Below are 56,061 nucleotides of genomic sequence, written 5' to 3'. Positions count from 1 at the left end.
TGTCGACCGATGCGGGAAATCGTCGTAGCGTCGATGAGGTGACTGTGCCAACAGAGCTGCCCGCCACCGCGGGCGCGTTGCGGGCGGCCGGGTACGCGCCGCGGAGTGTGAAAGCCGAGATCCGGGAGAATCTGCTGGCCCGGCTGGGCTCGGGAGGCGACCCGTGGCCCGGAATCGTCGGCTTCGAGCGGACCGTGCTGCCGCAGTTGGAGCGCGCGCTGCTGGCGGGTCACGATGTGGTGCTGCTGGGCGAGCGGGGACAGGGCAAGACCCGGCTGCTGCGGACCGTTGTCGAACTGCTCGACGAATGGACCCCGGTGATCGAAGGCGCCGAACTGGGTGAGCATCCGCTGGAACCGATCAGCCCGCAGGGCCGGCGGCTGGCCGCCGAACTCGGTGACGACCTACCCGTCACCTGGCGGCACCGCAGCGAGCGCTACGCCGAAAAGCTCGCGACCCCCGACACCTCGGTGGGCGACCTGATCGGCGATGTCGATCCGGTGAAGGTCGCCGAGGGCCGGAGCCTCGGCGATCCGGAGACCATCCACTTCGGCCTGGTGCCGCGCGCGCACCGGGGCATCGTGGCCGTCAACGAACTGCCCGACCTCGCCGAGCGTATCCAGGTCGCGCTGCTGAACGTCATGGAGGAGCGCGATATCCAGGTGCGCGGCTATACGCTGCGGCTACCGCTGGATGTGCTGCTGGTGGCGACGGCCAACCCCGAGGATTACACCAACCGCGGCCGGATCATCACCCCGCTGAAGGACCGTTTCGGCGCCGAGATCCGGACGCACTATCCGCTGACCGTCGAGGCGGAGATAGCGCTGGTGCAGCAGGAAGCCGAACTGGTCGCCGAGGTGGGTGACCCGCTGATCGAGGTGCTGGCCCGGTTCGTCCGGCGGCTGCGCGAATCCCCGGCCATCGATCAGCGCTCCGGCGTCTCGGCCCGGTTCGCGGTGGCGGCCGCGGAGACCGTGGCCGCGGCGGCGCTGCGCCGGTCCGCGCTGACCGGGGAGAATCCCGCGGTGGCCCGGCCGGTCGATCTGGAATCGGTACCGGCCGTACTGCGCGGGAAACTCGAGTTCGAATCCGGTGAGGAGGGCCGCGAACAGGAACACCTCACCCATATGCTGCGGCGGGCCTTCGCCGATACCGCGCGGGAGCGGCTCGGCGGATTGGATCTACGGCCGCTGGCCGACGCGGTGGACGAGGGTCATCTGGTGACCACGGGCGAGCGGGTGCCCGGCACCCAGGTGCTGTCCGCGCTACCGGAACTCCCGGTGCTGCACGAGGTGGCGCTGCGGCTCGATGTCGCGGCGGGCGATCCACCGCAGCGGATTGCCGCGGCCGTCGAATTCGCCTTGGAGTCGCTGTATCTGGCACGCCAGGTGGCCAAGGACTCCGACGACGAGGGCAGCGCGGTGTACGGCCGATGACCCCGGCACCCGGATTCGAAGAGGTGCGATGACAGCGGCGGACCGATACTCCTACGGGCCCTACCACGAAGGGCCCGATCCGCTCGCGCCTCCGCTCGATCTGCGCGCGGCACTGTCGGAGATCGGGCGCGAGGTGATGGAGGGTTCCTCGCCGCGTTCGGCACTCGAGGAACTGCTGCGGCGGGGGACCTCCGGCATGCCCGGACTCGAAGAGCTGACGCGCCGGCTGTGGGAGCGGCGGTCGGAGATCTCACGGTCCCACCGCCTGGACGGCACCCTGCAGCAGGTGCGGGAACTGCTGGACCGGGCCCTGGAGGCCGAACGGCGTGCGCTGTTCCCCGATCCCTCCGACGACGCGCGGTTCGCCGAAATGCAATTGGACGCACTCCCGTCGAGCACCGCGAAAGCGGTGAACGAACTGAGCGAGTACTCCTGGCGTTCGGAAACCGGCCGGGAGAACTATCAGAAGATCCGTGATCTGCTCGGCGAGGAACTGCTGGAATCCCGCTTCCAAGGGATGAAACAGGCGCTGCAGGACGCGACGCCACAGGATGTGGAGCGGGTCCGGCAGATGATGTCGGACCTCAACGAGCTGCTGGCGGCCCACGCCCGCGGCGAGGACACCGCCGGGCGGTTCGCCGAGTTCATGGACCGGCACGGTGAGTTCTTCCCGGAGAATCCGCGTGATACCGAAGAACTGATCGACGCGCTGGCCGCGCGGGCCGCGGCGGCGCAGCGGATGATGAATTCGATGTCGGCTCAGCAGCGGGCGGAACTGAACGAGCTGATCGGGCAGGCATTCGGGGATCCGCGAATAGCGCAGCAGATCGCCGCTCTGGACGCGAATCTGCGCGCGCTACGGCCCGGCCAGGACTGGGAGTCGGCGCGGCGGTTCCGCGGCCAGGACCCGTTGGGCATGGGTGAGGCCGTGGCGGCCATGCAGGATCTGGGGGAACTCGACGAACTCGCCGCGCAACTCGCCCAGTCCTATCCCGGGGCGCGGCTGGAGGATATCGACCTGGAGATGCTGGAGCGTCAGCTCGGCGCCGACGCGCGGGTGGACGCCGCCCGGCTGGCCGAACTGGAACGGGAACTGCGCCGCCAGGGCCTGTTCGAGCGGGCGCCGGACGGCACACTGCGGCTGACCCCGAAGGCGCTGCGGCGGCTCGGGGATGTCGCGCTCCGGGATATCGTCGGTAAGTTGCGTAGCCGCAAGGGGCAGCGGGAAACCGCGCTCGCCGGGGCGGCCGGGGAGCCGACCGGGGCGAGCCGGCCGTGGCAGTTCGGCGATACCGAGCCGTGGGATGTGTCGCGGACGGTGCGCAACGCGGTGCTGCGCTCGGCTTCCACCGGCAGCCGGACGGTGTCGCTGGATGTGGCGGATGTGGAGATCGCCGAGACCGAACAGCGCTCCCGGGCGGCTGTCGCGCTGTGTGTCGACACCTCGTGGTCGATGGTGCAGGACGGGCGCTGGGTGCCGATGAAGCGTACGGCGCTGGCCCTGCAGCACCTGATCAGCACCCGGTTCCGGTCCGACGCCCTGGAACTGATCACCTTCGGCCGCCACGCCGGCACCGTGGACATCGCGGAACTGACCGGGCTGGAACCGGTCTGGGAGCAGGGCACGAATCTGCACCACGCACTGCTGCTGGCCGGCCGGCACCTGCGCCGGCATCCCGACGCGGTGCCGGTGGTGCTGGTGGTGACCGACGGGGAGCCGACCGCGCATCTGGAGCCGGACGGCACCTCCTACTTCAATTGGCCGCCGGACCGCCGCACCCTGGCCGTCACCATGACCCAGGTGGATTCGCTGGCCCGGCTGGGTGCCTCGATCTCGGTGTTCATGCTGGGCGAGGAACCGCGGCTGGCCGCGTTCGTGGACCTGGTGGCCCGCCGCAGCGGCGGCCGGGTGGTGGCACCGGATCTGGACGGGCTCGGCGCCGCGGTGGTCAGCGATTATCTGCGGGGCCGGCGCTGAGCGCCGGGTGCCGGAGCGGAAGTGAGGGGTAGGTATGCGGCTGGACCGCGACCGGGCGCGGGCCCGTTTCGCCGAGGCCCGAGTCGCCCGGCTCGCGACCGTGACCGCCGCGGGGGCACCGCATCTCGTCCCGATCGTGTTCGCGGTGGCCGGTGACACCGTCTACACCGCGGTCGACGCGAAACCGAAATCGACCACCGCTCTGCGCCGGCTGGCCAATATCGAAGCCCATCCGGATATCGCGGTCCTGGCCGATTTCTACGACGAGGACTGGACCCGCCTGTGGTGGGTGCGCGCCGACGGGCGGGCGCGCATCGCGACCGGTGAGGAGGCGCGGCAGGGCCTGGCGCACCTCACCGCGCGCTACCCCGTCTATGTGACGGAGCCGCCGCCCGGGCCGGTCCTCGCACTCGATATCGCGTGCTGGTCGGGCTGGGCGGCGGGCTGATCACGTGCGGTGGGTCAGGAACCGGCGCCGCCCATGGCGAACCGCAGCAGCGCCTGCTTGTCGCCCTGCTTGATCTTGCCTTTGCGGTTGAGCACTTCGAGCTGCCAGACGTCGCCGTTGCGGAAGGCGCGGGCCACGGCATTGGCATTGTCGTTGCCCAGCAGCGACGGCCAGATATCGGCGACCTGCTGGCTGCTGCCGCCGGTGGCGTCGTAGACCTTGAACGAGATATTGTTCGCCTTCTCGAAGGAGCTGCCCTTCTTGAAGGCCGCCGCGACGAAGACGATGGCGTCGATACCACCGGGGACCTCGGCGAAGGTGACGTGCACGGTTTCGTCGTCACCGGCGGCCGCGCCGGTCTGTTCGTCGCCGGAGTGCAGGACCGAGCCGTTGCCCAGCGGGTCCAGCGAATCCAGTCCGGCGAAGCGGACGGGTTCGCTGCCCTGCATGAGGATGGCGATCAGGTCCAGGTCGACACCCTTCTTGCGGCGCGCCCAGCCGAGCGCGCCACCGCTGGCGCCCGCGGAGGGATCCCAGCTGACACCGACACTCAGCTTGGCGATCCCCGCGAGATCCGCTGCGCCGTCTTCCTTTTTGAGCGTGATCATGGCTCAACGGTACCGGCTGCCGGGTAACACCGGGTGACCACCGGGTTCTCGCTCAGTGGACCGTGGAACCGGTGGTCCGATGGGGACGCGGCCAGGGGTGGCGGGCCAGCCGTTCGACCCCTTCGTTGAATCGCTCCAGGAGGCGGACCAATTGCTCGACCTCGTCGTCGGGCCAATCGGTGAGCACGGAGCCGACACCGCGGCGTTGCAGGGCCAGATCGGCTTCGAAGAGCCGCAGCCCTTTTTCGCTGGGCCGTACCTTGCGGGCGACGCCGCCGTCGGGGTCGGGGACTCGCTCCACCAGGTCCTGGTCGAGCATGGCGGCCACCTGGCGGTTCACCGTGGACACGTCGAGACCGAACGCCTCGGCCAGTTCGCGCAGGGACAACGGATCGCCCAGGCGCAGTCTGGTGAGGATCAGGTACGCGGATCTGTCCAGCTGGAACGGCGAATTCCGGCGGGCGGCCGGATACTGCCGGGACAGCAGGTTCAGTTCCAGGACGAGCCGCGCCAGCACGGCGGGGTCCCGGCGTTCCGCCGCGGAGGCGGCGAGCGGTGCAACCGAATCGGACATTCGGACACTATGTCGTCTGTTTCGCCCGAATACAAAATTGTGCACGATACACAGGCTATGTAACGTACATATGCGTGACCGCCGTAGCCGACGACCCCTCCAGATCCGGCGAACGCGATCGGCCCCACACCTCACCGACAATCCTGGTAGCCACTCTGAGCACCATCGGCATCGTCGTCTCGCTCATGCAGACGCTGGTCGTTCCCCTCATCCCGAGCCTGCCCACCCTCCTGGACACCACCGCCACCAACGCCTCCTGGGTGATCACGGTGACCCTGCTGGCCTCCGCGGTCTGCACTCCGATCAGCGGCCGGCTCGGCGATATGTTCGGCAAACGCCGCATCCTGCTCATCGATCTGACGGCCATGGTCATCGGCTCGGTCCTCTGTGCGATGTCCTCGTCGCTGCCGCTCTCGGTCGCCGGGCGCGCGCTACAGGGAGTGGCGATCGGCGCCATCCCGTTGGGTATCAGCATCCTGCGCGACGAACTGCCCCCGGAGTGGGTCGGTTCGGCGATGGCCGTGATGAGTTCCACGCTCGGCGTGGGTAGCGCGATCGGGTTGCCGGTCGCCGCGCTGATTGCCGAGAACGCGGACTGGCACGTCCTGTTCTGGGCGGCCGCGGCGATGGGCGCGGCCGGTGCCCTGCTGATCTTCCGGTTCGTCCCGGAATCACCGGTGCGCACCCCGGCGCCGTTCGATTTCGGTGGCGCCGCGGGCCTGGCGACCGCACTGCTCGCCCTGCTCCTCGCGATCACCCAGGGCGCGCAATGGGGTTGGACCAGCGCCTCCATCCTCACCCTGTTCGCCGTCGCCATCCTGGTGTTCCTCGGCTGGGGCCGGTACGAACTCGTGCGCCGGAATCCGCTGGTAGATCTGCGGGTCTCGGCGCGGCCGCGGGTGCTGTTCACCAATATCGCCTCGATCGCGGTGGGTTTCGCGCTCTACGGTATGTCGCTGAGCTTCCCCCAATTGCTGATGGCTCCCGCGGAAACCGGCTACGGCCTGGGGATGTCGATGGTGGCCGCCGGGCTCGCCCTGGCGCCCAGCGGTTGTGTGATGATGCTGCTCTCCCCGGTGTCCGCCCGGATCTCGGCGCGCTTCGGTCCCGCATTGACCCTCGGGGTGGGCGCGGCGGTGATCGGGCTCGGCTACCTGTGCGCGGCGGCCATGATGGACACCGTCTGGCAGATCATGTTCGCTTCGATACTGGTGGCCGGGGGAGTCGGCCTCGCCTACGCCGCGATGCCCGCGCTGATCATGGGCGCGGTGCCGATCACCGAAACGGCCGCGGCCAACGGGCTCAACGCGCTCATGCGTTCGGTCGGCACCTCCACGTCGGCGGCGGTGATGAGCGCGGTACTGGCCAATATGACCATCACCCTGGGTACCCGGCAGCTGCCGTCCCGGGACGCCTTCCAGACCGCCTTCCTCATCTCGGTCACCGCCGCCGGTGTCGCCATCGCACTCACCGCCCTCATCCCCCTGCGCGCACCGGCGACCGACGCGCACTGATCCTCCTGCCGGAAATCCGCTCGGCAGCGTCGGTACGAACGGGCATGCTGGACGGCACCGGTGGACAACCCGGGAGAAGAACGTGCGAAAACGGGGTGTGGGAATGGTCGGATATCCGGAACCGGCGCGTGCGCGTGGAAAGCCGATGCGCGGCACGGCGGTCCTCTTGCTGGCCGCGGCGCTGCTGCTCGGCGGCTGTTCTTTTTTCTCCGGCGCCTCCGAAGGACTCGTCGGTGAACGCCTGACCTCCTTCCCGGCCATCGACCGGGCCGCCCTGACCCCGGCACAGGCCCGGGTCGTCGACGCCGCCGCGGCCGAATTCGCCGACCCCCGGGACGGAGCCGGCTACTCGGAGGGCAACACCGAACCGTGGTGCGCCAATTTCGTGAGCTGGGTGATGCGCGCCGCCGGGCTGCCCCTGGCCAACCCGAACTCGGGATCGTGGCGGATCCCCGGCGTCTACACCTTGCAGGAGTACTACGAGAGTTCCGGCCGCTTCGCCGCCGTGGATACCGGGTACCGGCCGGTCACCGGCGATGTGATCCTCTACGGCCCGGACAGCAGATTCGGCCAGCACACCAATATCGTGCTGGCCGCCGCCGACGGCACGCTCACCACGATCGGCGGCAACGAGGACGATGCCGTCGGCATCGAACGCTGGGACCCGGCCCGGGTATCCGATATCCACATCGTCGGTTACGGGCGACTGGCGCCCGGATGGTGACGGGCCTGCCGGATCGATACCTTCGTCGCGTAGCGTGACCCACATCCGGTGGAGGTAGAGGTGTCGGAACGACTCATGGAACCGATCGAGGTAGGCGACCCGGGGTGGATCGACTACGCCGAGTTCGGCAGGCGGTTCGTCACCCACGCGGTGACCGAGCGGCGGATCGAGAAGGCGGTCGCCGGTATCACCGGACGCGGGCTCACCATCGGCCCGGTCAATCTGGCGCCCGCCGGGCTCGCCGGGTTCCTCGCCGAGGGCCGCATCGACACTCCCGTGGTGGTGCGCCGCGGCACCGATGTCGCGTTCGACGTCCGGATACCGGTATCCCTGCGGGTCAAGATCCTGCTCGGCGGCAAACCGCTGCGGTCGGAGACGGTGGTGTCGATCGGCCTCACCTTCCACGCCCGCACGGCCGACCCGCTGCTGATCGTGATCGATATCCCGCGGGTCGAACCCGGGGACGTGAGTGTGCTGCTGCGTCTGTCCGCCGCCGACTCGGTGGCCGAATGGCTGCTCGACCCGATCGCCGGGCTGCTGCAACGCGAGGTCGCCAATCGGGTGAACGGAATGCTGCGGGACCCGGGCGTGATGCGCAGCCGGATCTACGATATCGAGGCCATCGTCGCCCGCGAACGCTCTCCGCACCGGACCCGCACCCGGTTCGAGTGGATCGACTACGCCGAATTCGGGCGGCGTTTCTTCCCGCGAATCGTCACCCGGGACCGGCTCGAACAATTCGTGAACCATCTCGCCGACCGGCAGATCGAGATCGGCCCCCTGCGCACCGGCCCCCGGTCGGCGGCCGAGGTCACCGTGCGCGGCGAGGTCGGCCGCCCCGCACTGACCGACCGGCTGCCCGAGACCGACACGGCCGACGACCGTCCGGCGCTGGTCCGCTTCGACCTCGTCGTCCCGGTCACCCTCGACATCACGGTCAGTGTGCTCAAGGACAACCGCTACCGCGCGGAGGTGCAGATCCCGCTGCTGCTCACCGCGCACGCCGCCGACCCGCTGCTCATCGTGGTGGAGGTGGACCCACCGGAACGGGAGAACGTACGGCTCGAATACGCGGCCCAGGGTATGCGCGCCGCCGCACTCGGTGTCCTGGCGGGCATCAAGAAACAGATCGTCGCGCAGGTGGTCCGGGTGGTCCGCACCGAACTCGCCGACCCGGCCATGCGAACCCTGGATGTCGGGGAACGCATCGACCGGCTGTTGTAATTTGCGCGCCTTCGGCGCGCGGGGTCGAGGCCCCCTTGGTCTCGCCGTTTCGGCCTCGAGACTTGCGCTTCGCGCGGCGCTTTCGAGGCCGAAACGACGAGACGGGCCTCAACCCTTGGAGGTGTCTCGTAAAACTCGACACATGGGGGTTGCGTCGTCGATCGACCTCCGCTCGGTCTCACGGCGCGGTCCGCCTGGATGCGAAGCCCATCCGAACGCGTGCCCCCGCCCCGGTCTGTCGATCTCCGGCAATATCCGGCCCGCGGCGACGCGTGCAGTCGTCGGTTGTGGCGGTCGTGGTGCGGATGTGGTGGAATTACCCACGTTCGAGGCTCCCGGCGCGCGCAGTGCTGATGGGGAAGGTGCGCCGGGCACGCCGTTGCTGTTCACCCGGGTGTGCGAAGGAGTCTCGATGGTTTCTGCACTGACTCGCCGGGCGCTGCTCGGATACACGGCCGCCGCCGTCGCCGCGGGCGCGGTGGGGCCGGCCCTCGGAACTCCGTGCGCCGGTGCGGCTTCGCTCGGCACCCTGCTCGATTACGCGGGAGGTGTGCCGGCCGCGGCGGCCATCAGGGCCGCCGGGCATACCGGGGTCATCCGTTACGTATCCGACCGCCGGCCGGGCGCCGAATGGATGGCCGGAAAACCGCTGCTGGCCGGGGAAGTCGAGGATCTGCGGGCGGCCGGGCTGACCATCGTGTCCTGCTACCAGTTCGGCAAGGGGCCCACCGCCGACTGGCGGGGCGGATACGACGCGGGCCGTCGGCACGCCGAGCGCGGGCTGGCGCTGCACCGAGCCGCCGGTGGACCGGAGAACCGGCCGATCTACGCCTCCATCGACGACAACCCGAACCCGGTGGAATTCGCCACCATGATCCTGCCCTACCTGCTCGGCTGGCAGGCCGTGCTCGGCCGGGAGAACACCGGTGTCTACGCCAACGCCCCCACCATCGACCTGGCCCGGACGGCCGGCGTGGGCGCGTGGTTCTGGCAGCACGATTGGGGAACAGCGCCGGGGTACGTGCATCCGGCCGCGCATCTGCACCAATTCGAGATCGACGACCGTACGGTCGACGGGGTGGGCGTGGATGTGAACGATATCCTCGCCGCGGAGTACGGAGCCTGGTGACCACCGCCCTCCGGCGGACCGGTCAGCGCGCCGGGACTCTCGTCCGGTTGGCGGCCACGTACATGTAGATCAGCGGCGCCACCGCCCCGCAGACGAACAGCACCAGCGTCGGCAGATCGCTGCGCAGCGGGACATCGCCGCCGGGGCCGCGGCTCGCCGCGACCAGGAAGGCCGCCAGCCAGGCACCGACCGGCAGGAACAGCACGGTCAGCCGGGTGGTCACGGTGGCGGCCGCCCAGACCAGGGCCACATTCACCGGCGCGGCGATCAGCGCGGCCACCGGTACGGCGACGCTACCGAAATAGAAGGGCAGATAGAGCACCTCCAGCGCCAATGTGATCACCGCGTCCACGATCAGGACCACGATCAGCGCCGGGCCGAGTGCCGCGGTCGCCAGTGCGGCCCAGCGGGCGCGGGAATCGGCGCCGGCCCGCTGGTTCACGGCGGCGGTCATCCGCGCGACCGCGCCGTCGAACACCGTCGCGTGGTCGCTGTGGGGCCGGTCCCGCTCTCCCATTCCGAGTGCTGCATGGTGACGAGTCTATTGGTGCGCCGGCACCGCTCGGCTTACGCCGAACCGGCGAAGAGGTCGTCTTCCCGGCCGTCCGGACCACTCGCCCAGGCACGACCGCGGACCAGTATGTAGTGCTCCTCCGGCAGGACCGGCTGGGCGATCATATTCGTCAAGGCGAACTCCCGGCCCGACGGCGAGACCGACAGCTGGGTGGCGTGGGCGCGCAGCGCGGCGCGTTTCCTGGGCAGCGATTCGGTGACGTCGATCGCCGTGGTCACCGAATTACCCGGCACGCACGCCAACTCGTCCTCGGCGGGCAGCCGCCAGCCGGGAGGTAGCGCGCCGGGCAGGCCGTCCACCGTGCGGCGGGCCAGCGCCCGCAGATGGTCGCGCAGGATATCGGCGTCGGTAACGGTCCAGTAGAACTTGGGCGTGTCCCAGCCCTGCCCGGCCGCGGCCTCGACGGCTTCGGTGGTCACCTGATGGGCACGGATATGGTCCGGATGCCCGTAGCCGCCGCGCGGATCGTAGGTCACCACCACGCGGGGGCGCAGGTCGAGGATCACCTCGGTGAGGGCCCGGACCGCCGCCGCGCCCGATCCGACGAAAGCCCGCGGATGCCGCGCCGACGGAGTTCCCGCCATACCGGAGTCGCGCCAACGGCCGGCGCCGCCCAGGAAACACGGCGGTCCGGCGCCGAGTTCGGCCAGGGCCCGGGTGAGTTCACCGATCCGGTAACCGCCGAGTTGATCGGCGCGGTCGGCGGTCAGGCCGGCCCAGCGGTCGCCGATCACCTCGCCCTCTTCGCCGAGGGTGCAGGTCACCACCGTCACCGGGACACCGAGCCGCCGATAGTGGGCGATCGTGCCTCCCGTGGTGATGGTTTCGTCGTCCGGGTGGGCGTGGACGAGCAGCAATCCGCCCGTACGTTCGTCGCCGGAGCCGGTCACGGGACGCGCCGCCACATTGCCGCGTCGCCGAAGATCCCGGCCTGGATGGCGCCGCTGAGCGACGCCCCGTCGACTGAGGGCCCGGCCGCGGCCACCACGTTGTCCTGCACGATCGGCAGCACTGTGGACGCGCCCCACAGCCGGGGTTCGGCCTCACCCAGCGTGCGCGGTACCTCGACGCCGTGCAGCGCCCCGTCGATCGACGGCTGGAACTGCGGATCGCAGATACCGGACAGATTGCTCGGCGCCCGGCGGGCCGCTTCCACGGCGGCCGGAACCTCGGTCGGCTCGCCGTCGGTGGTGGGAGTGGTGGGCGGACAACCGTAGCGGGAGGCCAGCGCGGTAGCGGGGTCACCGCCGGTCGCCTCCCAGCCCACCACCGCGTCGACGGAATTCTCCACCAGGCCCTTGCCGTACAGTTCGTCGGCCGCCAGATTGAGCACCGACGCGTCGATCCCGGCGCTGCGCAACTGGTCGGCCGCCGTATTGGCCACCGCCAGCGCGGTATCGTCGCCGGTCACCGCGCCGATCCGGAGGACAAGCGGTTCGCCGTTGCGGGCCAGCGAGCGGGGCCGCGGGGCCGGTGAGGTCGCCGAGACCGGCGGTGGTTCCGGGGCGCGGCCGAACCCGGCCTCGGCCAGCAGGCCGAACGCCTGATCGGGGTTGAGGCGCGGCGGTTCGGTCGGCGTGTAGCCGGGATCGGAGGGAGAGAGCACCTGGGCGCGGACCGGTTCCACCCAGTTACCGGTCTGCGCGCCGACCGTGGCAAGCAGCGCGGGATCGAGCAGTGCGAGCACCGCGGTCCGGACCCGGTGATCGCCGAGCACCCCCTCACGTCCGTTGAGGGTGAGACGAAGCTGCCGGGACTGCGGCATGATCGCGGTGCGCACCGAGGGGATCGCGGCCAGCTGGGCCTGGGTGGCGACCCCGCCGTGCACCAGCGCCATCTGGGTGTCGCCGGTGCGCAGTGAATCCGCCAGCTGAGCGGGTGTGCCGCCGCGGCGCAGCAGGATCTGGTCGGGCCGGGCCGGGGTGCCCCAGTAGCGGTCGTTGCGTTCCAGCAGGATCTCGTCCCGGCCGGGATCGGCGGATTCGATGGTGAAGTTCCCGCCCGAGACCGGTATCTGCTCGACCAGTGTCCGCTGGAAGCCGCCCGGCGAATCCTTCATCAGATGCGAGGGCAACAGATTCGCGAACAATTGCGGCCAGGCCGGATACGGCTTGTCGAACACCACGGACACCGCCTTACCGCCGCCCGAGGAACGGACCTCGGTGATGAGGCGGTATCCGGCCGGGTCGATCACACCCGGCTGCGTGATCATCTGCTGCCACAGGTAGTGGAAGTCCTCGGCCGCGATGGGCGCCCCGTCCGACCAGTTGGCCTGATCCTTCAGCTTGTAGGTGACGGTGAACGGGGCCTCGGCGGTCACCGTCGCCGAATCGACCAGCGCCGTATCCGGGACCCACAGCGTGCCGCCGGGCAGGGCCGGATCGGGTGTGGGCCGGAACGGGCTCGGCAGCACCATGGCCGCCACCGCGGCGGTCGCCGGGGACTGGTTCGACCGCAGATGCGGGTTGAAACCGATCCCGATGTCGTCGATGGCGACCACCACCGTGTTCTTGGTCGGCTGCGCCGGTTCGGTCTTCGGGCTGTCCGTACTGGCGATGGGCGGCGGCGGGTCGGCCGTGCATCCGGCCAGCACCGGAACGAGCACCGCCACGAGTACCAGCAGCCCGCGCCACACCGCGCGCCTCCCCGAAATCACGTTCGGCACTCTACCCAAACCCGCGCTGCCCCGTCCGGGGGGCGAAACCGCTTACAGCGCGGCCCGGTCGCGCGCCTTGCGACGCGACAGCTCCCGAGCCCGCTCGTTGGCGGCCAGGGTGACCTTGCGCACGCGCACGACCTCCGGGGTCACCTCGACGCATTCGTCGGCGGCGCAGAACTCCATGGCCATCTCCAGATCGAGCTGCAGCGGCTTGGCCAGCGTCTCCATCACATCGGCGGTGGAGGAGCGCATATTGGTGAGCTTCTTCTCCTTGGTCACATTGATATCGAGATCCTCGGCACGCGGATTGATCCCGACGACCATGCCCTCGTAGGTCTCCGCGCCCGGCTCGACGAAGAACTGCCCGCGGTCGGCGAGCTGGATCATGGCGAAGGGGGTCACGGATCCGGAGCGGTCCGACACCAGCGAACCGGTATGCCGGGCCCGGATCTCACCGGCCCACGGCGCGTACCCGTGCGAGACGGCGTTGGCGATACCGGTGCCGCGGGTCTCGGTCAGGAAATCGGTACGGAAACCGATCAGACCGCGCGAGGGCACGATGAACTCCATCCGCACCCACCCCGCGGCGTGGTTGTTCATCTGCACCATCTTGCCCTTGCGGGCGGCCAGCAGCTGGGTGATGGCGCCCAGGTACTCGTCCGGGCAGTCGATGGTGAGCTCTTCATAGGGCTCGTGCACCTTGCCGTCGACCTGCCGGGTCACCACCTGCGGCTTGCCCACGGTCAATTCGAAACCCTCGCGTCGCATCTGCTCGACCAGGATCGCCAGGGCGAGCTCACCGCGGCCCTGCACCTCCCAGGCATCGGGGCGGCCGATATCGAGAACCCGCAGTGAGACATTGCCCACCAGTTCCTGATCGAGCCGCGATTTCACCATGCGGGCGGTGAGCTTGTGGCCTTGGACCCGGCCGACCAGCGGTGAGGTGTTGGTACCGATCACCACCGAGATGGCCGGTTCGTCCACCGTGATACGGGGCAGCGCGACGGGCTCGTCCGGGTCGGCGAGGGTGTCGCCGATCATGATGTCGGGGATACCGGCGACGGCCACGATATCGCCGGCCACCGCGACCTCACCCGGTTGCCGTTCGACGCCGATCGTCTGCAGCAGTTCGGTGATCTTGACGTTCTTCACGCCGTCGGCGTGCATCCACGCCACGTTCTGGCCCTTGCGCAGCTCACCGTTGTGGATACGCACCAGCGCGAGCCGGCCCAGGAAGGCCGAGGCGTCGAGGTTGGTGACGTGGGCCTGCAGCGGCGCGGACGGGTCGCCCTTGGGGGCGGGGATGTTCTCCAGCAGGACATCGAACAGCGCGTCCAGGTTCTCCGCGTTCGGGACCTCGCCGTTCTGCGGCTGCTCCTTGGACGCCTTGCCCGCGCGGCCGGAGGCGTAGAGCACCGGCAGGTCGAGGGCGAGTTCGGCCGCTTCGGCGGCGTCGTCGTCCAGGTCGGAGGCCAGGTCCAGCAGCAGATCGTGGCTCTCCTCGACCACCTCGGCGATCCGCGCGTCGGGCCGGTCGGTCTTGTTGACCACGAGGATCACCGGCAGGCAGGCGGCCAGCGCCTTGCGCAGCACGAACCGGGTCTGCGGGAGCGGGCCCTCGGAGGCGTCCACCAGCAGCACCACACCGTCGACCATGGACAGGCCACGCTCCACCTCGCCACCGAAGTCGGCGTGACCCGGGGTGTCGATGACATTGATGACGGTGACGCTGCCGTCCGGATGGTGCCGGTGCACGGCGGTGTTCTTGGCGAGAATGGTGATGCCCTTCTCGCGTTCCAGATCGCCGGAGTCCATCACCCGGTCGACCGGTTCGGCCCGTTCGGCGAAGGCGCCGGACTGCCGCAGCATGGCGTCGACGAGCGTCGTCTTACCGTGGTCGACGTGCGCCACGATGGCGACGTTGCGAAAATCGCGTGCAGACGACACGCCGGTTCCTCCTGCTGTTAACTGTTGCTTGCGGCCGGACCCCGCCACAGGGAGATTCGAACTCACCGGGCATCTGGGCCGGTTACACCCTACCGGGAACCCGGTGGCCTACTGGCGCCGCCCAGAGGTAAGGGTATGCTAACCCGCATGGGCAAGGTCAAGGCGAGCGAGGTTTCGAGCCTCAAGCCGAAGAAGAAGTGCTGTCGTAAGAAGACGCGCTGCGTGAAATGCCCTGTGGTCATTATGCGGATGAAACGCCTGGAGGCCGCGGGCGCCTCCGGTAAGGAACTGAAGAAGGGCCTCAAGAAGGCTCGTGCCGCCTGAGGCGCTCCCCACCTCCGCATTCGCCCCGGCGTCCGCCGCGAGGGCGGCACGCCCCCTCGGAACATGGACTGCGGTCCCGGCGGGGTGCGGACGAGTTCGGCCGGTATCCGGCGATTCGGCTGTTGTACGCGGGGCGGGTGGGGTATCACGCCGATATGACCACAGCACTGCTCTCCGAATCCGAGATCGCCGAGGCCCTGGAAAGCCTGCCGAAGTGGAGCCGGGCCGGCGACGCGCTGACCCGTACGATCGAGGCCGCCACATTTCCCGCCGGAATCGAACTCGTACGGCAGGTGGCCGATATCGCCGAATCGGCGAATCACCATCCCGATATCGATATCCGGTGGCGCAAGGTCACCTTCACCCTGTCCACACACTCCGCGGGCGGGCTCACGGCACAGGACGTGGCGCTGGCCCGGGAGATAGATCGGCTGGCGCCGTAGCGGTCCGGGAGGTGGTGCGACCCGCCCAGGCGATCCAGCCGTAGCAGACCAGCGCACCGAGTACGTACACCGTGCCGAGCCAGGACCACACCCCCCAGCGGGAGATGGTCCAGATCGAGTCCTGCAGGAACGACAGCACCCACGGCGCCCCGATGAGCGTCGTCACCAGCCAGTATCCGGCCAGTATCCGCGCGCCGGGCACCGCCCGGTAGGGGCCGTACAGCAGCCACAGGACGGCCGGCAGCAGCCAGCCCCAGTGGTGCGACCAGGAGATCGGCGAGACCAGCAACCCGAACAACTGCACGATCAGCACGGTGCCCAGCAGATCGTCGAGGTGCAGGGCACGCCACGCGAACCACCCGAGCGCCGCCGCCACCGCGACCCCCGCGATCCACCACGGCCCGGTACCCACATCGGTGCCCAGCAGCCGGCTCAGCGCGCCGCGCAGCGACTGGTTCCACACCGAGCCCACCGGCCCGATCCGGTCGGCGTCACCGAGCAGGGTGCCGAAATAGCGCCGCGTCTCCTCGGGATTGATCAGAAAACTCGCCGCCACGGTCAGGCCGAACACGACAGCCGACCAGACGGCGGCGGCCCAGCGGCGCCGCGCCACGAAATAGAGGCCGCTGATCGCCGGGGTCAGTTTGATTCCCGCGACCGCGCCCACCAGTGTTCCCGACAGCCACCACCGCGAGCTGCGGATCGCGACCATCACGCCGAGCATCAGGAAGACATTGACCTGCCCGTAGTCGATGGTGGTGCGTACCGGCTCGAACCACAGGCCCACCGCCGTCCACGCCACCATGGCGGTGCGCCATCGCGCTTCGCGCAGGGCTTCCCGGCCCAGCATCAGTTCGAACGCGATCCGCACCACCCAGTACAGCGCGGCGACGATGGCGAACAGCCACAGCATCGCGACCACGGTGAACGGCAGGAAGTGCAGCGGGAAGAACACCACCGCGGCGAACGGCGGATACGTGAAGGGCAGCGGAAAATCCGGCGTCTTCTCGGCGTAGGTGAAATCGTAGAGATGGTCGGTGAGCAGGGCCGCCGAGCCGTCGACATAGACGTGCAGGTCGACCAGGTTCATCCCGTTCGGGGTCAGCAGCATCCACAGCAGCCGCGCCAGTACGGTGATTCCGAGCGCCGCCAGGGCCAGGCGAAACGGTACGAACCCCCGAATGTCGGTCCGGGCGCCGCTGGGCTGAGTCAATACACGAGCTTTCGAGTCGGTCCGGGCCGGCGGCCGGACCCGGTGCTGTTGGGCGCGTCGCCGGTTTTTCCGGCCCGGAATACATTAACCCCACCGGTTTCCGCGCGAACGTGAGCCTGGCGGGTGCTCCGGGCTCCCGGCGGCAAACACCGCGCACGGTTTCCGGTAACCATCGAGCAACTGATGAGTCACGAGTGCGCATTCGCCTCGTTTTTCACAATGGTCACTCCTGTTACAGGCTACTGTTCAGTAGCACAGCGAATTGGGGCTCGCAATCCCGACCCCGGTGCTGTACAACGCGCGCCAGTGTCCTTAGAGTGACCCCGAAACGACGGCTTTTCAGCGTCGCCCAGATGTACCCGAGGTAAGGACGGCTAGACCAGTGCTTCGCACCCGAGGATCGCGGATTGCAATGTCCGCGCTCGCCATTGCGGCGGGCGCCTCCCTCGTGGCGCCCGCGACAGCCGTCGCGGCCCCGGCCACCGAGGCGTCGGTGAGCAGCGTCCCGATGGTCCCCGAAGGGGTTCCCGTCGACGTTCTCGCCGCCCTGGCCCCGGCCATCGTCAACGCACCGGCTCCGGCGGCCAAGGAGATCGCCGCGCCGGGCAGCCCGCAGGCGGCCATTCTTTCCCAGGCCCGCGCGCTGCTGGCCACGGTGAATCTGCCCCCGCAGATCAAGTCGACGCTGGAACGGGTCATCACGTTCCTCGACGGCAGCGGCGGCGGTGGCCCCGAGATCCCGGAATCCGGGCCGGCGATCGCCCAGTTCCTCTACCCGACCATCGGTAAGGGCTGCATCGCCCCCTCCGGTGATTCGGTCGGCACCGCCCTCGCGGTGCCCGGCCCGGCGCAGCTCCCGCCGCCCGGACCGGCCGCCGGCCAGACCGGTTTCGTCTTCACCGCGCTGGGCACCGAACGCCCGACGGCGGAACAGGCGCAGCCGTTGACGGTGCAGTGGCGCAACCTCGACACCGGAGAGGCCGGCTCGCAGCCGCTGACCGACGAGGCCAAGATCAACCCCGACGGCCCGGCAACGCTCTCGGCCATCGCGAACACCGGCACCGGCCGCATCGTCGCGGTGATCGGCGGCGGACTCACCACCCAGGCCACCGAAACCGAAACCCGCAGTTGCACTTTCATGCCGACCATCGGATTCTTCACCGTCGGCTGACCATCGGCCACGCCGGCGGACGGGGCCGGGGCCTCGTGACCCCCGAGTTTTCCTCCGCCGGCCGGCTCGGATCGGGATCTCGCCGACCGTTCGGACCGGACGCGAGGTGTACGCGGACGCGGATATGCACCTCGGCCGCCCGGGCACACCCACAGCAATGTCGGCGCGCGGTGGTGGCCCGCTCTCATGGCAACTCGTGCGGGGCTGTGTGCCTTGTCGACCTGGGTAGGCTCACCGCACGGTAAGTGCTCAATGGTTTCCGATCTGTGGACGGCCGACCGCACACGCGCATGCCGCCCGGCTGTGGTAGACCAGGGTGATGGCGACTGTCGAAAGCTCGCGTAAGGCCGGCATCCGGAGCCGGCGCTCGTCACGGTCGATTCTGTCGATCCGGTCCGAGGGTTCGATCCTGTCCATCGGCTCCGCGTATTCGATTCTGTCCATCGGAAGCGTGGGATCGGTCCTGTCGATCGGTTCCCTCGGCTCCTTCGGTTCGGCGATTTCCAGCGGGTCCTTCCTGAGTCTCGGTTCCGCTCTGTCCGGACTGTCGCGTTGGTCCCTGCTGTCGTGGAAGGGTGATCACGCGACTCCGGAAACTCGTCCCGGCCTGCGCGTGGTCGCCGACGAACCCGATCTGCGGGAGTCGGCCACCCGTCACTGCCAGACCTGATGGGCACCGTATGGCGCGTCCGGATCTGTCTTCGGGCGTGCCGTACCGATCTCAGGGCTTCTGCGTATGTCCTGCCTCGGTGGCCGGCGCCCGGCTCGTGACGCCGGCGGCGGCGACCCGATCCAATACGGTCCAGGCATCGTCCAGCGGGATGTCCTGGATGAGGTACAGCTTCTTACCCGCTGCCGTGGCGGCGCCCACCGTGGCCAGGCCGGCCCGGCGCTGCCAGAAGGTCTGCCGCACAGTCCAGCCGATGATGCCGGGTGCTTCGAGACAGGTGCGTTCGCGGTCCAGGGAGCCGGCGCGGACGATCAGCCAGGCGGGGGAGCCGCCGCCGGCGGGGACGACCGCGTGACCGAGGCCGCGATAGCGGTCCTCGGCGAGCAGCGCGCAGACCGATGCGAGGACGACCGGCAGCAGCCACCACCACACCGCGACATCCTGGTCCAGCGCAGTCGCCAGGAAAAGGGCCATCGCGGTGAGCGGAACCGGCCAGCAGGCCCGGATGTAGCGGCGGCGCCGGGCGGCCGGGCCGTGCCGGGCCAGCGGAATATCGGTGAGGGCGGCCGGTGGCGTCGCCGGCGCGGCGATATTCGGGTCCCTATGCGGACTCAGCAGCCGGGCCAGGGTCCGTTCGACCGCCGCGCGCGGGGCCTGTGGCAGGATCTTCTGGCGCGGGTTCTCGCCGGTCATCACCGCTTCCAGTTGTGCGGCTCCGGCGCGGCGCAACAGTAGCGGTTCGCGGATGGTGGCGCCGCGCAATCGTGCCGTGTCGAGGGTGATCCGGCGCAGCGTGAACAACCCGCGGCGGATCTGCAGGGTGCTGCCGTGGTCGGTGACGCGGAGTCCGTAATAGGTGGCCAGGTAGTGCGCACACGCCGCCACACTGACCACGACCACCAGAGCGGCAAGCGCCGCGAGGCCGGCCGCCAGCAGCGACAGCACCTCGAGATCGCGCACCGTGTCGACGGTGTCGTGGCCGATGCTGATCTCGGCGGCACCGAAGCCGAACTGCGCGGCCAGGCCGAGCGCCGAGGCGGCGAGCGCGAAACCGGTCAGCGACAGGGGCGCGTACCGGACCCAGCCCGGCTGCCAGTGGCCGATCTCTTCGCCCTGCTCCGCCGTGGGAACCTCCGGCCCGGCATCCGGGATGTGGGCCGGACCGGGATCGCCGGCGGCGGTATGCGGCGTACGGGTGTGGGCCAGCAGTTCGGCGCGCAATGGCCGGACCTGTGCGGCGGCGAGTGCGTCCAGCCGGAACCGGTCCCCGGCATCGGCTTCCTGCCCGGTACCGATCACCACCACGGCCAGGCCCAGGATCCGGTGCAGCGGGTCGGCCTCGATATCCACCGACCGGATGCGTGCCCGCGGCACCGCGAGTCGTCTCCGCCGGACCAGGCCGGTACGTAACTCGACATGCGTCGGTCCGACCCGGTAGGTGGTGGTGAACCAGAGGGTGAGCGCGTACGGGACGACGAAAACCAGGCCCAGCAGGCTGTAGAGCGGGTTACCGGAGCTGACGCCCAGGATGACCGCGCCGATCACGGCGGGCAGGAACTTCACGATCTCCTGGATCGGATGGACCAGCAGCATCCGCCTGTCCAGGCGTAGCCAGGGCCCGTCCTCGCCGGGGATAGGGGTGGTCTCCGCCGCGGCGGCCGGGCTCGGCCCGGACGCCGGACGCGATCCGGTCATGTGGCGTCACCGCGGTGCCGCGCCGCGATCTCGGTCAAGCGCGTCACCGTCTGCTCGGCCACGGCGCGATCCAGCAGGCTGATGTGCACCGCGCCCGCGGACGAGGCCGTGGTCACCGTGACCGTCGACAGGTCGAGGATGCGCTCCAGCGGGCCGCGTTCGGTATCCACCGTCTGCACCCGGGAGATCGGCGCGACGCGGCTCTCCTGGGTCAGCCAGCCCGAACGGGAGTAGACGGCAGCCGCGGTCACCTCCCAGCGGTGGACCCGGTATCGCCAGCGGGGCACCACGATCGTGGTGAGCGCGGCCGCCAGGACCACGGCCACCCCCACGGCCGCCTGCCAGGCCCGGCGGTCGGGGTCGAAGACGACCCACCCGAGCAGGACGGCGAATACACCGAGCCACGACAGCGCGATCTGCGCGGTCCACAGCGTCTTCGCGCGCGGACTGGGCCGCCACGACGGATCGGCCAGGACGTCGGGTGATCGTGGCGGGCTGTCCGGCGACATATATTCATCGTCGCACGGTTCGACGTGGGGCCGACTGTCCATCGATGGCGACCCTCGCGCCCATACAGTGATGTGAGCCCGTCCAGGTTGTCCAGGAGCATATCTTCCTGCCCGGCCCGGTCCGCCGGAATGGGTCTGCGTTCGTGGTCGGGGCCCCCGCCCCTGGTTCTGGACCGACACAGCGAGGGAGCGCAGCGACCGATCGTGTGCAGTCGACCGTTCATGGATCGGTGACCATTGAGCACTTACAGTGCTGTGAGCCTCCGCAGGCCGGTCCAGGCGCACGACAGCAGGCACCTTCTGTCTATTCCGGATGGTCTGCGTTCGTGGTCGGGGCCCGCCCCCGATTCTGGACCGACGGAGCGAAGGAGCGCAGCGACCGATCGCAGGAGGGAGGAATCGGGGTCACAGGGCCCCGACCCGCGCGCCGGAGGCGCGCAAATAAACACAGCCCGGCCTGCACGGAATAGCCCGGGAGGCACCGCGGTTGTGAACGCTCAACGACCTGGGAGGAGACAGTTCCGGATGTGTGCCGCATGATCGAGGGCGTGACCGACCTACCCGAACCGACCGTCCCGACTCCCGTGCCGACCCCGTCCGCCATGCGCCGGGCGCTGCGCCGGGCACGTGACGGGGTCACGCTGAATGTCGACGAGGCCACGGTGCTGTTGCACGCGCGCGGCGACGACCTCGCCGACCTGTGCCGCAGTGCCGCCCGGGTACGTGATGCCGGGCTGGCCTCGGCCGGGCGGCCCGCCACGATCACCTATTCGCGCAATGTGTTCATTCCGCTGACCCATCTGTGCCGCGATACCTGCCACTACTGCACTTTTGTGACAGTGCCGGGGAAGTTGCGGGCCCAGGGGCGCGGCATGTTCCTGGAGCCCGACGAGGTGCTCGATATCGCGCGCCGCGGTGCCGAGCTGGGCTGTAAGGAAGCGCTGTTCACCCTCGGCGACCGGCCCGAGGCCCGCTGGCCCGAGGCCGCGCAGTGGCTGGACGAACGCGGCTACGATTCCACCCTCGACTATCTGCGCGCGGTATCCATCCTGGTGCTCGAGGAGACCGGGCTGCTGCCGCATCTGAATCCGGGCGTCATGTCGTGGGAGGAGATCTCACGGCTGAAGCCGGTGGCGCAGTCGATGGGCATGATGCTCGAGACCACCGCGACCCGGCTGTTCACCGAAAAGGGCAACTGCCATTACGGCAGTCCCGACAAGGACCCGGCGGTGCGGCTGCGTGCCATCACCGACGCGGGCCGGCTGTCGGTGCCCTACACCACCGGGGTGCTGGTGGGTATCGGCGAGAACATGGCCGAACGGGCCGACACCATCGCCGCGATCCGCAAGCAGCACAAGGCGTTCGGTCATATCCAGGAAGTGATCGTGCAGAACTTCCGGGCCAAGGACGACACCGCCATGCGGCACGCGCCCGACGCGGACTTCACCGAATTCCTGGCCACCATCGCGGTGACCCGCCTGCTGCTCGGCCCCGACGTCTCGGTGCAGGCACCGCCGAATCTGGTATCCGGCGAGGAATGCCGGGCCCTGCTGGAAGCCGGTATCGACGACTGGGGCGGCGTCTCGCCGGTCACTCCCGACCATGTGAATCCCGAGCGGCCCTGGCCCAACCTGGATACGCTGGCCGAGATCACCGCCGCTGCCGGTTTCGAACTGGTGGAACGCACATCGGCGCATCCGAAGTACGTGCGGGCGGGTAATCCGTGGATCGACCCGCGGATCGGCGCGCATGTCGCGGCTCTCACCGACGCCGAGACCGGACTGGCGAAGGCCGGGGCACTCCCGGTGGGTCTGCCCTGGCAGGAGCCGGACGAGTCCTGGGAGTCGGCGGGTCGTACCGATCTGAACACCGAGATCGATACGACCGGCCGCAATACCGATACCCGCAGCGATATCGACAACGCGTTCGGCGACTGGGACACCATCCGCGAACAGGTCCGCGATCTGGCCGCCGCGCCCCAGCGACTGGATGCCGACGTACTGGCCGCGCTGCGCGCCGCCGAACGTGATCCGGCAGGCCTCACCGATGGCCAGTACCTGGCGCTGGCCACCGCCGACGGGCCCGATCTGGAAGCCGTCGCGGGTCTGGCCGACCAGTTGCGCCGCGATGTCTGCGGCGACGACGTCACCTATGTGGTGAACCGCAATATCAACTTCACCAATATCTGCTACACCGGGTGCCGTTTCTGCGCGTTCGCGCAGCGCAAGGGGGACGCCGACGCTTTCACCCTCAGCACCGGCGAGGTCGCCGACCGGGCCTGGGAGGCCTACGTCGACGGTGCGACCGAGGTGTGCATGCAGGGCGGTATCGACCCCGATCTGCCGGTGACCGGCTACGCCGATCTGGTGCGCGCCGTGAAGGCGCGGGTGCCCTCCATGCACGTCCACGCCTTCAGCCCGATGGAGATCGTCAACGGTGCCTCCCGCGGTGGGGAAAGCGTCCGCGACTGGCTGACCGCATTGCGCGAAGCCGGGCTGGGCACCATCCCCGGTACCGCGGCCGAGATCCTCGACGACGAGGTCCGCTGGGTGCTCACCAAGGGCAAACTGCCCGCCTCCGCCTGGATCGATGTGGTGACCACCGCCCATCAGGTCGGGATCCGGTCGAGCTCGACCATGATGTACGGGCACGTCGACAACCCCAGCCACTGGGTGGGGCACCTGCGGGTACTGCGCGGTATCCAGGACGAGACGGGCGGTTTCACCGAATTCGTCCTGCTCCCGTTCGTGCACCAGAGCGCCCCGCTCTACCTGGCCGGCGCCTCCCGTCCGGGTCCGACGAACCGGGACAACCGGGCCGCGCACGCCCTGGCCCGGATCATGCTGCACGGCCGGATCGACAACATCCAGACCAGCTGGGTGAAACTCGGCACCACGGGTACCCGGGTGATGTTGCGCAGCGGCGCCAACGACCTCGGCGGCACGCTCATGGAGGAGACCATCTCCCGGATGGCCGGTTCGCAGCACGGGTCGGCGAAGACGGTGGCCGAACTCACAGAGATCGCCGAGGGTATCGGCCGGCCGGTCCGGGAACGTACCACCACCTACGGTGTTCCACCCGCGAGGAGTACCGCGGTCCCCGGCCTGGAACTCGTCTAGCCGCGTGGCCTTCGGCTGAAGGCGCGCAGCGACCGAGCAACAGTGGGTTACCGGAACACGAAGCTACGGCCGGGCGACGCCGGAGGTGGCATCGAGTATTAGGGCAGGCTCACCCGGCGTAGCCTGTGGGGCGCCAGGGATACTTGTGTGCGGGCGCAGTTACCCGGAGAAGGAAGACTTAGGAGCGGGAGTGACGTACATCATCGCCGAACCGTGCGTTGACGTGAAGGACAAGGCATGCATCGAGGAATGCCCTGTGGACTGCATCTACGAGGGCGGTCGCATGCTCTACATCCATCCCGACGAATGCGTTGACTGTGGTGCGTGTGAGCCGGTCTGCCCGGTGGAGGCGATCTTCTACGAGGACGACACGCCCGATCAGTGGAGCGGGTACGTCAACGCCAATGTCGACTTCTTCGACGAGCTGGGCTCGCCGGGCGGTGCCACCAAGCTGGGCAAGGTCGATTCCGATCCGGCGTTCATCAAAGAGCTGCCGCCGATGGCGGACGAGTAGAGCATTCACACGATGAGCACCGAGGTTTCCGAACGCCGCCGGGTGAGTGCGGCGCTGCCCGACTTCCCGTGGGACACCATCGCGGAGGTGAAGGCGCGGGCGGCCGCACATCCGGGCGGACTCGTCGATCTGTCGGTGGGTACGCCCGTCGACCCGGTCGATCCGCTGATCCGCGCGGCGTTGAGTTCGGTCGCCGAGGTGCCCGGCTACCCGACCACGCACGGCACGCCGGAGTTGCGTGCCGCTGCGGTGGCCGCGCTGACCAGGCGTTTCGGTATCACCGGGGTGCCCGAGGCGGCGGTGTTGCCGGTGATCGGCACCAAGGAGCTGATCGCGGGGCTGCCGCGGCTGCTCGGGCTGGGGCCCGCGGACCTGGTGGTGATCCCCGAGGTCGCGTATCCGACCTACGAGGTGGGCGGACTGCTCGCCGGGACCCGGATCCTGCGCGCCGACGGACTCACCCGGCTGGGTCCGGAGACGCCGGCGCTCATCTACCTCAACTCACCGTCCAACCCGACCGGCAAGGTACTGGGTGTGGAGCATCTGCGGAAGGTGGTGGCCTTCGCGCGGGAACGCGGTGTGATCGTCGCGTCCGACGAGTGCTACCTGGGACTGGCCTGGGAAGAACCGGCCGTTTCGATTCTCGACCCGCGGGTCTGCGACGGTGACCACACCGGGCTGCTGGCGGTGCATTCGCTGTCGAAGACGTCGAATCTGGCGAGTTACCGGGCCGGATTCGTGACCGGTGATCCGGAGTTGGTGGCCGAGTTGCTGGAGGTGCGCAAACATTCCGGCATGATGGTGCCCTTCCCGATCCAGGCGGCGATGGCGGCGGCGCTGGGCGACGATACGCACGAATCGGTACAGCGGCAGCGTTATCGGGCCCGCCGGGAGATCCTGCGATCGGCGTTGCTGGATGCCGGTTTCCGGATCGACCACTCCGAGGCCGGGCTGTATCTGTGGTCGACTCGCGGAGAACCGTGCCGGACCACCCTCGATTGGCTGGCCGAGCGCGGCATCCTGGCGGCTCCGGGCGAGTTCTACGGTCCCGCGGGCGCCGAGCACGTGCGTATCGCATTGACCGCGACCGACGAGCGGATCGAGACGGCGGCGCAGCGGCTGCGCGGCTGACCCGGCACCGCCGCCGGGCGGCAGTGCGGTAACGACTCCGCACAGATTCGCGCGTCGAGTGCGGGCACGGCCGGGCGGGCGGCGCTAGCCTGGGGTATGGACGCTGTCACAGTTGTCCCCACCCCCGGTAACGAGCCGGTGCACACCTACGCGCCCGGGAGCCCCGAGCGGGAACGTCTGCTCGGCCGGCTCGCCGATATCTCCGGCAGCACCACCGAGATTCCCCTGGTCATCGGTGGTAAGCATCGTCCGGGTATCGGTGTGCGGCGGGAGATCGTCGCGCCGCATCGACACCGGCAGGTACTCGGGACCTATACCGACACCACGCATACCGAAGCCGCCGCGGCGATCGATGCCGCCATCGCGGCCGCTCCGCAGTGGCGTGCGCTGCCGTTCGACGAACGCGCCGCGGTGCTGTTGCGGGCCGCGGACCTGCTGGCCGGACCGTGGCGGGAGACTCTCGCCGCGGCGACCATGCTGGGCCAATCGAAATCGGTGGCACAGGCCGAGATCGACGCACCGTGCGAACTGGTCGACTTCTGGCGGTTCAATGTCTCCTTCGCCCGGGACATCCTGGCCCAGCAGCCCCGGTCGAGCACGGGGGTGTGGAACCGGCTCGACTACCGCCCGCTCGAGGGTTTCGTCTACGCGATCACCCCGTTCAATTTCACCGCGATCGCGGGCAATCTGCCGACCGCGCCCGCGCTCATGGGCAATACGGTGGTGTGGAAACCCTCGCCCACTCAGACGCTGGCCGCCTATTACACGATGAAACTGCTGGAGGCGGCCGGTCTGCCGCCCGGTGTGATCAATATGGTCACCGGCGACGGCCGGGAGCTGTCCGAGGTCGCCTTGGCCGACCCTCGTCTGGCCGGTATCCATTTCACCGGTTCGGGCGCCACCTTCCAATATCTGTGGAGCCAGGTGGGCGCCAATATCGGTCACTACCATGGGTATCCACGGATCGTCGGAGAGACCGGGGGCAAGGATTTCATCGTCGCGCATCCGTCGGCGGACCCCGCCGCCCTGCGCACGGCCATGATCCGCGGCGCCTACGAGTATCAGGGCCAGAAATGCTCGGCGGCCTCCCGGGCCTATCTGCCGCGTTCGCTGTGGCGGGAGATGGGTGACGATTTCCTCGGTATCGCCGAGGGGCTGAGCTACGGCGATATCGCGGATCTGTCGAATTTCGGTGGGGCGGTGATCGACCGGCGCGCCTACGACAAAAGTGTGCGGGCGATCGAGCGCGCGCGGTCGGCCGGGGTGGAGGTGCCCGTGGGTGGCACCTACGACGACAGCGAGGGCTGGTTCGTCCGGCCGACGGTGCTGCTCGCCGACGATCCACGAGACGAATCGTTCGCCACCGAATACTTCGGCCCGATCCTGTCGGTGTACGTGTACGACGACTCCCAGCCCGAGGCCTACCGCACGGTCCTGGCCGAGGTGGAATCCACCGCCCCCTATGCTCTGACCGGCGCGGTATTCGCACAGGACCGGCACGCGGTGGAGGAGGCCGCCCGGCTGTTGCGGTTCGCGGCCGGCAACTTCTATGTCAACGACAAGCCGACGGGGGCGGTGGTGGGGCAGCAGCCCTTCGGCGGGGCACGTGCCTCGGGCACCGACGACAAGGCCGGGTCCCCGTTGAACCTTTTGCGCTGGGTGGCCCCGCGCACCTTGAAGGAGACCTTCGTCCCGCACACCGACCACCGGTACCCGCATATGGAGCAGGGATGAGCGCCCCGCCCCGCGCCGGTGCGCGGCCCGCGGACCTGCCCGGTCCCGGCGGGGAGTTCCGGTGAACCCGCTGCGTCCGGCGATTCTCGCCGCCGCCGGGTCGGACCGGATGAAACGAACCCTCACCACCAGCCCGGCCACCGCGTCGATGGTCCAGCGCTTCGTCCCCGGGGAAGCCCGGTCGGATCTGATCGCCGCGGCCCGCGCACTACTGATGAGCGGGCGGGCGGTGAGCGTCGACTTCCTGGGCGAGAACACCACCGACCGCGTTCAGGCCGACGCGGCGGTGGCCGAGTACCTGGCATTGATCAACGATCTGGCGGCGCTGCCCACCACCGAGGTACCCGCCGGCGCCGCGCCGCTGGAGGTGTCGGTCAAATTGTCCGCGCTCGGACAGGCGCTGGGCCCCGACGGCCCGGCGATCGCCACCGAGAACCTGCGCACTGTGTGCACCAAGGCGGCCGAGGCCGGGGTGTGGGTGACCGTGGACGCCGAAGACCACACCACCACCGCCGCCACACTGGCCACCACCGCCCGGGTCCGTCCGGATTTTCCCTGGCTGGGCACGGTGATCCAGGCCTACCTGTACCGCAGCGAGGACGATTGCCGCGACCTCGCCGACGCCGGTGCCCGGGTGCGCCTGTGCAAGGGCGCCTACCGGGAACCGGAAACTGTCGCCTACCAGCGACGAGTCGATGTGGACCGCGCCTACCTGCGCTGCCTGCGAGTCCTCATGCGGGGCGCGGGCCGCCCGCTGGTCGCCTCCCATGATCCGGTGGTTCTCGCGGCGGCGGCCGACCTCGCGACTATCACCGGTCGTCGTCCCGGCCGGGTGGAATACCAGATGCTGTACGGCATCCGCACCGACGAACAGCTCCATCTCGCCGACCGCGGGGATTTCGTCCGGGTCTATGTGCCCTACGGTCACCAGTGGTACGGATACCTCATGCGCCGGCTCGCGGAACGGCCGGCGAACCTGACCTTCTTCCTCCGCGCTCTGGCCGGGCGATAAACCCCGCTCAGACCAGGGGTTTGCCCTTACGGATCCGGCGGCGCATATCCCACAGGTAGTAGTTCATCGGGAACTGGCGCAGGATCCGGGGCTGGATCTTCAGGCCCAGGCCGATGAGTTTCACGGTGCGGTCGAACCAGCGCTGGTTGCTCGCGGTCCAGGTGAGGTGCATTTTCTCGCGGATCTGCGGTGGCAGGCAGCCGGTGACGACGAACCGGTGGAATCGTGCCGACACCCACTGGATCGGGCGCGCCACCATCTTCAGATCGATGAGGTCGTTGAAGTAGGCGCGGGTGGTGTCGTCGATTTCCAGGGCGTCGAGATTCTCTTCCCAGAACCGCCAGAACGCGGCGCGGTCGGCCGGCCACATCTCCGGCCGTACCTGCAGGGTGGTGCCGAGCCGGATGCTGTGGGCGTAGAAGGTGTCGGCGGTCGGCTCGTCCATCGGGCCCTGGACCTTTTCCAGGAGGTCGACGAATCCGAAGTACAGGCAGGCGGCGACCCACAGCTGGAGTTTCGGGTCGAAGGCGTTGTACTTGACCGGGCTGGTGGGTTTGGTGCGGATGTGGCGGTGGGAGGTGTTGACCGCGAGCCGGTAGGCATTGCGTTCTTCGTCGGTGCCCAGCATGGCGACGGCGAGATAGGTGAGGGTGGTGCGGAGCCGTTTGAAGGGGTGCTCCATGACATTGCCGCTCTTGACGTCGCTCTCCATCACGCCGTAGGCGACCGGCCGCAGACCCAGCTGCATGATGACGTTCGCGGTGCCGCCCAGGAATGCGGTGACTCCGACGATGTGATCGTTCATATCGAAGTCGGGCGCGTACAGCCGCTGGGGTTCGGGATCGTTCATGGGAGCGGGCCGGGGAGCGGTCATCGGTGACCTCTTTCGTATGAGAAGATTATATGATAACCATCTCATTCTCTCGATGTTGCGTCAACCGCGGCCGCAATTGTGCGATGCTTACTGTGTCATTGCATCGCCGAGCGCGGGAAGGTGCCGAGATGGGTGCCCTGGCTCAATTGTTGCCTCTGGTGCGAACGCCGCGCCGAGATCAAGATCAATCCGTGCTGTCCGCGGCGTTGCAGGCCTTCCTCGACTTCGGGATCAAGCGCACGAGCATGGTCGAGGTCGCCCGGCGCGGCGGGCTCTCGCTGGCCACACTGTACCGGCGCTTCTCCAGTAAATCGGATCTGATCCAAGCGGTCGGTTTGGCGCAGACGCGCGATTTCATCGAGGGTGTGGATGCCGCGGTCGCGCAGCAGATCGAGCGCGACGCCGGCGCCGAGGACCAGATCGTGGAGCTGTTCGTCGCGTTCCTGGCCGGGCTGCGCGGTAACGAACTGCTGGACCGGCTGCTCAACACCGAACCGGAAATCGTGCTGCCCTACCTGACCACCCGGGGCGCCCCGGTGATCGAATTGGGCCGCGATTACGTCGCCGAATTCATCACCCGCCTCCAGGGCGAAGGCAAACTTCCGGTCTACGATCCGCTGCCGCTGGCCGAAATGATCGCGCGCACCGCGCTGTCGCTGGCGTTGACCCCGCAGACCGTTATCCCGCTGGACGACGATATCGCGGTGCGCAGATATGCGCGCGATCATGTGGCGGTCTCGTTCCGGGTACCGGGCCAGGTCAGCGAATCCTGATATTCGAACGAACTGCTTTTCATATCCGCGAAATCGAATCAGACGAGCTTCAGTCCGAACCTGCGCCGTATCCGGAAATCGAACAGATAGGCGTTGACCGGGAAGGCGCGCAGCGGCGCCGGCAGGATCGCCGATACGCGGCCCAGCCGGCGCAGCAGGCGCCCGAACCGGCGCTCGTCGTCCGCGGTCCAGTCCATGCCCATCTCCGCACGCAGCCGCGGGGGTAGCAGGCCCGCGGTGACCCACCGGTTGAAACGGCCGCCCAGCAGTTGTACCGGGCGGGGGAACATCTTCAGATCGACGATTTCGTTCAGCATGTCCCGGACCGGCGGATCGATCCTGGTCTCGGCCGAGTTCTCGGCCCAGTAGCGGTCGAAGGCGGCCAGGTCCGCCGGCCACGACTCCGGCGGCACCTGCAGCGTGGTGCCCAATCGTGCCGAATGGCGGTAGATGGTCTCCTCGAGTTCGGCGTCCGGCCGGCCGTGCATCCGTTCCCGGAGATCGCGCGCTCCCCAGTACAGGCAGGCGGCCACCCACAATTGCAGATCGCGGTCGAACGCGTTGTAGCGCACCGGGCTCTGCGCGTTCGAGCGCACCTGCCGGTGCGATGTGTCGACGGCTTCCCGGTACGCGGCCCGCTCGGCGGGGCTCCCGAGCAGTGCGACCGCCAGATAGGTGAGGGTGGTGCGGGTGCGTTTCACCGGGTGCAGGGTCAGTTTTCCACTGTCGACCGGGCTTTCCAGAACTCCGTAACCGACCCCGGGGACGGCGAGCTGCATGATCACATTGGCGGCCGCGCCGAGTATCGCGGCGCCGTCGATATAGGGCCGGAAATCGAATTCCTCGTCGTTCACCGCAGCGGCCGGTCCATCGGCGGAGCCGGATACGGGCGGCCCCGCGCCGGGTGTGCTGGTCATGGAAGTCACCGTTCGAGGGCTCGAGAAAGCTGACGATTCACCTTCTCGCTGCCGCCCATATGTGTCAAGCGACGCCGGAAATAAATCGATCCCGGCCCCGCGCGGGACCGGACATGGTATGCGCAATGCGAATCGATAAAGTTTCACTGCGGGATGTGGAATTCACGCCGGACGAATATGCGAAGCTCCGACCGGCGAATTCCCCGGAATTATCCGGGCAGGTGCCCGACCGCCCGCCGGGGCCGGGGCAGTAGTTTGGGCGCATGTCCTACGGCCACCGCCTGCTCAGCTCTCTCGACCCCCTCGCCGTCGCCGCGGGCGCCGATATCCCGGACGCCGTGACCATCGACGGTGCGACACTGTCCCGCAGTGATCTGCTCGGGGCGGCCACCTCGGTGGCCGAACGCGTCGCCCGGGCCGACCGGGTCGCCGTGCTGGCCCGGCCGACGGCGACGACGGTGCTCGCCGTGGTCGGCTGTCTGATCGCCGGGGTCACCGTGGTGCCGGTGCCGCCCGATTCCGGACCGGCCGAACTCGGCCATATGCTCACCGATTCCGGCGCCCAGGCCTGGCTCGGCGAAGCGCCGGAGGGGACCGGCCTGCCGGTGGTCCCGGTGCGGAGACATGCCCGTTCCTGGCACACCTATCCCGAGCCCGACCCGGCCGCGCCGGCGTTCGTGCTCTACACCTCCGGTACCACCGGCGCCCCCAAAGGCGTGGTGCTGAGCCGCCGGGCCATCGCGGCCGGCCTCGACGCGCTCGCCGACGCCTGGGCCTGGACCGCGGCCGATGTCCTGGTCCACGGTCTGCCGCTGTTCCACGTCCACGGGTTGATCCTGGGTCTGCTGGGACCGTTGCGGGTCGGCAGTCCGCTCGTGCACACCGGGAAACCGACCCCCGCGAACTACGCGGCGGCCCCCGGCACGATGTATTTCGGCGTGCCGACGGTCTGGTCCCGGATCGCCGAGGAGCCGGCCGCGGCCAAGGAACTGGCCGCGGCCAGGCTGTTGATCTCCGGAAGCGCCCCGCTGCCGGTGCCGGTGTTCGAGCGGCTCGCCGAACTCACCGGGCACCGGCCCGTGGAACGCTACGGGATGAGCGAAACCATGATCACCCTGTCGGCCCGGGCGGACGGCGAGCGCAGGCCCGGCTGGGTCGGCGTACCGGTGCGCGGGGTCGAGACCCGGCTCCGGGACGAGGCGGGACAGCCGGTACCGCACGACGGCTCCGGTATCGGCGGTCTCCAGGTACGCGGGCCGATGCTCTTCGACGGCTATTACGGCCGCCCCGAGGCCACCGCCGACTGCTGGACCGAGGACGGGTGGTTCCGCACCGGCGATGTCGCCGCCATCGACGCGGACGGCTTCCACCGGATCGTGGGCCGCGAATCGGTGGACCTCATCAAATCCGGCGGCTACCGGATCGGGGCGGGCGAGGTGGAGACCTCGCTGCTCGGCCATCCGGCGGTCGCCGAAGTAGCCGTTGTGGGCCTGACCGACGCGGACCTGGGGCAGCGTATCGTCGCCTTCGTGGTCCCACGCGATGCGGCGCCGGCGGAACAGGAACTCATCGACCACGTGGCCGGGGAACTCTCGGTGCACAAGCGGCCCCGCGAGATCCGGTTCGTGGACGCGCTGCCGCGTAACGCCATGGGCAAGGTCCAGAAGAAGCTGCTGGCTTGACCACCGGGGTCCGCCCGTATCTTGACCTGAACTTCGATCGAGGTTTTACGGTTCGATCATGAACACCACGCTCACCCGGGACCATATCGACTACCTCGCCGGACAGCGGCTCGGCCGGCTGGCCACCGTCGCACCGGACGGGGCACCGCAGAACAATCCCGTCGGATTCCGCTACAACCCCGAGCTCGGCACCATCGATATCGCGGGCTGGAACATGGGCCGATCCCGGAAGTTCCGCAATCTCGCGCGTAACAACCGGGTGGCCTTCGTGGTCGACGATATCGCCTCGGTCCAGCCGTGGCGGGTGCGCTGCCTGGAGATTCGGGGCACCGCGGAAGCACTCACCGATACGGCCACCTACATCGGGCCGGAGGAGAGCGAACTCATCCGCATCCACCCCGAACGCGTGATCGCCTTCGGACTCTGAGCCCGCCGCCGGCTCCTAGTTGTGGGCGTGCAGGACCTCGTTGAGTTCGATACCGGTGCCGGCCCGCGGCACCACCTCCACGGTGCCGGTGCGTGAGTTGCGGCGGAACAGCAGGTTGTCCTTGCCGCTCAGTTCCGCCGCCTTCACCACGGTGCCGTCCGGGGCGGTGACCTTGGTGCCGGCGGTGAGGTAGAGGCCGGCCTCGACAACGCAGTCGTCGCCGAGCGGAATGCCCAGCCCGGAATTCGCGCCCAGCAGTGAGCGCTCGCCGATCGAGATGACGGTGGTGCCACCGCCGGAGAGGGTGCCCATGGTGGAGGAGCCGCCGCCGATATCGGAGCCGTCGCCGACCACCACCCCGGCGGAGATCCGGCCCTCGACCATGGAGGTGCCGAGGGTGCCGGCATTGAAGTTCACGAAGCCCTCGTGCATCACCGTGGTGCCGGCGGCGAGGTGCGCGCCGAGGCGGACCCGGTCGGCGTCGCCGATGCGGACACCGGACGGGACCACGTAGTCGACCATGCGCGGGAACTTGTCGACGCTGTACACGGTGACCGGGCCACGCGCACGCAGTTTGGCACGGGTGATCTCGAATCCCTCCACCGCCGCGGGACCGTGGTTGGTCCACACCACATTGCTGAGCAGGGCGAACTGGCCCTCCAGGCTCACCTCGTGCGGCCGCACCAGGCGGTGGGAGAGCAGGTGCAGCCGCAGATACACATCATGCGCGTCCACGGGAGCGGCCGAGAGATCGGCGATAGTGGTGCGCACCGCGACCACATCGACGCCGCGCGCCGGGTCCGGGCCCACCAGTTCGGCGAATTCCGCAGGCACCGTGGCAAGGCGTTCGGTGCCGGTGTCACCGAACTCACCCAGCTCCGGGCCGGGGAACCAGGTGTCCAGCACGGTCCCGTCGGTGGTCACGTTGGCGATGCCGATGGCGGATGCTCCCTGAGTGCTCACGACACGGAAGCCTACCCACCGGCGGTCCGAAACGGTCGGGCCCCTCTACGCTCGTACGCTGTGAACCTCGACCTGCACGCCGACCCCATCGCACTCACCGCAGCCCTCGTCGACATCCCGAGCGTCTCCCGGGACGAGGCCGCGATCACGGCCGCCGTGGAAACGGCGCTGCGCACCCAGACCAGCGGTTTCGAGGTGCTGCGCCGCGGCAACGTGGTGCTCGCCCGGACGAACCGCGGGCTGCCGACGCGGGTCGTGCTGGCCGGGCATCTGGACACCGTGCCGATCGCGGACAATGTGCCCGGCCGGTTCACCATCGAGAACGGCGCCGAGGTCTTCTACGGTTGCGGTTCGGTGGATATGAAATCGGGCGACGCGGTGTTCCTGCATCTGGCCGCCACCGTCGCCGAACCGGTCCACGATCTGACGCTGATCTTCTACGACTGCGAAGAGATCTCCGCCGAATTCAACGGGCTCAATGCCATCGAGCGGGAAGCGCCGGAGTGGCTGGACGGCGACCTGGCGATTCTCGGCGAACCCTCCGGCGGCTGGATCGAGGCCGGTTGTCAGGGCACGCTGCGGGTCCGCGTGCGGACCGCCGGGGTGCGCGCTCATTCGGCCCGCTCCTGGCTCGGCGACAACGCGATCCACCGGTTGGCGCCGATCCTGGCCCGGCTCGCGGAGTATCGGGCCCGGGAGGTCGAGATCGACGGCTGCCGCTACCGCGAGGGGCTTTCCGCGGTCCGCGTGGGTGGCGGGGTCGCGGGCAATGTGGTGCCGGACGAGGCCGAGGTCGACGTGAACTTCCGGTTCGCCCCGGACCGTTCGGTGGATCAGGCGATCGCCCATGTGCGCGAGGTGTTCGCGGATCTCGACCTCGACCTGGAGGTCACCGACTCCGCCGCCGGCGCGCTGCCGGGCCTCACCGCTCCCGCGGCACGCGGTCTGGTCGACACGGTGCTGGCGCACGGGTCGGCGGGTGTGCGGGCCAAGTACGGCTGGACCGACGTCTCCCGGTTCGCCGCCCGCGGCATCCCCGCCGTGAACTTCGGCCCCGGTGATCCCAACCTCGCGCACAAACGCGACGAGCACGTGCCGCTGGCCCAGATCACCGCGGTCACCGAGATGCTGCGCCGCTACCTCACCGTTCCGGCCTAGCAAGCTCCGGCGGAACCCCGGCCGCTTTCCGATCCGGCACCGATCGACTTCGACGGATTCGTGGTGATTGCCGTCATGATCTGCCGCACGCTTCCGGCGCCGAGTTCAGCGTGGCCCCGAGGACGAGGCCCGGCCCGCCGTTCAGGCCTCGAAGCGCAGGCGCGGCAGGCACGAGTCCCGAGGCCCGACGGCGGGACCGAGGGGGCCTCGACCCCGCGCGCGCCGCCGCGCCAAATACACTGCGGCCATGTCTACCGACGCCGCCGAATCCGGGATGGTCGGCAAACCCAAGGCCCGCTACCGCGGGCCCATCATGTTCCGCCGGGAACGGACCCCGCGGGGCACCACCGCCGACCAGCATCTGCTGGATCAGCGCAGCGACAGCGACTGGGTCCATACCGACCCGTGGCGGGTGCTGCGGATCCAGGCCGAATTCGTCGAGGGCTTCGGTGCCCTGGCCGAGGTCCCGCGCGCGGTGAGCGTCTTCGGTTCGGCCCGCACCGAACCCGGCAATCCGGAGTACCAGGCCGCGCGCGACCTCGGCGCGGCCCTGGCGACCGCCGGTTTCGCGGTCATCACCGGCGGCGGCCCCGGCGTGATGGAAGCCGCCAACCGCGGGGCGTCCGAGGCCGGTGGCTACTCCATCGGACTGGGCATCGAGCTGCCGTTCGAACAGAGTCTCAACGACTGGGTCGATCTGGGCATCAACTTCCGCTACTTCTTCGTGCGCAAGACGATGTTCGTGAAGTACTCCCAGGCCTTCGTCTGCATGCCCGGCGGGTACGGCACCCTGGATGAACTGTTCGAGGCGCTCACCCTGGTGCAGACCCGCAAGATCACCCGGTTCCCGATCATCCTGTTCGGCAGCCGGTACTGGGCGCCGCTGGTCGACTGGATCCGTGAGTCCCTGGCCGCCGACGGTCGCATCTCCCCGGGTGATATCGATCTGCTGCACGTCACCGACTCGGTCGCGGACGCGGTGCGCATCATCGAGGAGTCCGAACCGGGCGCCGCCACCATCGAGAAGGTCGGTACGGAGGACGAATGGTGACGCCACAGCCCTTCGCGGTGTGTGTGTACTGCTCGGCCAGCACCACCGACCCCGACCAGCTAGAACTGGCGGCCCGGGTGGGCACCGAAATAGCCCGGCGCGGGTGGCAACTGGTATCCGGCGGCGGGCACGTCTCCATGATGGGCGCGGTGGCCACCGCCGCCCGGGCCGGCGGCGCCCACACGGTCGGCGTCATACCGAAACACCTCGTCCATCGCGAGGTGGCCGATGTGGACGCCGACGAACTGGTCGTCACCGACACCATGCGCCAGCGCAAACAGGTGATGGAGGACCGCTCCGACGCCTTCCTCACCCTCCCCGGCGGTATCGGCACCCTCGAGGAGTTCTTCGAAACCTGGACCGGCGGTCACCTCGGCCAGCACAACAAGCCGATGGCGATCCTCGACCCCGCCGGGCATTACAGTGGCCTGTTCGCCTGGCTCACCGAACTCCACGACCGCGGCTTCGTCCCGCAGGCGGCCCTCGACCGCATCACGGTCACCCCCGACCTCACCGAGGCCTTCGCGGCACTGGGCAAGGACTCGGATCAGTGAACTCGACCGGTGGCGGGCCAATAGGTGCCTGTTCGCAAAGGGAAACGCCGGACTCTGGACGCCGACGCAATCCAGTGTGTCGAGTTTTGCGAGACACCTCAAAGGGTTGAGGCCCGTCTCGCCGTTTCGGCCTCGAAAGCGCCCGCGCGAAGCGCAAGTCTCGAGGCCGAAACGGCGAGACATAAGGGGGCCTCGACCCCGCGCGCCGCAGGCGCGCCATAAACTCAGCTCATGTTCGAGCCCGTCCGGCCGTCGCCGACTCTCTGCGGCCGGACCGTCGCGACGGATCGCGCGCTGGTGATGGCCATTGTGAACCGCACCCCCGATTCCTTCTACGACCGCGGCGCGACCTTCGGTGATTCGGCCGCGCTGGCCGCGGTGGCGCGGGCGGTGGACGAGGGCGCCGACCTGGTCGATATCGGTGGAGTGAAGGCCGGCCCGGGGGAGCATGTGGACGCGGCCGAGGAGTCGCGGCGGGTGGTGCCGTTCGTGGCGGCGATCCGGGCGGCCTATCCCGACCTGTTGATCAGTGTGGACACCTGGCGGTCGGAGGTGGCGCGGGCGGCCGTGGCCGAGGGAGCCGATCTGATCAACGACACCTGGGCGGGCGCGGATCCGGAGTTGGTGCCGGTGGCGGCCGAGACCGGGGCCGGCATCGTATGCAGTCACACCGGCGGAGCGGTGCCGCGTACGCGGCCGCATCGGGTGCGGTACGCCGACGTGGTGGCGGAGGTGACCGATACCGTGGTGCGGGCGGCGGAACAGGCCGCGGCCGCGGGGGTGCGCCGGGATTCGATCCTCATCGACCCGACCCACGATTTCGGGAAGAACACCTATCACGGACTCGCACTGTTGCGGGCAGCGGACGTTCTTGTTAAAAGCGGGTGGCCGGTCTTGATGGCGCTGAGCAACAAGGATTTCATCGGAGAGACATTAGGTGTCGGACTTTCCGAACGGCTGGAGGGCACATTGGCGGCAACAGCCTGGTCGGCCGCGGCCGGTGCGCGCGTTTTCCGCGTGCACGAGGTCGCCGCGACCCGTCGCGTCGTGGACATGATCGCCGCGATCCAGGGCATCCGGCCCCCCGTACGAACTCTGCGAGGTCTCGTATGAAATTTTCCCATCACGAGCCCGGCTGGGCAGCGACCCATACGTGGGATGCCCCCGACTGGTCGGTGGCCGAGCTGGTCGCCGCCAAGGCCGGCCGCACCGTCTCGGTGGTGCTGCCGGCGCTGAACGAGGAGAGAACCGTCGCCGAGGTGGTGGCCAGTATCCGTCCGCTGCTGGGCACGCTGGTGGACGAGCTGGTGGTACTGGATTCGGGGTCGACCGATGCCACCGCCGAACGCGCTCGCGCGGCCGGCGCGGAGGTGATCACCCGGGAGCAGGCCGTACCCGAGCTGGAGCCCTCCCCGGGCAAGGGCGAGGTGCTGTGGCGTTCGCTGGCGGTGACCACCGGTGATCTGGTGGCGTTCGTCGATTCCGACCTGATCGATCCCGACCCGGCTTTTGTGCCGAAGCTGCTCGGCCCGCTGCTCACGACTCCCGACCTGCACCTGGTGAAGGCGTATTACCGGCGCCCGCTGCGGCACGGCGGTGGGGTGGACGCCCACGGCGGCGGCCGGGTGACCGAGCTCGTGGCCCGGCCCCTGCTGGCCGCGCTGCGGCCGGGGCTGACACAGGTGCTGCAGCCGCTCGGCGGCGAGTACGCCGGGAGCCGGGAATTACTGACGGCGGTCCCGTTCGCGCCGGGGTACGGCGTGGAGATCGGGCTGCTGCTCGATACCTATGACCGGCTGGGCCTGAGCGCTATCGGGCAGGTGAACCTGGGGGTGCGCACCCATCGCAACCGTCCGCTGGCCGATCTCGGTGTGATGAGCCGGCAGATCCTCGGTACGGTGCTGGGCCGCAGCGGGGTCCCGGATTCGGGGGCCGCGCTGACCCAGTTCCTGTTGATCGGGGACGAGTTCACCCCGCACAGCACCGCGGTGGATCTGGTCGATCGGCCGCCGATGAACACCATCCGGCCGGACGTCGCGGCCGCGTGAGTCTCCGGGACCGGACCGCGACGCCCGCCGACGTCAGTGGTCCGGGTCCGGCTTCTCCACCGGTGGTTCGTCTCCGGTCTCCGTGGGCTGCTCGTCTCCTGGCTTCTTCGCCGCGCTGCCGAGGGCTTCGGTTTCCGGCGGTCGTTCGGGTCCGGGCTTCTCGGCTGTCCGGCCGGAAACCTCGGGTTCGGCGTCGCCGGTGCGGGGTGTGGAGTCCGCGGCGGGCGGTACCCCGGGTCCGGCGTCGGTCGATGTGGGCGGTGTGACGACGGCGGCCGCGGGACGGCCGTCTTCGGCCGCCGGTTCCGATCCGGCGCCGGTTTCCGGTCGGTCTTCGCCGGGCTCTTCGTCTGATCCCTCTTCGGTTACTTCCTCTTCGGTGGGTTCCTGTTCGTTTTCCAGGCGCGCGCGGAGTTCGGCGACCGTCACGTACTCGCTCTCGGCGGAATGCGGGGCGCGCAGCCACAGGACGAGGGTGATCAGCAAGCCCACCGCGACCAGTGCCACCGCCAGGATGATCAACGCGTTCACCTGCGCCTCCACGAATTATCTTTTCGGAGCCGACAATCGCCACCGCGCACCCCAGGGGTGCCGAGTAATGCTATGGCTATCGAAGCGTCGGACCCGGGTAACCGGTCGCGGTAAATGAAATGGGCCTACTGCGCACCACAGTAGCAATTCTTCGACCAGCTAATATTCGCTGCCGCTATCGGTCTTTCGGCGTGTCGGCAGGACCGGCCGCCGGTCTTTTCGTCATCGGTGCGGCCTCGCGTTCAGCGGCGCTGGCGTACCGCCTGGGGACGGGAATCCACCGGTTCGTGGAGGTAGACAGGAGTGAGTAGATCGGCGTCCACGGGTTCGCCGGTGGTGCGTTCGTAACGGACGCCGATCAGTACGGAGAAGCGGCGGTTGGCCGCTCGTTCGTGCAGGGTCGCCAACCGGGTGGCCAACAGCCGTACCGCACCGAGTGAACCCGGCGGGTGCAGGCCGTCGAGAACCAGGATCGAACCGCGGCCGTCCGGACGAGGTAGGCGGGCGAGGTAGGCGATATCGTGCGGTTCCGGGCCGGCCGGCCGGTAGATGCGCCGGGCGGCGCGGTCCTCGATACCGCGGCGGCCGTCCCCGGGGCGGGCCACCGCGCGGCGCAGGCGTGGGTCGGCGGCGATGAGATGGCGCAGGCTGGGCGACAGTTCCGGGCCGCCGAGCACGATGAGGCCGTCCCGGAGCAGATCGATCGGGCGTCCCGGGGCGAAGGGTTCGATGGTGACCGCGAAGCCGAGTTCTCGTAGCTGTTCGGCCAGCCGGGGCGCCGCCGCCGGGTCGGGTGCCCCGATCAGCCTGCCCGCGCGGGTATCCGGGACCAGCAGGGTCAACGGTCCGTGCCCGAAGAACAACCCCTCGGGTGCCGGACCCTGGGTGCTCACCTGGTGGATACGGGCGCGGGAAAGGCCCGCCGCGGCACCGATTCTGGCGAAGGTCCACCCTTCGGCGTGTAACTCCCTGATCACCGCGCGCCGAATTCGGGTGAGTTCGTTGATGGTCTGCTGAGCCGCTGCGACGCCTTCGGTGGCGGCCTTGAGTCGCTCGACTTTGTCTTCGATCGCGAATATTCGCGCCACGTCATCGGCCGACATGTGCGAAGTCTAGACAGGGAGACGCTCAATGGCGTCTAGACTGGTTGACGGTCAGGTGGCGTCGGTATCGATCGGAGGACGTTCGTTGCGCTCCAAGGGTTTATCCAACTTGGGCATAGGGTAATCTGGCATACCGCTGTGTGTTCCCAGTACATTCTTGCTGTCCGGCAGGGCGCCGTCGAGATCCTTGAAAAGGGAATCATCGCCGTTCAGGAGATGTTTCGTCACCACCGAACGCGGTGACATACTGCGTAATTCCTGGAGATCGGCGAGTGGTTTACGCAGCTCCTCGAATTCGGGCCCGAGTTCGGACCGCAATTGCGATGTCGCGCCGGTGGCGTAATCGCGAACTTGCCGCAGGCTGCGCGCAGTCCACCGCGCGGCGCCGGGCAGGCGCTCCGGACCGAGGATCACGAGGGCGGCGACGAGTAGCACGAGCATCTCGCCCCACCCGATACTGCTGAACACTCCTATAGGCTACCCGGCGCCGCGACCAGCGGGTCAGTCGGAGGCCAGCGTCACCGGGATGTCCACCTGCCGGCCTTCCCGGATGAGTTGGACGTTCACCGTCTGGCCGATCTTGTTCGCCTGCACCGCCACCACGAGTTCGTCGGGATTGGTGACTTCGCGGTCGCCGATCCGCACAATCACATCGCCCTCGACGATCCCGGCGTCGGCGGCGGGGCCGCCCGGCTGGACATCGGCGACTTCGGCGCCGCTCATGACTTCGTTGGCGACGGTCTTCTGCCGGGCGCTCACCCCGATCATCGGGTGATGGATCGACCCGTCGCGGATGAGCGTCTGGGCCACCTGGGTCATCTGGTCCACCGGGATGGCGAAGCCGAGCCCCACCGAACCGCCGCTCTCGCTGCGGATGGCGGTATTGATCCCGATCACCCGGCCGTCCGCGTCCACCAGTGCGCCGCCGGAATTGCCCGGGTTGATCGAAGCGTCGGTCTGTACCGCGTCGATCACCGCTTTGGTGTCGCTGCCCTCACCCTCGAGTTTCACCGGGCGGTGCAGCGCGCTCACGATGCCGGAGGTGACGGTTTTGCTCAGGCCCAGCGGGGATCCGATGGCCAGCACCGCGTCTCCGACTTGCACGTCATCCGATTTACCCAGCTGTGCGACCGTGAGATTTTTCACATCTACCTTGAGTACCGCGAGATCGGTCTTGGGATCGCGCCCCACGATATTGGCCGGTGTCCGGGTGCCGTCGGAGAAGGTGATCTGGATCCGGGCCCGCCCGGACTGGTCCTGCGCCGCCATGGAGATGACGTGGTTGTTGGTGACGATATAGCCGTTACCGTCGATGACGACCCCGGAGCCGGTGGCGCCGTTGTCGCCGACGGTGGTGCGGATGGACACCACCGACGGCAGTACCGCGTCGGCCACCTGGGCGATCGGGCCGTGCGGCTGGTCGCTGTCGGTCTGTTCGAGACTGACCTTGCGGGAGGTCAGGGTCGAGGCGGTTTCCGCGGTCAACCGGCCGACCAAGCCCCCGACCAGCCCGATCGCCAGCGCGATCGCGCCGAGGGCGAGCAATGCCTTGGGCGCGACCCGGGACCCGAAGAGCACCTGCCGGGCAGAGAGTTGCTCGGCGCGCGGCAGTTCCCGCGCGGCCGGTGTGGCGAGCGCGGGAGCGCCGAGGCGGGCCGCCGAATCCGGATCCCGCCAGGGATCGGCAGGGCCCGCTACCGGTTCGCGCTCGTTGTCGGCGTCGGGATCGCGCTGCAGCAGTTCGGTGGAACCGGGGGGCCGGCCGAAGGCCTCGGCCAGCACGGCACGCGGCGGGCCCTTCGGCGCCACCTGGACCGGGGCATCGGTGTCCGGGCGGGCCGGGCGTGCGGCGAAGGACCCGGACTGACCCGACGGCCGGCGGAAGGCATTCGCGGTATGTGAGTCCACATGGGGTCGATAGACCGGCCGCGGGGCCAGCACCGGCGCGTCGGGCGGGCGCAGAGTGCCGTTGTCGGTCGTCGTGCCGTTTTCATCCACCGAATCAGCGTTATCGGCAGGGGAATTCTGCGTCGGTTCGGAACTCACGCGGCAAACTCTACTTGCGCCACCACACCGACCAACGGAAGCTGTCGAAGGTTGCCGAGAAAGATTGGCTCGTGAAGCCGAATACCGCCTCGTTACGCTGATTTCCGGCGGAATTCCGCGATTGCGTGCCGCTGGGCGGTTCGGCGAGCGGAATGCGCGACAGCGTGTCGTGCAGGCCGGTGGGAATCGAGACCTGGGAGGCGCGGCGCAGGGCGATTCGCGCCTGCTGCTGGGCCTCGACCTCGGCCGCGCATTCCGGGCACACCGAAAGATGCTGGGCCGCACGAAGGTACGGATTCATCCGCAGCTCGCCATCCACGTAGGCGGCGACTGCCTCGCTCGCCAGATGCTCGGTGGAGTGGAACTGCGGGGAACGACGACCGGGCGTTTCGGAGTCGCCACTCATTCGCTGCCCATCCTTCCCGACCGGTATCACAAACTGCTGTGATCCCGGCGTCACGATCGCAGGATCACCCGAAGCTCGCCTCGGCGGCGAAACGCTCCTCGACTCCATTATGCGCAAGATACTCGCGCAGTGCCTGCCGGCCGCGATGGATTCGACTTCGCACGGTGCCGAGTTTCACGCCGAGCGTCGCGCCGATCTCCTCGTAGGACAGTCCCTCGATATCGCAGAGCACGACCGCGGCGCGGAACTCCGGCGCCAGCGAGTCCAGCGCGGACTGCAGATCCGGATCGAGCCTGGCGTCGTGGAAGACCTGCTCGGGCCCCGGGCCGTCGGCGGGTACGCGATCGTAGTCCTCGGGTAACGCCTCCATCCGGATACGGCTGCGCCGGCGGACCATGTCCAGGAAGAGGTTGGTGGTGATGCGGTGCAGCCAGCCCTCGAAGGTGCCGGGCTGGTAGTTCGACAGGGACCGGAAGACCCGGATGAAGGTCTCCTGGGTGAGGTCCTCGGCGTCCTGCGCGTCACCGGAGAGGCGATAGGCCAGCCGGTAGACCCGGTCGGCGTGCTCGCGGACCAGTTCGTCCCAGGTGGGCATGACGGTGCGGTCGCCGGTGGCGTCGAAGGCGGCGGTGCCGGTGAGCGGCAGCATGCTGTCGAGCTCGGACGGCGCCTCGGCCAAGACGGCCTGGGCGGCGTCGTAGTCCTCGGCTCGCTCGTCGAAAATGGACATATCGGGCACCTCCATCAGGGCGTCCGGTGGAGCTGGGTCTTCGGTCACCGGGTCGTGGTGCGCGGCTACCTCCGAATCCGGCCCGGTAAACGGCCGCGGGCCGAATTCCTCCGGCCCCGGCAGGCCCTGCCCGGCGGGTGTCGCCGAACGGTCGGCCCGGGGCAGTTCGGGCAAGGTGGCGGACTCGCGTGCCGCATCGACCATGTGGATGGTGACAACCTCCTGATCGGGACCGAGGCGTAGGCTCGAATACGCGGCCCGTTGTTCGGGCCGTCGTTCATCCGGTACAACGGTGGATCGGTACTCCGTTGTTCCCGTCCGATGCGCTCGGTCGGCTGGTCTTGCGTAGCCCACACTCTTCCGTCTCCCGGTGTGGGGCGGTTATGGGGATCCTGAGGGACACCTGAGAATGTTGCGACCGGCATCGCCGCGTTTGGCATAGCCTCTTGGGCGTGGCATCGAACCTGGAGCTCAATCTCGCCTACGTGGAGGAATCCGTCGTCGAGGACGAGGTACTCGTCAGCGCCCGCGAACGGGCCACCGAACTGGGCGTGGCTCCGGTAGCGCCCTCGGTCGGCGCGCTGCTGAGCATGTACGCGCAGCTGCTGGACGCGCGGGCGGTGGTGGAGGTGGGCACCGGTGCCGGCGTCAGCGGATTGTGGCTGCTCGACGGTATGCGCGAAGACGGCACGCTGACCACCATCGATTCCGAACCCGAACATCAGCGGGCGGCCAAGGAGTCCTTCCGGGCCGCCGATATCCCGCTCGCCCGGACCCGGCTGATCAACGGGCGGGCGCTGGACGTACTACCGCGGCTGGCGGACGGCGCCTACGACCTGGTGTTCCTGGACGCCTCGCCGATCGAGCACCCGCAGTACATCGCGGAGGCGGTGCGGCTGCTGCGGGCCGGTGGCGCGGTACTGCTGCACAATGCCCTGCTCGGTGGCCGGGTGCCGGATCCGGCCAATCGCGACGCGGCCACCCAGGCGGTGCGTTCGGCGACCCGGTGCGTGGCCGAGGACCCGGGCCTGACCAGCGTGCTCATTCCGCTCGGTGACGGGTTGCTCTGCGCTTCCAAGGGGTAGCCGCGCGGCCGCGATCTGCCGCCGCGGCAAGCCCGGTCTCATCGCTGTAGGACTCCTGGCCGCACTATGTCGGCGTCCGGGCGCAGCGACCGCGCCGGGCCCGGGTCGCCCGTGGCGATCACCGCGGTGGGTGTGGTCGGGCGTGTTCCGAGGGCGACTCCCGAGGTCGTCGGGGCGGGCGACGCGGCGGTCGCGGCCGGTGCGGTTGCCGGAACGGGCCCACCCGGCGGTACGCGACCGGCCGGTCCTTTCCGTCTGTTTCGCGGGGGTGTCGAAGGTCACGTCTGCTGCGCTTTTCTATGCGAGGCGGTATTGCCGCGATGTTGCCGCGGCCGGGGGCGGCAGTCTCGGCCGGGGGCGCGTCCCGGCGGCGCGGCGTTCCCGGTAATCCGGTCGGTCCGGTTCGGGCCGAGGGCTACCGCCGAGGCGTGGTGAACCGCACTGAGAGCCGAACGCTGAGGCGCGGGCGTGCTGTCGAACACGCCGATGAGCACCCGCAGCGAGTGCGGGCCGCCACCAGCGGGTAGTGGCCATGGACCACGGCTCCGACTTGCCGGTTCAGCAGCCTTCTGTCGCGTGACGTACCCGGTCCGGCCGTCTTTACGGAATCTCTACGGCGCCGCCTCTTGCGCAGCGATTGAACGTATGTTTAATGTATTGAACATGCGTTCAAGCGATGATCTGAATACGCGGGCCCGGATCCGGGACGCCGCTCTCGTCCTGTTCGGCGAGGCGGGCTTCGGCGTCGGTGTACGCGCTATCGCGGCGGCCGCGGGTGTATCGCCGGGCCTGGTCAACCACCATTTCGGTTCCAAGGAGGGGCTGCGGCGCGAATGCGACGATCATGTGCGCGCGGTGATCCGCGAGTCGAAGATGAGCTATATGAACCGGCCGTCGTCGGGGAATCTGCTGCAACAACTGGCCGAGATCGAGGAGTTCGCCCCGATCATCGCCTACATGATGCGCAGCTTCCAGGCGGGCGGCGACCTCGCGGTACTCATGTTCGAGCACATGGTCGAGGACGTGGAGCAGTATCTGGAAGCCGGTATCGCCTCCGGCGCGGTGCGGCGGCCGCGGGACCTGAAAGCGATGTCGCGCTATCTGGCGACCATCAACGGTGGCGGCATGCTGCTGTTCATCCAGCTGCGGGCCGGAGCGTCGGGCGCGATCGACTACCGGCAGGCGCTGCGGGAGTACGGCGACCAGATGTTGCTGCCCGCCGTGGAGATCTTCACCGAAGGATTGCTGCCCGATTCGACCATGCTCGACGCGCTTCTGGCCGACGCCGCCGCAGCGACCGAACACGGTGTACCGCCACCGGAGGACGCACCGGTCGCCGGCCACCCGGCTGCGCCGGACGCGGCCGCTGCCGCCGCGCATCCACCAAGAACGCCGTCGCCGGCGCCAACCGCCGGCGACGGGCACTGAGCCGGCGCGGCGTCCGATCCGCCGCGCCCGCGAAACCTCTCCATCAACGCTCTATCTCTCTGTCCCATGAGGAGACACGATGATTTCGGCAATTCGGATCCGGGATCTGCACAAACACTTCGGTCCGGTCCGGGCGCTGGACGGCCTCGACCTGGAAGTGTCCGAGGGCGAGGTCCACGGATTCCTGGGCCCCAACGGTGCCGGCAAGTCCACCACCATCCGGGTGCTACTGGGCCTGCTGGCCCGCACCTCCGGGGAGGTGCAGATGCTGGGGCGCGACCCCTGGGCCGACGCGGTGGCCCTGCACCGTGAGATCGCCTACGTGCCGGGCGATGTGACCCTGTGGCCGTCGCTGAGCGGCGGAGAGACCATCGACCTGCTGGCCTCGATGCGCGGCGGACTCGACACCGCGCGCCGGGCCGAACTGATCGAACGCTACGAGCTCGACCCGCGGAAGAAGGCCCGCACCTACTCCAAGGGAAACCGGCAGAAAGTCGCGCTGGTCTCGGCTTTCTCCTCGCACGCCCGGCTGCTGCTGCTCGACGAGCCCACCTCCGGCCTGGACCCCCTCATGGAACAGGTATTCCGCGAATGTGTCGCCGAGGCGGCCGAGCGGGGAGCGACCGTGCTGCTGTCCAGCCACATCCTCTCGGAGGTGGAGGCACTGTGTGAGCGGGTCACCATCATCCGGTCCGGGCGCACGGTGGAGAGCGGCACGCTGTCGTCCATGCGGCATCTGAGCCGCACCTCCATCACCGCCGAACTCACCGGTGATCCCGGTGATATCTCGGCCATGCCCGGGGTGGCCGATGTGAGTATGGACGACCGCACCCTGCGCTGCCAGGTCGACGGCGAACATCTGGCCGAACTCATCCGCGTCCTCGGCGATACCGGCGTCAGCAGCCTGACCAGCCGCCCGCCCACGCTGGAAGAGCTGTTCATGCGGCACTACTCGATCAACGGCCGCGAGGCCGGCGAACTGGAAGAGGCGCGGAAATGACCACCGCCGTCGCCGGAGCACGGCACAGCGTGCTCCATACCAAGCCCGGCCGCACCGGCTTCACCGGGACCGCCCGGCTGCTGCGGCTGTATCTGCGCCGCGACCGGATCGTGGCGCCACTGTGGATTCTGCTGTTGTCCCTGCCGTTGGGCGGGGTCTATGTGGCCAGTATCGAATCGGTGTATCCCACCGCGGCCGACCGCGCCTCTTTCGCGGCCACCATCCTGGCCAGTCCGGCGCAGCTGGCGATGTACGGCCCGATCTACAACACCTCGATCGGTGCGGTGGGCATCTGGAAAGCCGGGATGTTCCACACCTTGATCGCGGTGGCCACCATTCTCACCGTCATCCGGCACACCCGGGCCGAGGAGGAGACGGGCCGCAGCGAGATCCTGGCCTCCACCTCCGTCGGTCGCTACGCGAACCTGACGGCCGCACTCGTGCTGGCGCTGGGCGGTTCGCTGCTCACGGGTCTGCTCGGCGCGGTGAGCCTGACCGCGACCGATGTCCCGGCGAGCGGTTCGCTGGCCTTCGGGCTCGCGCTGGCCGGGTCCGGCATGGTGTTCGCGGCCGTGGCCGCGGTGACGGCGCAGGTTTGTACGGGGGCGCGGCTGGCCCGCGGGCTGGCGTTCGCGGCGCTCGCGGTCACCTTCACCCTGCGGGCGATCGGTGACGCCCGCGCGGGCGCGGGCCCGGTGAGTCCGCTGACGTGGTTGTCCCCGCAGGGTTGGTCGCTGCAGGTGCGGCCGTACGCCGGGGATCGGTGGTGGGTGCTGGTACTGCACCTGGCCCTGCTGGTGGCGCTGCTGACCGTCGCCTACGCGCTGCTGCGCCGCCGCGATGTGGGCGCGGGCCTCATCGCGGAACGACTGGGGGCGCCGGCCGCGGGCGCGGGCCTGGCCGGACCGTTCGGCCTGGCGGTACGGCTGCAACGCGGCACGCTGCTGGCCTGGACGATCGGGGTCGGCCTCTACGGCCTGGTGATCGGCAGTGTGGTGGCCGGTATCGGGGACAGCTTCGCCGAGAACCAGACGTTGCGCGATCTGATCACCCGGATGGGTGGCTCCGAATCGATCGAGTATTCGTTCATCTCCTACGCCTTCACCATGCTCGGGGTCGCGGGTGCGGCCTACACCGTGTCGGCGACGCTGCGACTGTTCAGCGAGGAGAACGGGCACCAGGCCGAATCGGTGCTCAGCGGCGCCGTCGGCCGGTTGCGCTGGGCCGGTAGCCATCTGGTGTTCGCGCTCGGTGGGCCGGTGGTGATCATGCTGACCGCCGGGTTGCTCGGCGGCGTCGCCTACGGCCTGGCCAAGGGCGATATCGCGGGCGAACTGCCCGGCGTGCTGGCCGCGGCGCTGGTCCAGCTGCCGGCGATCTGGTTCTTCGCCGGAGCGACCCTGGCGTTGTTCGGGCTGGTGCCGCGCTGGACTCCGCTGGCCTGGGGGCTGCTCACCGCCACGATCGCGGTGTTCCTGCTCGGTTCGTTCTCCGGCGCGCCGCAGTGGTTCCGCGATCTGGAACCGTTCAGTCACGCGCCGAAGGTGCCGGGCTCGGAGTTCACCCTCACCCCGGTGGTCGCCGTCACCGCGATCGCCGCGGTACTGCTCGCGGCCGGACTCGCCGGGGTGCGGGGACGCGACATCCGCTGAATCCGCCGTGGTCCACGAGGTGCCCCCTTCCCCTGGGAGGGGGCACCTCCGTGCCGGTCAGACCCAGGTGCCTTTGCCGACCGTCACCACACCGCTTTTGCTGATCGCGAAGCGGGAGCGGTCGCGTTCGGAGTCCACACCGATGATCTCGCCCTCGGACACCATGACGTTCTTGTCGAGGATCGCGCGCCGGACCACCGCGCCGCGCCCGATCCGCACTCCGGGCATCAGCACACTGCCCTCGACCGTGGCGCCGTCGTCGACCATCACATTCGCGCTGAGCACCGAATTGCGGACGGTCGCGGCGGACAGAATGCTGCCCGCCCCGACGATCGATTCCTGGGCCAGCCCGCCCTGCGCGAATTTCGCGGGCGGCAGATTTTCCGCGGCCCCCCGGATGGGCCAGTGCCGGTTGTAGAGGTTGAACACCGGGTTCACCGATACCAGGTCCATATGCGCCTCGTAGAAAGCGTCGATGGTGCCGACATCGCGCCAGTAGCCGCGGTCGCGGTCGGTGGCCCCGGGCACCTCGTTGTCGGCGAAATCGTAGACCGCCGCCTGGCTCGCCGAGACCAGGTTGGGAATGATGTCACCGCCCATATCGTGGTCGGAATCGGAATCCTCGGCATCGGCCTTGATCGAATCCACCAGCACTTTGGTGGTGAACACATAGTTGCCCATCGAGGCGAAGGTCGAATTCGGATCGTCGGGGATACCGGGTGGATGCGCCGGTTTCTCCAGGAAACCGATTATGCGGCCGGATTCGTCGGAATCGATACAGCCGAAAGCGCCCGCCTCACTGCGCGGCACGCGGATCCCGGCCACCGTGACCCCGGCCCCGGAATCGATATGGTGGGCCACCATCTGCTCGGGGTCCATCCGGTAGACGTGATCGGCGCCGAAGACCACGATGTAATCCGGGTCCTCGTCGTAGATGAGATTCAGCGATTGCATGATGGCGTCGGCGCTGCCGGTGTACCAGCGCGGTCCCAGCCGCTGCTGGGCGGGAACCGGAGTTATGTACTCACCGGCGAAACCGGACAGCCGCCAGGATTGCGAGATATGCCGGTCCAGTGAATGTGATTTGTACTGGGTGAGCACACAGATCCGGAGGAAACCGGCATTGACGAGATTGCTGAGTACGAAGTCGATGAGGCGGTAGGCGCCGCCGAAGGGAACGGCCGGCTTGGCCCGGTCGGCGGTCAGTGGAAAGAGTCGCTTGCCCTCGCCACCGGCGAGCACGATTCCTAGTACGTGCGGCTGGCTCCTCACAGTGCCAAACTACCGAACGAGGTGGTCGGCGGGCATCGACCACTCGGCGGCTACCGTGAATTCGTGAGTTCCGGTTCCAGCGACGCGGCCGAGTTGTCCGCGGCCGACGAGCTACGGGTGGCCATGCTGACCCGAGAGTTTCCCCCCGAGGTCTACGGTGGCGCGGGTGTCCACGTGACCGAACTGGCGGCCCGCTTGCGGCGGATGAGCGCGGTGACGGTGCACTGCATGGGAGTACCGCGCGACACCGCGCGGGTGCACGGCCCCGATCCGGCCCTCGACGGCGCCAATCCCGCCCTTCGGATGATGTCGGCGCAGCTACGGATGGCCGACGCGGTCGGCGTGGCGGACGTGGTCCATTCGCACACCTGGTATTCGGGCCTGGCGGGGCATCTGGCCGCCACCCTCTACGGGATCCCGCACGTGGTCACCACCCATTCGCTGGAACCGCGGCGGCCGTGGAAAGCCGAACAGCTGGGCGGCGGGTACCGGTTGTCGTCCTGGTCGGAACGCAATGCGCTCGAGCACGCCGACGCGGTGATCGCGGTGAGCGACTGGATGCGCCGCGATGTGCTGGACGCCTACCCCGCGCTGGATCCCACCAGGGTGCACGTCGTGCGCAACGGGATCGACGCCGCGGTCTGGCATCCCGGCCCGCCGGAGCCGGGTAGCCGCCGGATCCTCGATGAACTCGGGGTGCGGCCGGACCGGCCGCTGGCGGTTTTCGTCGGGCGGATAACCCGGCAGAAGGGTGTCGGTCATCTGCTGGCCGCCGCGCGTGAACTCGATCCGGAGATCCAGCTCGTGCTGTGTGCGGGCGCGCCGGACACCCCGGAACTGGAGGCCGAGGTCGCCCAGGCCGTGGCCGGGTTGCACCGCCGCCGGGGCACGGTGTTCTGGGTCAGGGAAATGCTGCCCACCGAACAGATCCGGCAGCTGCTGGCGGCGGCCACGGTTTTCGTCTGCCCGTCGGTCTACGAACCACTGGGGATCGTGAACCTGGAGGCAATGGCCTGTTCGACGGCCGTGATCGCCTCGGATGTGGGCGGAATACCCGAGGTCGTCGCCGACGGGCGGACCGGCCGGCTGGTGCATTTCGAGGCGGGGGCGACCGAGGCCTACGAACGAGGGCTGGCGGCCGCGATCAACGAGCTGGCATCGGACCGCGCGCGGGCGGCCGAGCTGGGCGCGGCCGGCCGTCGCCGCGCCCGTGCCGAATTCGACTGGTACCGGATCGCCGAGCAGACCCTGGCCGTGTACCACACCGTCTGCAAACGGTGAGCTCCGCGCCGGCCGTCAGGCCGAGGAGGACCCCGAGGTGATGTCGTCGGCCAGTGGGGCCACGGCCGCGATGATCTGCGCGACGGTTTCCTCGCCGACACCGGCCGCCGTCAGTGAATCCGTCAGGTGACCGGCCACCAGGCCGAAATGGTGCATGGTGATCCCGCGTCCCTGGTGCACCTGTTTCATCGGCGCGCCCGAATAGGGTTCGGGCCCGCCCAGCGCCGCCGCGAAGAATTCGACCTGTTTGCCCCGGAGCCGGGACATGTTCGTCCCGCTGAAGAAACCGGCCAGTTCCGCGTCGGCGAGGACCCGGGTGTAGAAATCGGCGACGACCGCTTCGAGTGCCTCGTGGCCGCCGATCTGCTCGTAGATGGTGGTACTGGTGTCTTTCCGCTTGCCGAATGTCGGTATCCGCATAGAACAAGGACACCAGGACGGTGTTAACCGGCGATCAGGCCGATGTCGCGAGTGGATTGCCCGCTGTGCCAGCGTGATTGCCCCGTTCTCACCGCAGTGGCGGGTGGCCGGTGAGGTCAGGCCGGGGTGTAGCTGCCCACGGTGACCGACACGGTGACCTCGAAGGGGTCGGGCAGGCGGGCGATCCGGGTCGTCGCGTCCTCGGCGTGGTGGGCGGACGGGCCCATCGCCACCAGGTTGGCGATATCGGCCCTGGACAGGGTCATCGCGTAGTCGACATTGCGGTGATCGGTCCGGATGAAACGGCCGGTCATGGCCTCGGCGAGGCGGCGGTCCTTCTCCGGGTCGACGGTGACCATGCCGACCGGATCGATGAGCTCGGCCAGATGCCGGTCCGTGGGCGTGACGACGATATAGCGGCCGCCTGGGACGAGGGTGCGGGCCACGGCAGCCGGATTGCGCGGAGCGAAGACCGACAGCGCGGTGGTGAGCGAATGCGCGCGGATCGGCAGCCCCCGCCAGGCGTCGGCCACCACCGCGGCCGCGCGTGGATGGGCGCGGGCGCACCGGCGGCCGGCCGGTTTGGCGATATCCAGGGCGACCCCATGGGCTGCCGGGACCGCGTCGAGAACCCGCGCCAGGTAGTAGCCGGTACCCGCGCCGATATCGGCGACGAACCCGCCGGTGCCGCTGTCGCGCCCGGGCAGCGCTGCCGCCGCGACCGCGTCGGCGATCGGGGCGAAATTCCCGGTCCCCTGAAAAGCCGTCCGCGCGTCGAGCATGGCGGCGGTGTCACCGGTCAGTTTGGTGGCCGCGCCGGTGAGCAGGCTGATATAGCCCTGCCGGGCGATATCGAAACTGTGCCCGCGAGCGCAGCGCAGGGTGCCCGGCGCACACGACAGGCCGCGGTCGCATTCGGGGCAGCTCAGTACCTCGGCGACCGCGGCGAGCGCCGATTGTTCGGCTACCTGTCTAGCCGGTGACACTCTTCAATTCGTCACCGAGTGCTGCGGCTTCGTCCGGCGTGAGTTCTACGACCAGACGCCCGCCACCCTCGAGTGGGACCCGCATGACGATCCCACGGCCTTCCTTGGTTGCCTCGAGGGGACCGTCCCCGGTACGGGGCTTCATGGCCGCCATCCTCTGCTCCCTCCAGATCTGCGCTGTATGCTGCGCACTTGCTCGGAACTCCGGTTGTCGCCAACCGGGCGGTCCGTCGGCTGAGACGACGGACCGCACTCGGTCCATTCTTCCCTATCGCATGAGATGACGGACACTCGACGTCCAAATGTGATCGGTCAGCCGACCGCGGTGTGCCGGGTATCGACCCAGCATTCGGCCAAATGATCGTCGACCATACCGGTGGCCTGCATCAGCGCGTACGCGGTGGTCGGCCCGACGAAACGGAAACCGCGCCGCTTCAATTCTTTTGCCAGTGCAACGGATTCGGGTGTCGTCGCCGGAATATCGGGCAATGCGCGCGGACGCGGTCGCGCGGGCGGGGCGAAGGACCACAGCAATTCGTCGAGTCCGATATCGAGTTCACGCGCGACTTTCGCGTTGGCGATACACGCGTCTATTTTCGCGCGATTGCGCACAATGCCGGTGTCGGCGAGCAGCCGTTCGCGGTCGGCGGCATCGAACTCGGCCACCCGATCGATGGCGAATCCGGCGAACGCCGCCCGGAACGCGGGCCGTTTGCGCAGAATCGTGATCCACGCCAGGCCGGACTGGAACGCCTCCAGGCACAGCCGCTCGAACAGGGCGTCGTCACCGTGCAGCGGGCGCCCCCATTCCTGGTCGTGGTAGTCCCGGTAGAGCTGCGAATCCACCGACCACGGGCAGCGGACCAGCGTGTCGGCCGTCGCGGTCCCGGTCACGGCTGCTCCGGACCCTGCTGCGCCGCGGCACCGGCCGCGCGGGCCTCGGCGAGCTGACCCTGCAACTCGTCGATCCGGGCGGCCAGCCGGGCCAGCGCCCAATCGACCTCACCGGCCTTGTAGCCGCGGACCACCTGCTGGAAGCGCAGGGCCCGGACATCCGCACCGCTGATGCCCTCCACCGGCAGCACTGTCGCCGTGGTGCCCTCGGGTAGCGGACCCAGCTCCTCCGACCGCCCGAAGAGGGCGCTGGCCAGGAGGAACAGGACTGCGGCCACCAAACCGACGATCACGACGTACAGCAGCAGGGTGAGCATGGACCGAGTCTATGTGCGCTCAGAGATGACGGGTGGTGTCGATACCCAGCGACATACCGGCCAGGCCGCGCCGGCGGACCGCGAGCTTGTCCGCGACCGCGCGCAGGGCCACCGCCGACGGGTTCTCCGGGTCCTTCAGCACGATGGGTGTGCCCTCGTCACCGGCTTCGCGCAGTGCCTGTTCGATCGGGATCTGTCCCAGCAGCGGGACCTCCGCGCCCACCGCCCGGGTGAGCCGGTCGGCCACTGCCTGGCCACCGCCGGACCCGTACAGGTCCATCCGGGTGCCGTCGGGCAGATCCAGCCAGGACATGTTCTCCACCACACCGGCGATCCGCTGCCGGGTCTGCAGGGCGATGGCGCCGGCCCGCTCGGCGACCTCGGCGGCCGCGATCTGCGGGGTGGTGACGACCAGGATCTCGGCGTTGGGGATCAGCTGGGCGATGGAGATCGCTACGTCGCCGGTCCCGGGCGGCAGATCCAGCAGCAGGACGTCCAGATCGCCCCAGAACACGTCCGCGAGGAACTGCTGCAGCGCGCGGTGCAGCATGGGACCGCGCCACACCACCGGGGTGTTGCCCTGGGTGAACTGCGCGATGGAGATCATCTTCACATCGTGCGCGACCGGCGGCATGATCATCCGCTCGACCTGGGTCGGCCGGGCGTCGGTACCGAGCATGCGTGGGATGGAGTGGCCGTAGATATCGGCGTCGAGGACCCCGACGGACAGGCCGCGGTCGGCGAGCGCCGCCGCCAGGTTGACCGTCACGCTGGATTTACCGACGCCGCCCTTTCCGGAGGCCACCGCGTACACCCTGGTCAGCGAACCGGGCTGGGCGAAGGGGATGACCGGCTCGGCGGAATCACCGCGCAACTGTTTGCGCAGTTCGGTGCGCTGCTCGTCGCTCATCACATCGAGATCGACCGAGACCGTGCCCACACCGGGCACGTCGGCGACCGCGGTGCTGACCCGCTGGGTTATCTCGGTGCGCAACGGGCAGCCTGCGGTGGTCAGGTAGACCTCGACGTGCACATTGCCGTCCGGCTCGATCCGGATGCTCTTCACCATGCCCAGTTCGGTGATCGGTTTGCGGATCTCCGGGTCGTCGACCTTCGCGAGAGCGCCCCGCACCTCCGCTTCCGTTACCACTGGCATGATGCCGATGGTAGTGCGGTCAGATCTTGGGGAGTTCCGCGGGCCGCGGTGCGATGCCCGTCTGGTACGACTGCTCCCAGGCCATCACGTTCGCGACGTAGGCCATCGAGTTGTTGTAGCGCAGGATGGCCCTGGTCTGCTGGGCGGGATCGCGCATGTCCAGGCCGCCCGAGCACAGGTACTTGCCGGCGGTCAGCGTGGCGTCGTAGTAGTTCTGCGGGTCGGAGATACCGTCGCGGTTTCCGTCGGCGGCGAAACTGGTCCAGGTCTCGGGCAGGAACTGCATGGGACCGACCGCGCGGTCGTAGCCGCTGAAGCCGTCGAGTGCGCCGCCGTCGGAATCGTGGATGACATTGTTGCCCGACAGGCTGCCGTCCAGCACGGGACCGAACACCGGGGCGAGGGCGTTACCGTCGGCATCGGCGCGGCCGTTGTTCATATGGGTCGATTCGACCCGGCCGATACCGGCGAGCATGGTCCACGGCATATGGCAGTCGGGATTCTCCTCGGAGAGGATCTCCGCGGCGCCGATATAGGCGGCCTCGGCGATACCGGGGATACCCGAGGCTGCCACGGGGAGGTCGTTGCGGGGGCGGTTCGGATCCAGGGCGACCGATTTCACCTCGACGCGCGCCTCGGGCGACTGCTTGGCCATGGCGTGCATCGCGGTGGGGTCGACAGCGGCGGGGGCGGCGGCCTGCGCGGGGGCCGCGCCGACTGCCGAGACCTGCATGGCCACCGAGGCCGCGGTCGGATCGGTGACCACCGCCGCGGCGGCGTTGGTGGCCACTACCCCGGCCGGAACCAGCCCGGTGAGTGCGATCACCGAGCTACGGGAAACGGTGGCAGGTTGCTGTTTACGGTGACGCCCCACGTACTCAAGCCCTTCATCTCAACGCACAGCCTGCGGTCACGAGTAGTTCGTTGCCGGTCCGTGACCTGTTGTGTCGACGATAC

The 56,061-nt window shown here is 68.9% G+C and carries 55 protein-coding genes; 29 read left to right on the top strand and 26 right to left on the bottom strand.

Going from position 1 to position 56,061, the window contains the following annotated elements; translation table 11 throughout:
- Positions 1-38 precede the first annotated feature (38 nt).
- From ON38_RS20280 to ON38_RS20270, 3 genes are read left to right on the top strand one after another with little or no spacing between them, the layout of a single operon-like run.
- Positions 39-1,436: an ATP-binding protein gene (locus ON38_RS20280; RefSeq protein WP_039826462.1), complete on the top strand. Its 1,398-nt coding sequence runs from the start codon at positions 39-41 to the stop codon at positions 1,434-1,436.
- A 28-nt stretch (positions 1,437-1,464) separates the two neighbouring features.
- Positions 1,465-3,414, top strand: coding sequence for a vWA domain-containing protein (locus ON38_RS20275; RefSeq protein ID WP_039826461.1), 1,950 nt, complete (start codon positions 1,465-1,467; stop codon positions 3,412-3,414).
- A 34-nt stretch (positions 3,415-3,448) separates the two neighbouring features.
- Complete coding sequence (locus ON38_RS20270) at positions 3,449-3,862, top strand: TIGR03668 family PPOX class F420-dependent oxidoreductase (RefSeq protein WP_174372442.1); 414 nt, start codon at positions 3,449-3,451, stop codon at positions 3,860-3,862.
- Positions 3,863-3,876: 14 nt separating this feature from the next.
- Here ON38_RS20270 and ON38_RS20265 read toward each other — a convergent pair whose 3' ends face one another.
- Both ON38_RS20265 and ON38_RS20260 read right to left on the bottom strand, forming a co-directional pair.
- Positions 3,877-4,470, bottom strand: a complete 594-nt coding sequence (locus ON38_RS20265) for a TerD family protein (protein ID WP_039826460.1) — start codon at positions 4,468-4,470, stop codon at positions 3,877-3,879.
- Positions 4,471-4,522: 52 nt separating this feature from the next.
- Positions 4,523-5,044: a MarR family winged helix-turn-helix transcriptional regulator gene (locus tag ON38_RS20260; protein WP_039826459.1), complete on the bottom strand. Its 522-nt coding sequence runs from the start codon at positions 5,042-5,044 to the stop codon at positions 4,523-4,525.
- Between the two features lie 74 nt (positions 5,045-5,118).
- Here ON38_RS20260 and ON38_RS20255 point away from each other — a divergent pair, with 74 nt between their 5' ends.
- The 4 genes from ON38_RS20255 (at position 5,119) to ON38_RS20240 (ending at position 9,635) form a co-directional block, all read left to right on the top strand.
- On the top strand, positions 5,119-6,558 hold the full coding sequence (locus ON38_RS20255; RefSeq protein WP_373281237.1) for an MFS transporter: 1,440 nt from the start codon (positions 5,119-5,121) through the stop codon (positions 6,556-6,558).
- A 145-nt stretch (positions 6,559-6,703) separates the two neighbouring features.
- Entirely contained in the window at positions 6,704-7,282 is a 579-nt protein-coding gene (locus ON38_RS20250; protein WP_083872888.1) for a CHAP domain-containing protein, read from the top strand.
- A 60-nt stretch (positions 7,283-7,342) separates the two neighbouring features.
- Positions 7,343-8,506 (top strand): hypothetical protein, encoded by a 1,164-nt coding sequence (locus tag ON38_RS20245; RefSeq protein WP_245564125.1) that lies wholly within the window; start codon positions 7,343-7,345, stop codon positions 8,504-8,506.
- A gap of 412 nt (positions 8,507-8,918) precedes the next feature.
- Positions 8,919-9,635, top strand: coding sequence for a DUF1906 domain-containing protein (locus ON38_RS20240; RefSeq protein ID WP_039826476.1), 717 nt, complete (start codon positions 8,919-8,921; stop codon positions 9,633-9,635).
- Positions 9,636-9,657: 22 nt separating this feature from the next.
- Here ON38_RS20240 and ON38_RS20235 read toward each other — a convergent pair whose 3' ends face one another.
- Genes ON38_RS20235 through typA form a run of 4 tightly spaced genes read right to left on the bottom strand, consistent with a single transcriptional unit; the run spans position 9,658 to position 14,815 of the window.
- Complete coding sequence (locus ON38_RS20235; RefSeq protein ID WP_245564124.1) at positions 9,658-10,152, bottom strand: hypothetical protein; 495 nt, start codon at positions 10,150-10,152, stop codon at positions 9,658-9,660.
- A gap of 50 nt (positions 10,153-10,202) precedes the next feature.
- Positions 10,203-11,099 carry an N-acetyl-1-D-myo-inositol-2-amino-2-deoxy-alpha-D-glucopyranoside deacetylase gene (gene mshB / locus ON38_RS20230; RefSeq protein WP_039826474.1) on the bottom strand — a complete coding sequence of 299 codons (897 nt, stop codon included), beginning with the start codon at positions 11,097-11,099 and terminating at the stop codon, positions 10,203-10,205.
- Positions 11,096-12,874, bottom strand: a complete 1,779-nt coding sequence (locus ON38_RS20225) for an ABC transporter family substrate-binding protein (RefSeq protein WP_083872886.1) — start codon at positions 12,872-12,874, stop codon at positions 11,096-11,098. Before ON38_RS20225 ends, mshB begins: the two co-directional genes overlap by 4 nt.
- Positions 12,875-12,916: 42 nt before the next feature.
- A complete protein-coding gene (gene typA, locus ON38_RS20220; RefSeq protein WP_039826456.1) occupies positions 12,917-14,815 on the bottom strand; it encodes a translational GTPase TypA in 1,899 nt (632 codons plus the stop codon).
- 147 nt (positions 14,816-14,962) lie between these two features.
- On the opposite strand from typA, the gene ON38_RS36645 reads away from it, so the two are divergent.
- Together ON38_RS36645 and ON38_RS20210 are read left to right on the top strand one after the other, a co-directional pair.
- Positions 14,963-15,139: a hypothetical protein gene (locus tag ON38_RS36645; RefSeq protein WP_085995458.1), complete on the top strand. Its 177-nt coding sequence runs from the start codon at positions 14,963-14,965 to the stop codon at positions 15,137-15,139.
- Between the two features lie 155 nt (positions 15,140-15,294).
- Complete coding sequence (locus ON38_RS20210; protein WP_039826473.1) at positions 15,295-15,582, top strand: 4a-hydroxytetrahydrobiopterin dehydratase; 288 nt, start codon at positions 15,295-15,297, stop codon at positions 15,580-15,582.
- Here the strand turns inward: ON38_RS20210 and ON38_RS20205 are convergent.
- Positions 15,530-16,693: a mannosyltransferase gene (locus ON38_RS20205; RefSeq protein ID WP_245564126.1), complete on the bottom strand. Its 1,164-nt coding sequence runs from the start codon at positions 16,691-16,693 to the stop codon at positions 15,530-15,532. The two genes, ON38_RS20210 and ON38_RS20205, sit on opposite strands and share 53 nt — an antisense overlap.
- A 514-nt stretch (positions 16,694-17,207) precedes the next feature.
- On the opposite strand from ON38_RS20205, the gene ON38_RS20200 reads away from it, so the two are divergent.
- A complete protein-coding gene (locus tag ON38_RS20200) occupies positions 17,208-17,966 on the top strand; it encodes an Rv1157c family protein (RefSeq protein WP_245564123.1) in 759 nt (252 codons plus the stop codon).
- A gap of 319 nt (positions 17,967-18,285) precedes the next feature.
- A complete protein-coding gene (locus ON38_RS20195) occupies positions 18,286-18,636 on the top strand; it encodes a hypothetical protein (RefSeq protein ID WP_039826471.1) in 351 nt (116 codons plus the stop codon).
- 51 nt (positions 18,637-18,687) lie between these two features.
- On the opposite strand, the gene ON38_RS20190 is transcribed toward ON38_RS20195, so the two are convergent.
- Positions 18,688-20,331: a PH domain-containing protein gene (locus ON38_RS20190; RefSeq protein WP_083872884.1), complete on the bottom strand. Its 1,644-nt coding sequence runs from the start codon at positions 20,329-20,331 to the stop codon at positions 18,688-18,690.
- Positions 20,328-20,840, bottom strand: coding sequence for a PH domain-containing protein (locus ON38_RS20185; protein WP_039826453.1), 513 nt, complete (start codon positions 20,838-20,840; stop codon positions 20,328-20,330). The genes ON38_RS20190 and ON38_RS20185 overlap by 4 nt, the downstream gene beginning before the upstream one ends.
- A gap of 536 nt (positions 20,841-21,376) precedes the next feature.
- On the opposite strand from ON38_RS20185, the gene ON38_RS20180 reads away from it, so the two are divergent.
- From ON38_RS20180 to ON38_RS20160, 5 genes are all read left to right on the top strand, one after another.
- The gene (locus tag ON38_RS20180) at positions 21,377-23,959 is read left to right on the top strand and encodes a bifunctional FO biosynthesis protein CofGH (RefSeq protein ID WP_039826452.1); all 2,583 of its coding nucleotides are present in this window, start codon (positions 21,377-21,379) and stop codon (positions 23,957-23,959) included.
- 190 nt (positions 23,960-24,149) lie between these two features.
- Positions 24,150-24,473: a ferredoxin gene (fdxA, locus tag ON38_RS20175; RefSeq protein ID WP_039826451.1), complete on the top strand. Its 324-nt coding sequence runs from the start codon at positions 24,150-24,152 to the stop codon at positions 24,471-24,473.
- 12 nt (positions 24,474-24,485) lie between these two features.
- Complete coding sequence (gene dapC, locus ON38_RS20170) at positions 24,486-25,604, top strand: succinyldiaminopimelate transaminase (protein WP_039826450.1); 1,119 nt, start codon at positions 24,486-24,488, stop codon at positions 25,602-25,604.
- Positions 25,605-25,700: 96 nt separating this feature from the next.
- Positions 25,701-27,338: an L-glutamate gamma-semialdehyde dehydrogenase gene (pruA, locus tag ON38_RS20165; protein ID WP_039826449.1), complete on the top strand. Its 1,638-nt coding sequence runs from the start codon at positions 25,701-25,703 to the stop codon at positions 27,336-27,338.
- Between the two features lie 109 nt (positions 27,339-27,447).
- Entirely contained in the window at positions 27,448-28,350 is a 903-nt protein-coding gene (locus ON38_RS20160; RefSeq protein ID WP_083872892.1) for a proline dehydrogenase family protein, read from the top strand.
- 7 nt (positions 28,351-28,357) lie between these two features.
- Here ON38_RS20160 and ON38_RS20155 read toward each other — a convergent pair whose 3' ends face one another.
- Positions 28,358-29,224 (bottom strand): oxygenase MpaB family protein, encoded by an 867-nt coding sequence (locus ON38_RS20155; RefSeq protein WP_083872882.1) that lies wholly within the window; start codon positions 29,222-29,224, stop codon positions 28,358-28,360.
- A gap of 128 nt (positions 29,225-29,352) precedes the next feature.
- On the opposite strand from ON38_RS20155, the gene ON38_RS20150 reads away from it, so the two are divergent.
- Positions 29,353-29,997, top strand: a complete 645-nt coding sequence (locus ON38_RS20150) for a TetR/AcrR family transcriptional regulator (RefSeq protein WP_039826446.1) — start codon at positions 29,353-29,355, stop codon at positions 29,995-29,997.
- 38 nt (positions 29,998-30,035) lie between these two features.
- Here the strand turns inward: ON38_RS20150 and ON38_RS20145 are convergent, their stop codons facing one another.
- Positions 30,036-30,914 (bottom strand): oxygenase MpaB family protein, encoded by an 879-nt coding sequence (locus tag ON38_RS20145; protein WP_083872880.1) that lies wholly within the window; start codon positions 30,912-30,914, stop codon positions 30,036-30,038.
- A gap of 263 nt (positions 30,915-31,177) precedes the next feature.
- Here ON38_RS20145 and ON38_RS20140 point away from each other — a divergent pair, with 263 nt between their 5' ends.
- Both ON38_RS20140 and ON38_RS20135 read left to right on the top strand, forming a co-directional pair.
- Positions 31,178-32,596, top strand: coding sequence for an acyl-CoA synthetase (locus ON38_RS20140; protein ID WP_039826445.1), 1,419 nt, complete (start codon positions 31,178-31,180; stop codon positions 32,594-32,596).
- Between the two features lie 58 nt (positions 32,597-32,654).
- A complete protein-coding gene (locus ON38_RS20135) occupies positions 32,655-33,023 on the top strand; it encodes a PPOX class F420-dependent oxidoreductase (protein WP_039826444.1) in 369 nt (122 codons plus the stop codon).
- 15 nt (positions 33,024-33,038) lie between these two features.
- On the opposite strand, the gene dapD is transcribed toward ON38_RS20135, so the two are convergent.
- Entirely contained in the window at positions 33,039-33,986 is a 948-nt protein-coding gene (dapD, locus tag ON38_RS20130; RefSeq protein ID WP_039826443.1) for a 2,3,4,5-tetrahydropyridine-2,6-dicarboxylate N-succinyltransferase, read from the bottom strand.
- A gap of 60 nt (positions 33,987-34,046) precedes the next feature.
- Here dapD and dapE point away from each other — a divergent pair, with 60 nt between their 5' ends.
- From dapE to ON38_RS20105, 5 genes are all read left to right on the top strand, one after another.
- A complete protein-coding gene (gene dapE, locus ON38_RS20125) occupies positions 34,047-35,144 on the top strand; it encodes a succinyl-diaminopimelate desuccinylase (RefSeq protein ID WP_039826442.1) in 1,098 nt (365 codons plus the stop codon).
- Positions 35,145-35,391: 247 nt separating this feature from the next.
- Positions 35,392-36,195: an LOG family protein gene (locus ON38_RS20120; RefSeq protein WP_051164997.1), complete on the top strand. Its 804-nt coding sequence runs from the start codon at positions 35,392-35,394 to the stop codon at positions 36,193-36,195.
- Entirely contained in the window at positions 36,189-36,749 is a 561-nt protein-coding gene (locus ON38_RS20115) for an LOG family protein (RefSeq protein ID WP_039826440.1), read from the top strand. Before ON38_RS20120 ends, ON38_RS20115 begins: the two co-directional genes overlap by 7 nt.
- 231 nt (positions 36,750-36,980) lie before the next feature.
- Complete coding sequence (gene folP, locus ON38_RS20110; RefSeq protein ID WP_039826439.1) at positions 36,981-37,862, top strand: dihydropteroate synthase; 882 nt, start codon at positions 36,981-36,983, stop codon at positions 37,860-37,862.
- Positions 37,859-38,797 carry a glucosyl-3-phosphoglycerate synthase gene (locus ON38_RS20105; protein WP_039826438.1) on the top strand — a complete coding sequence of 313 codons (939 nt, stop codon included), beginning with the start codon at positions 37,859-37,861 and terminating at the stop codon, positions 38,795-38,797. The genes folP and ON38_RS20105 overlap by 4 nt, the downstream gene beginning before the upstream one ends.
- A gap of 33 nt (positions 38,798-38,830) precedes the next feature.
- Here ON38_RS20105 and ON38_RS20100 read toward each other — a convergent pair whose 3' ends face one another.
- From ON38_RS20100 to sigE, 6 genes are all read right to left on the bottom strand, one after another.
- Positions 38,831-39,328, bottom strand: a complete 498-nt coding sequence (locus ON38_RS20100; RefSeq protein ID WP_218000806.1) for a hypothetical protein — start codon at positions 39,326-39,328, stop codon at positions 38,831-38,833.
- A gap of 242 nt (positions 39,329-39,570) precedes the next feature.
- Positions 39,571-40,431 carry a hypothetical protein gene (locus ON38_RS20095; protein WP_039826436.1) on the bottom strand — a complete coding sequence of 287 codons (861 nt, stop codon included), beginning with the start codon at positions 40,429-40,431 and terminating at the stop codon, positions 39,571-39,573.
- Between the two features lie 51 nt (positions 40,432-40,482).
- Positions 40,483-40,899 carry a Sec-independent protein translocase protein TatB gene (gene tatB / locus ON38_RS20090; protein ID WP_039826435.1) on the bottom strand — a complete coding sequence of 139 codons (417 nt, stop codon included), beginning with the start codon at positions 40,897-40,899 and terminating at the stop codon, positions 40,483-40,485.
- Positions 40,900-40,932: 33 nt separating this feature from the next.
- The gene (locus ON38_RS20085) at positions 40,933-42,429 is read right to left on the bottom strand and encodes a S1C family serine protease (protein ID WP_039826467.1); all 1,497 of its coding nucleotides are present in this window, start codon (positions 42,427-42,429) and stop codon (positions 40,933-40,935) included.
- Positions 42,430-42,487: 58 nt separating this feature from the next.
- A complete protein-coding gene (locus tag ON38_RS20080; RefSeq protein ID WP_039826434.1) occupies positions 42,488-42,883 on the bottom strand; it encodes a zf-HC2 domain-containing protein in 396 nt (131 codons plus the stop codon).
- Between the two features lie 64 nt (positions 42,884-42,947).
- Positions 42,948-43,532: an RNA polymerase sigma factor SigE gene (gene sigE / locus ON38_RS20075; RefSeq protein ID WP_051164998.1), complete on the bottom strand. Its 585-nt coding sequence runs from the start codon at positions 43,530-43,532 to the stop codon at positions 42,948-42,950.
- A gap of 527 nt (positions 43,533-44,059) precedes the next feature.
- On the opposite strand from sigE, the gene ON38_RS20070 reads away from it, so the two are divergent.
- From ON38_RS20070 to ON38_RS20055, 4 genes are all read left to right on the top strand, one after another.
- Entirely contained in the window at positions 44,060-44,698 is a 639-nt protein-coding gene (locus tag ON38_RS20070; RefSeq protein ID WP_039826432.1) for an O-methyltransferase, read from the top strand.
- A 576-nt stretch (positions 44,699-45,274) separates the two neighbouring features.
- Entirely contained in the window at positions 45,275-46,126 is an 852-nt protein-coding gene (locus ON38_RS20065) for a TetR/AcrR family transcriptional regulator (protein ID WP_245564122.1), read from the top strand.
- A gap of 79 nt (positions 46,127-46,205) precedes the next feature.
- The gene (locus tag ON38_RS20060; protein ID WP_039826431.1) at positions 46,206-47,126 is read left to right on the top strand and encodes an ABC transporter ATP-binding protein; all 921 of its coding nucleotides are present in this window, start codon (positions 46,206-46,208) and stop codon (positions 47,124-47,126) included.
- Positions 47,123-48,778: an ABC transporter permease gene (locus ON38_RS20055; protein ID WP_039826429.1), complete on the top strand. Its 1,656-nt coding sequence runs from the start codon at positions 47,123-47,125 to the stop codon at positions 48,776-48,778. Before ON38_RS20060 ends, ON38_RS20055 begins: the two co-directional genes overlap by 4 nt.
- Before the next feature lie 57 nt (positions 48,779-48,835).
- Here ON38_RS20055 and glgC read toward each other — a convergent pair whose 3' ends face one another.
- Positions 48,836-50,050 carry a glucose-1-phosphate adenylyltransferase gene (gene glgC / locus ON38_RS20050; protein ID WP_039826428.1) on the bottom strand — a complete coding sequence of 405 codons (1,215 nt, stop codon included), beginning with the start codon at positions 50,048-50,050 and terminating at the stop codon, positions 48,836-48,838.
- Between the two features lie 123 nt (positions 50,051-50,173).
- Between glgC and glgA the strand changes: the two genes are divergently transcribed.
- The gene (gene glgA / locus ON38_RS20045) at positions 50,174-51,331 is read left to right on the top strand and encodes a glycogen synthase (protein ID WP_039826464.1); all 1,158 of its coding nucleotides are present in this window, start codon (positions 50,174-50,176) and stop codon (positions 51,329-51,331) included.
- Between the two features lie 15 nt (positions 51,332-51,346).
- On the opposite strand, the gene ON38_RS20040 is transcribed toward glgA, so the two are convergent.
- From ON38_RS20040 to ON38_RS20015, 7 genes are all read right to left on the bottom strand, one after another.
- The gene (locus ON38_RS20040) at positions 51,347-51,751 is read right to left on the bottom strand and encodes a group I truncated hemoglobin (RefSeq protein WP_039826427.1); all 405 of its coding nucleotides are present in this window, start codon (positions 51,749-51,751) and stop codon (positions 51,347-51,349) included.
- Between the two features lie 116 nt (positions 51,752-51,867).
- Complete coding sequence (locus tag ON38_RS20035; RefSeq protein ID WP_051164996.1) at positions 51,868-52,737, bottom strand: putative RNA methyltransferase; 870 nt, start codon at positions 52,735-52,737, stop codon at positions 51,868-51,870.
- On the bottom strand, positions 52,724-52,891 hold the full coding sequence (locus tag ON38_RS35025) for a DUF3117 domain-containing protein (RefSeq protein WP_064484472.1): 168 nt from the start codon (positions 52,889-52,891) through the stop codon (positions 52,724-52,726). The genes ON38_RS20035 and ON38_RS35025 overlap by 14 nt, the downstream gene beginning before the upstream one ends.
- Before the next feature lie 158 nt (positions 52,892-53,049).
- Entirely contained in the window at positions 53,050-53,631 is a 582-nt protein-coding gene (locus ON38_RS20030; protein WP_039826426.1) for a DNA-3-methyladenine glycosylase I, read from the bottom strand.
- Complete coding sequence (locus tag ON38_RS20025; RefSeq protein ID WP_039826425.1) at positions 53,628-53,948, bottom strand: DivIVA domain-containing protein; 321 nt, start codon at positions 53,946-53,948, stop codon at positions 53,628-53,630. The genes ON38_RS20030 and ON38_RS20025 overlap by 4 nt, the downstream gene beginning before the upstream one ends.
- A 19-nt stretch (positions 53,949-53,967) precedes the next feature.
- Entirely contained in the window at positions 53,968-55,104 is a 1,137-nt protein-coding gene (locus ON38_RS20020; protein WP_039826424.1) for an Mrp/NBP35 family ATP-binding protein, read from the bottom strand.
- A gap of 19 nt (positions 55,105-55,123) precedes the next feature.
- Positions 55,124-55,978 (bottom strand): lytic transglycosylase domain-containing protein, encoded by an 855-nt coding sequence (locus tag ON38_RS20015; RefSeq protein ID WP_039826422.1) that lies wholly within the window; start codon positions 55,976-55,978, stop codon positions 55,124-55,126.
- Between the last annotated feature and the right edge of the window lie 83 nt (positions 55,979-56,061).

It is taken from the genome of Nocardia testacea NBRC 100365, assembly GCF_000308775.1.
In the GTDB taxonomy this organism is placed as follows: Bacteria; Actinomycetota; Actinomycetes; order Mycobacteriales; family Mycobacteriaceae; genus Nocardia; species Nocardia testacea.
Note: the sequence above shows the minus strand (reverse complement) of the source record. Positions and strands in the feature narration are given on the sequence as shown.

What these genes read in the sequence shown, in the direction of transcription:
- ON38_RS20060 (WP_039826431.1), top strand. Translation starts at nt 46,206, where the DNA reads ATGATTTCGGCAATTCGGATCCGGGATCTGCACAAACACTTCGGTCCG.
- ON38_RS20265 (WP_039826460.1), bottom strand. Translation starts at nt 4,470, where the DNA reads ATGATCACGCTCAAAAAGGAAGACGGCGCAGCGGATCTCGCGGGGATC.
- ON38_RS35025 (WP_064484472.1), bottom strand. Translation starts at nt 52,891, where the DNA reads ATGGCGGCCATGAAGCCCCGTACCGGGGACGGTCCCCTCGAGGCAACC.
- ON38_RS20240 (WP_039826476.1), top strand. Translation starts at nt 8,919, where the DNA reads ATGGTTTCTGCACTGACTCGCCGGGCGCTGCTCGGATACACGGCCGCC.
- ON38_RS20115 (WP_039826440.1), top strand. Translation starts at nt 36,189, where the DNA reads ATGGTGACGCCACAGCCCTTCGCGGTGTGTGTGTACTGCTCGGCCAGC.
- ON38_RS20155 (WP_083872882.1), bottom strand. Translation starts at nt 29,224, where the DNA reads ATGACCGCTCCCCGGCCCGCTCCCATGAACGATCCCGAACCCCAGCGG.
- folP (WP_039826439.1), top strand. Translation starts at nt 36,981, where the DNA reads ATGTTCGAGCCCGTCCGGCCGTCGCCGACTCTCTGCGGCCGGACCGTC.
- ON38_RS20080 (WP_039826434.1), bottom strand. Translation starts at nt 42,883, where the DNA reads ATGAGTGGCGACTCCGAAACGCCCGGTCGTCGTTCCCCGCAGTTCCAC.
- ON38_RS20260 (WP_039826459.1), bottom strand. Translation starts at nt 5,044, where the DNA reads ATGTCCGATTCGGTTGCACCGCTCGCCGCCTCCGCGGCGGAACGCCGG.
- pruA (WP_039826449.1), top strand. Translation starts at nt 25,701, where the DNA reads ATGGACGCTGTCACAGTTGTCCCCACCCCCGGTAACGAGCCGGTGCAC.
- ON38_RS20190 (WP_083872884.1), bottom strand. Translation starts at nt 20,331, where the DNA reads ATGACCGGATCGCGTCCGGCGTCCGGGCCGAGCCCGGCCGCCGCGGCG.
- sigE (WP_051164998.1), bottom strand. Translation starts at nt 43,532, where the DNA reads ATGCTGCCGCTCACCGGCACCGCCGCCTTCGACGCCACCGGCGACCGC.
- ON38_RS20095 (WP_039826436.1), bottom strand. Translation starts at nt 40,431, where the DNA reads ATGTCGGCCGATGACGTGGCGCGAATATTCGCGATCGAAGACAAAGTC.
- ON38_RS20055 (WP_039826429.1), top strand. Translation starts at nt 47,123, where the DNA reads ATGACCACCGCCGTCGCCGGAGCACGGCACAGCGTGCTCCATACCAAG.
- ON38_RS20040 (WP_039826427.1), bottom strand. Translation starts at nt 51,751, where the DNA reads ATGCGGATACCGACATTCGGCAAGCGGAAAGACACCAGTACCACCATC.
- ON38_RS20140 (WP_039826445.1), top strand. Translation starts at nt 31,178, where the DNA reads ATGTCCTACGGCCACCGCCTGCTCAGCTCTCTCGACCCCCTCGCCGTC.
- ON38_RS20235 (WP_245564124.1), bottom strand. Translation starts at nt 10,152, where the DNA reads ATGGGAGAGCGGGACCGGCCCCACAGCGACCACGCGACGGTGTTCGAC.
- ON38_RS20145 (WP_083872880.1), bottom strand. Translation starts at nt 30,914, where the DNA reads ATGACCAGCACACCCGGCGCGGGGCCGCCCGTATCCGGCTCCGCCGAT.
- ON38_RS20120 (WP_051164997.1), top strand. Translation starts at nt 35,392, where the DNA reads ATGTCTACCGACGCCGCCGAATCCGGGATGGTCGGCAAACCCAAGGCC.
- dapC (WP_039826450.1), top strand. Translation starts at nt 24,486, where the DNA reads ATGAGCACCGAGGTTTCCGAACGCCGCCGGGTGAGTGCGGCGCTGCCC.
- ON38_RS20020 (WP_039826424.1), bottom strand. Translation starts at nt 55,104, where the DNA reads ATGCCAGTGGTAACGGAAGCGGAGGTGCGGGGCGCTCTCGCGAAGGTC.
- ON38_RS20200 (WP_245564123.1), top strand. Translation starts at nt 17,208, where the DNA reads ATGTCCGCGCTCGCCATTGCGGCGGGCGCCTCCCTCGTGGCGCCCGCG.
- ON38_RS20205 (WP_245564126.1), bottom strand. Translation starts at nt 16,693, where the DNA reads ATGCTGCTGACCCCGAACGGGATGAACCTGGTCGACCTGCACGTCTAT.
- ON38_RS20160 (WP_083872892.1), top strand. Translation starts at nt 27,448, where the DNA reads ATGAAACGAACCCTCACCACCAGCCCGGCCACCGCGTCGATGGTCCAG.
- ON38_RS20250 (WP_083872888.1), top strand. Translation starts at nt 6,704, where the DNA reads ATGCGCGGCACGGCGGTCCTCTTGCTGGCCGCGGCGCTGCTGCTCGGC.
- ON38_RS20025 (WP_039826425.1), bottom strand. Translation starts at nt 53,948, where the DNA reads ATGCTCACCCTGCTGCTGTACGTCGTGATCGTCGGTTTGGTGGCCGCA.
- ON38_RS36645 (WP_085995458.1), top strand. Translation starts at nt 14,963, where the DNA reads ATGGGCAAGGTCAAGGCGAGCGAGGTTTCGAGCCTCAAGCCGAAGAAG.
- ON38_RS20195 (WP_039826471.1), top strand. Translation starts at nt 18,286, where the DNA reads ATGGCGACTGTCGAAAGCTCGCGTAAGGCCGGCATCCGGAGCCGGCGC.
- ON38_RS20180 (WP_039826452.1), top strand. Translation starts at nt 21,377, where the DNA reads ATGATCGAGGGCGTGACCGACCTACCCGAACCGACCGTCCCGACTCCC.
- ON38_RS20275 (WP_039826461.1), top strand. Translation starts at nt 1,465, where the DNA reads ATGACAGCGGCGGACCGATACTCCTACGGGCCCTACCACGAAGGGCCC.
- ON38_RS20210 (WP_039826473.1), top strand. Translation starts at nt 15,295, where the DNA reads ATGACCACAGCACTGCTCTCCGAATCCGAGATCGCCGAGGCCCTGGAA.
- ON38_RS20185 (WP_039826453.1), bottom strand. Translation starts at nt 20,840, where the DNA reads ATGTCGCCGGACAGCCCGCCACGATCACCCGACGTCCTGGCCGATCCG.
- ON38_RS20150 (WP_039826446.1), top strand. Translation starts at nt 29,353, where the DNA reads ATGGGTGCCCTGGCTCAATTGTTGCCTCTGGTGCGAACGCCGCGCCGA.
- ON38_RS20105 (WP_039826438.1), top strand. Translation starts at nt 37,859, where the DNA reads ATGAAATTTTCCCATCACGAGCCCGGCTGGGCAGCGACCCATACGTGG.
- glgA (WP_039826464.1), top strand. Translation starts at nt 50,174, where the DNA reads ATGCTGACCCGAGAGTTTCCCCCCGAGGTCTACGGTGGCGCGGGTGTC.
- ON38_RS20270 (WP_174372442.1), top strand. Translation starts at nt 3,449, where the DNA reads ATGCGGCTGGACCGCGACCGGGCGCGGGCCCGTTTCGCCGAGGCCCGA.
- ON38_RS20135 (WP_039826444.1), top strand. Translation starts at nt 32,655, where the DNA reads ATGAACACCACGCTCACCCGGGACCATATCGACTACCTCGCCGGACAG.